This window comes from Roseivirga sp. UBA838 (genome assembly GCF_002296035.1).
GTDB lineage: Bacteria > Bacteroidota > Bacteroidia > Cytophagales > Cyclobacteriaceae > Roseivirga > Roseivirga thermotolerans.
Genome location: NZ_DBHC01000053.1, coordinates 1 through 57,671, shown reverse-complemented (window position 1 = coordinate 57,671; position 57,671 = coordinate 1). Strand labels below are relative to the sequence as shown.

At 44.2% G+C, this 57,671-nt stretch carries 41 protein-coding genes and 1 other RNA gene (1 of these 42 running past the window's edge); 18 read left to right on the top strand and 24 right to left on the bottom strand.

Annotated elements, in window-relative coordinates; genetic code table 11:
* From B3O12_RS18555 to ald, 7 genes are all read right to left on the bottom strand, one after another.
* Positions 1-1,663, bottom strand: partial view of a glucoamylase family protein gene (locus tag B3O12_RS18555; RefSeq protein ID WP_286757374.1) — the 5' portion only. It extends 290 nt beyond the left edge of the window; 1,663 of the gene's 1,953 nt are visible here — the first part of the coding sequence; it begins with the start codon at positions 1,661-1,663; its stop codon lies beyond the left edge, outside the window.
* A gap of 77 nt (positions 1,664-1,740) precedes the next feature.
* Positions 1,741-3,543, bottom strand: coding sequence for a LamG-like jellyroll fold domain-containing protein (locus B3O12_RS18550; protein WP_286747999.1), 1,803 nt, complete (start codon positions 3,541-3,543; stop codon positions 1,741-1,743).
* Complete coding sequence (locus B3O12_RS18545) at positions 3,533-5,074, bottom strand: RagB/SusD family nutrient uptake outer membrane protein (RefSeq protein ID WP_286747997.1); 1,542 nt, start codon at positions 5,072-5,074, stop codon at positions 3,533-3,535. Before B3O12_RS18545 ends, B3O12_RS18550 begins: the two co-directional genes overlap by 11 nt.
* A gap of 17 nt (positions 5,075-5,091) precedes the next feature.
* Positions 5,092-8,145, bottom strand: a complete 3,054-nt coding sequence (locus B3O12_RS18540; RefSeq protein ID WP_189630469.1) for a SusC/RagA family TonB-linked outer membrane protein — start codon at positions 8,143-8,145, stop codon at positions 5,092-5,094.
* 260 nt (positions 8,146-8,405) lie between these two features.
* Positions 8,406-10,259, bottom strand: coding sequence for a 7TM diverse intracellular signaling domain-containing protein (locus B3O12_RS18535; RefSeq protein ID WP_286757371.1), 1,854 nt, complete (start codon positions 10,257-10,259; stop codon positions 8,406-8,408).
* A 92-nt stretch (positions 10,260-10,351) separates the two neighbouring features.
* Positions 10,352-11,164 carry an SDR family NAD(P)-dependent oxidoreductase gene (locus B3O12_RS18530; protein WP_189630470.1) on the bottom strand — a complete coding sequence of 271 codons (813 nt, stop codon included), beginning with the start codon at positions 11,162-11,164 and terminating at the stop codon, positions 10,352-10,354.
* Positions 11,165-11,310: 146 nt separating this feature from the next.
* Entirely contained in the window at positions 11,311-12,426 is a 1,116-nt protein-coding gene (gene ald, locus B3O12_RS18525) for an alanine dehydrogenase (RefSeq protein ID WP_189630471.1), read from the bottom strand.
* A 335-nt stretch (positions 12,427-12,761) separates the two neighbouring features.
* Between ald and B3O12_RS18520 the strand changes: the two genes are divergently transcribed.
* Entirely contained in the window at positions 12,762-15,167 is a 2,406-nt protein-coding gene (locus B3O12_RS18520; RefSeq protein WP_286757369.1) for an alpha-ketoacid dehydrogenase subunit alpha/beta, read from the top strand.
* A gap of 25 nt (positions 15,168-15,192) precedes the next feature.
* Here the strand turns inward: B3O12_RS18520 and B3O12_RS18515 are convergent, their stop codons facing one another.
* On the bottom strand, positions 15,193-15,954 hold the full coding sequence (locus tag B3O12_RS18515) for a hypothetical protein (protein WP_189630472.1): 762 nt from the start codon (positions 15,952-15,954) through the stop codon (positions 15,193-15,195).
* A 72-nt stretch (positions 15,955-16,026) separates the two neighbouring features.
* On the opposite strand from B3O12_RS18515, the gene B3O12_RS18510 reads away from it, so the two are divergent.
* Together B3O12_RS18510 and B3O12_RS18505 are read left to right on the top strand one after the other, a co-directional pair.
* Positions 16,027-17,016, top strand: a complete 990-nt coding sequence (locus B3O12_RS18510; protein ID WP_286757368.1) for an acyl transferase — start codon at positions 16,027-16,029, stop codon at positions 17,014-17,016.
* A 97-nt stretch (positions 17,017-17,113) separates the two neighbouring features.
* Positions 17,114-17,254, top strand: a complete 141-nt coding sequence (locus B3O12_RS18505; protein WP_189630474.1) for a hypothetical protein — start codon at positions 17,114-17,116, stop codon at positions 17,252-17,254.
* 1 nt (position 17,255) lies between these two features.
* On the opposite strand, the gene B3O12_RS18500 is transcribed toward B3O12_RS18505, so the two are convergent.
* From B3O12_RS18500 to B3O12_RS18475, 6 genes are all read right to left on the bottom strand, one after another.
* Positions 17,256-18,410 (bottom strand): sigma-54-dependent transcriptional regulator, encoded by a 1,155-nt coding sequence (locus B3O12_RS18500; protein WP_189630475.1) that lies wholly within the window; start codon positions 18,408-18,410, stop codon positions 17,256-17,258.
* Positions 18,411-18,565: 155 nt separating this feature from the next.
* An RNA gene (gene rnpB, locus B3O12_RS18495) (RNase P RNA component class A) lies at positions 18,566-18,887 on the bottom strand.
* Positions 18,888-18,915: 28 nt separating this feature from the next.
* A complete protein-coding gene (locus B3O12_RS18490; protein ID WP_286757367.1) occupies positions 18,916-19,788 on the bottom strand; it encodes a hypothetical protein in 873 nt (290 codons plus the stop codon).
* Between the two features lie 47 nt (positions 19,789-19,835).
* A complete protein-coding gene (locus B3O12_RS18485) occupies positions 19,836-20,729 on the bottom strand; it encodes a DUF2279 domain-containing protein (RefSeq protein ID WP_286757366.1) in 894 nt (297 codons plus the stop codon).
* A gap of 17 nt (positions 20,730-20,746) precedes the next feature.
* Positions 20,747-22,045, bottom strand: a complete 1,299-nt coding sequence (locus B3O12_RS18480; RefSeq protein ID WP_286757365.1) for a cryptochrome/photolyase family protein — start codon at positions 22,043-22,045, stop codon at positions 20,747-20,749.
* Between the two features lie 40 nt (positions 22,046-22,085).
* Complete coding sequence (locus B3O12_RS18475; RefSeq protein ID WP_286757364.1) at positions 22,086-26,579, bottom strand: translocation/assembly module TamB domain-containing protein; 4,494 nt, start codon at positions 26,577-26,579, stop codon at positions 22,086-22,088.
* A 44-nt stretch (positions 26,580-26,623) separates the two neighbouring features.
* On the opposite strand from B3O12_RS18475, the gene tsaD reads away from it, so the two are divergent.
* The 5 genes from tsaD (at position 26,624) to B3O12_RS18450 (ending at position 29,889) form a co-directional block, all read left to right on the top strand.
* Positions 26,624-27,637, top strand: a complete 1,014-nt coding sequence (gene tsaD / locus B3O12_RS18470) for a tRNA (adenosine(37)-N6)-threonylcarbamoyltransferase complex transferase subunit TsaD (RefSeq protein ID WP_286757363.1) — start codon at positions 26,624-26,626, stop codon at positions 27,635-27,637.
* Positions 27,638-27,743: 106 nt separating this feature from the next.
* Entirely contained in the window at positions 27,744-28,151 is a 408-nt protein-coding gene (locus B3O12_RS18465; protein ID WP_286757362.1) for a thioesterase family protein, read from the top strand.
* Positions 28,138-28,605 (top strand): SsrA-binding protein SmpB, encoded by a 468-nt coding sequence (smpB, locus tag B3O12_RS18460; protein ID WP_189630482.1) that lies wholly within the window; start codon positions 28,138-28,140, stop codon positions 28,603-28,605. The genes B3O12_RS18465 and smpB overlap by 14 nt, the downstream gene beginning before the upstream one ends.
* On the top strand, positions 28,605-29,390 hold the full coding sequence (locus B3O12_RS18455) for a C40 family peptidase (protein ID WP_286757360.1): 786 nt from the start codon (positions 28,605-28,607) through the stop codon (positions 29,388-29,390). The genes smpB and B3O12_RS18455 overlap by 1 nt, the downstream gene beginning before the upstream one ends.
* A gap of 1 nt (position 29,391) precedes the next feature.
* The gene (locus B3O12_RS18450) at positions 29,392-29,889 is read left to right on the top strand and encodes an HNH endonuclease (protein ID WP_189630484.1); all 498 of its coding nucleotides are present in this window, start codon (positions 29,392-29,394) and stop codon (positions 29,887-29,889) included.
* A 125-nt stretch (positions 29,890-30,014) separates the two neighbouring features.
* Here the strand turns inward: B3O12_RS18450 and B3O12_RS18445 are convergent, their stop codons facing one another.
* The gene (locus B3O12_RS18445; RefSeq protein WP_189630485.1) at positions 30,015-31,607 is read right to left on the bottom strand and encodes an amidohydrolase; all 1,593 of its coding nucleotides are present in this window, start codon (positions 31,605-31,607) and stop codon (positions 30,015-30,017) included.
* 106 nt (positions 31,608-31,713) lie between these two features.
* Positions 31,714-33,588, bottom strand: coding sequence for a mucoidy inhibitor MuiA family protein (locus tag B3O12_RS18440; protein ID WP_286757358.1), 1,875 nt, complete (start codon positions 33,586-33,588; stop codon positions 31,714-31,716).
* Positions 33,589-33,840: 252 nt separating this feature from the next.
* Here B3O12_RS18440 and B3O12_RS18435 point away from each other — a divergent pair, with 252 nt between their 5' ends.
* Positions 33,841-34,149, top strand: a complete 309-nt coding sequence (locus tag B3O12_RS18435) for a hypothetical protein (protein WP_189630487.1) — start codon at positions 33,841-33,843, stop codon at positions 34,147-34,149.
* A gap of 171 nt (positions 34,150-34,320) precedes the next feature.
* Here B3O12_RS18435 and hutI read toward each other — a convergent pair whose 3' ends face one another.
* The 3 genes from hutI to hutH all read right to left on the bottom strand — a co-directional run bounded on the left by hutI (position 34,321) and on the right by hutH (position 39,323).
* On the bottom strand, positions 34,321-35,562 hold the full coding sequence (gene hutI, locus B3O12_RS18430) for an imidazolonepropionase (RefSeq protein WP_286757357.1): 1,242 nt from the start codon (positions 35,560-35,562) through the stop codon (positions 34,321-34,323).
* Positions 35,563-35,737: 175 nt separating this feature from the next.
* Positions 35,738-37,756 carry a urocanate hydratase gene (locus tag B3O12_RS18425; protein ID WP_286757356.1) on the bottom strand — a complete coding sequence of 673 codons (2,019 nt, stop codon included), beginning with the start codon at positions 37,754-37,756 and terminating at the stop codon, positions 35,738-35,740.
* 10 nt (positions 37,757-37,766) lie between these two features.
* Complete coding sequence (gene hutH / locus B3O12_RS18420; protein WP_286757354.1) at positions 37,767-39,323, bottom strand: histidine ammonia-lyase; 1,557 nt, start codon at positions 39,321-39,323, stop codon at positions 37,767-37,769.
* A 239-nt stretch (positions 39,324-39,562) separates the two neighbouring features.
* On the opposite strand from hutH, the gene B3O12_RS18415 reads away from it, so the two are divergent.
* Positions 39,563-40,435 (top strand): LysR family transcriptional regulator, encoded by an 873-nt coding sequence (locus B3O12_RS18415; RefSeq protein ID WP_286747956.1) that lies wholly within the window; start codon positions 39,563-39,565, stop codon positions 40,433-40,435.
* A 181-nt stretch (positions 40,436-40,616) separates the two neighbouring features.
* On the top strand, positions 40,617-41,666 hold the full coding sequence (locus B3O12_RS18410) for a fatty acid desaturase (RefSeq protein WP_286757353.1): 1,050 nt from the start codon (positions 40,617-40,619) through the stop codon (positions 41,664-41,666).
* Between the two features lie 138 nt (positions 41,667-41,804).
* Here B3O12_RS18410 and B3O12_RS18405 read toward each other — a convergent pair whose 3' ends face one another.
* Positions 41,805-42,260, bottom strand: a complete 456-nt coding sequence (locus B3O12_RS18405) for a RidA family protein (RefSeq protein ID WP_189630493.1) — start codon at positions 42,258-42,260, stop codon at positions 41,805-41,807.
* Positions 42,261-42,316: 56 nt separating this feature from the next.
* Here B3O12_RS18405 and glpK point away from each other — a divergent pair, with 56 nt between their 5' ends.
* Together glpK and B3O12_RS18395 are read left to right on the top strand one after the other, a co-directional pair.
* Complete coding sequence (gene glpK, locus B3O12_RS18400; protein WP_286757352.1) at positions 42,317-43,804, top strand: glycerol kinase GlpK; 1,488 nt, start codon at positions 42,317-42,319, stop codon at positions 43,802-43,804.
* Between the two features lie 123 nt (positions 43,805-43,927).
* On the top strand, positions 43,928-45,499 hold the full coding sequence (locus B3O12_RS18395) for a glycerol-3-phosphate dehydrogenase/oxidase (RefSeq protein ID WP_286757351.1): 1,572 nt from the start codon (positions 43,928-43,930) through the stop codon (positions 45,497-45,499).
* A gap of 22 nt (positions 45,500-45,521) precedes the next feature.
* Here B3O12_RS18395 and B3O12_RS18390 read toward each other — a convergent pair whose 3' ends face one another.
* On the bottom strand, positions 45,522-45,974 hold the full coding sequence (locus B3O12_RS18390; RefSeq protein ID WP_189630496.1) for a hypothetical protein: 453 nt from the start codon (positions 45,972-45,974) through the stop codon (positions 45,522-45,524).
* A gap of 379 nt (positions 45,975-46,353) precedes the next feature.
* Between B3O12_RS18390 and B3O12_RS18385 the strand changes: the two genes are divergently transcribed.
* The 5 genes from B3O12_RS18385 (at position 46,354) to B3O12_RS18365 (ending at position 54,408) form a co-directional block, all read left to right on the top strand.
* Positions 46,354-46,986, top strand: coding sequence for a TetR/AcrR family transcriptional regulator (locus B3O12_RS18385; protein WP_189630497.1), 633 nt, complete (start codon positions 46,354-46,356; stop codon positions 46,984-46,986).
* Entirely contained in the window at positions 46,970-48,316 is a 1,347-nt protein-coding gene (locus B3O12_RS18380; RefSeq protein ID WP_286757350.1) for a TolC family protein, read from the top strand. The genes B3O12_RS18385 and B3O12_RS18380 overlap by 17 nt, the downstream gene beginning before the upstream one ends.
* A 24-nt stretch (positions 48,317-48,340) precedes the next feature.
* A complete protein-coding gene (locus B3O12_RS18375) occupies positions 48,341-49,477 on the top strand; it encodes an efflux RND transporter periplasmic adaptor subunit (protein WP_189630499.1) in 1,137 nt (378 codons plus the stop codon).
* A 22-nt stretch (positions 49,478-49,499) separates the two neighbouring features.
* Positions 49,500-52,976, top strand: a complete 3,477-nt coding sequence (locus B3O12_RS18370; protein WP_189630500.1) for an efflux RND transporter permease subunit — start codon at positions 49,500-49,502, stop codon at positions 52,974-52,976.
* A 181-nt stretch (positions 52,977-53,157) separates the two neighbouring features.
* A complete protein-coding gene (locus B3O12_RS18365) occupies positions 53,158-54,408 on the top strand; it encodes a metallophosphoesterase (RefSeq protein ID WP_286757348.1) in 1,251 nt (416 codons plus the stop codon).
* 338 nt (positions 54,409-54,746) lie between these two features.
* Here the strand turns inward: B3O12_RS18365 and B3O12_RS18360 are convergent, their stop codons facing one another.
* The 3 genes from B3O12_RS18360 to B3O12_RS18350 form a co-directional block, all read right to left on the bottom strand.
* Positions 54,747-55,253, bottom strand: a complete 507-nt coding sequence (locus tag B3O12_RS18360) for a hypothetical protein (RefSeq protein WP_286757347.1) — start codon at positions 55,251-55,253, stop codon at positions 54,747-54,749.
* Between the two features lie 60 nt (positions 55,254-55,313).
* Entirely contained in the window at positions 55,314-56,027 is a 714-nt protein-coding gene (locus tag B3O12_RS18355; RefSeq protein WP_286757346.1) for a hypothetical protein, read from the bottom strand.
* Between the two features lie 73 nt (positions 56,028-56,100).
* On the bottom strand, positions 56,101-57,606 hold the full coding sequence (locus tag B3O12_RS18350) for a serine hydrolase domain-containing protein (RefSeq protein WP_286757345.1): 1,506 nt from the start codon (positions 57,604-57,606) through the stop codon (positions 56,101-56,103).
* Positions 57,607-57,671 lie beyond the last annotated feature (65 nt).

The window sequence follows — 57,671 nt, the reverse complement described above, 5'->3', positions numbered from 1 at the left end:
CCCCCAGGTCGTTGGTGGGAGAGTGGGCAGAGTAGCCTTGATGGTTGTCGCTGGCGGTAAGTCCCCAGGCGTTTTCATTATAACCAACAAAGTTTTTGGGGTTGGCAACAGCGTATGCATAATTTATCTTGCTGTGGGCTACGTTTTGATCCCAATAGTTGGCGTATTGATCTTCGAGCTGCCGCGGATCCAAGCCAAGGAAAGAGTAGTGGCTAAAGAATAGTGGCCCTCCATAGGAGTAGCCTAGTGGCAAGGTGGTGCCAAAGTATTCTTCACCATTAGCCATATTGCCATTTCTGGCCCAACCCTCATGGTATACATTGGCCGAAATAGGGTGGGTGGGAGAAGAGGCGGCCAGTACATAGACTATTAGCGATTCGTTCCAGCCCTGAATTTTCAGGTTCTTTTCCCAGCCCACATTGGGCGACCAATGCCAGTACAATACGTTCTGGCCGCCTCTGGTGTACCAATCCCATTCTACCTCTTCCCAAAGTTCTGTAATGGTATCTATAATGGCTTTTTCCTGAGTATTGGAGGCGTTGAGATATTCTCTAACGGTGAGGAGCCCCTGAATCATAAAAGCCGTTTCTACAAGGTCGCCTCCATCGTCTGTAGCACTAAAAGGAATGGCCTTACCGGTATTACCGTTCATCCAATGAGGCCATACCCCATGAAAACGATCGGCATTTTTTAAGAAGCTCACAATGGTCTGGAGCCTGTCTATTCCTTGTTGCCGGCTAATAAAACCGCGTTCTATACCTACCAGTATGGCCATAACACCAAAGCCCGAGCCTCCAATGGTTACAGTATTGCCACTGCTGTTGCGCTCTCTGGCCAATCCGCTGGTAGGATGAGCAAAATCCCAGAAGTATTTAAAGGTTTGCTCCTGAACCTTGGTGAGTAATTCGCTTTCAGAGATTTGCGGAAATTTATTGGTCGGGTTTAATTGTGTGTAGAACTCCAGGGAGTACCCTTCAAAGTCTCTGCCTTCGCTGCTCTTTAATTCTTCTGAGAGGGTGATTTTATATTTTTTAATGTAGTCTAGGGCTGTGGTTGGGGTAACGGAAACCACTCTGTTTTCATCAGAACTGCTTATGCTCACGGAGCGTCCTGTTAGTCTAAATGCTTTCTGAAAACTTTGGAGGCTTACCCCGGTGCTAAAATTGAAGGTAATAGTGGGTTGCACACCAATGTCTTGTACTCTGGGGTTGTTGCCTACCGTTTCTCCATCTATTTCAATGGAGATTAGGCTGAGGGCTCCTGCCAGTGTTTTGAATTGAATAGTGGTGGGAGTTGTGCTTGCTCCCGCGGTGCTTTTTAGGTTTTGGTTGATGGATATGGTGTATAGGGTGTTGTCTTTAAGTGTACCGTTAACGAGTAGTAGGGCTGATTTGCCTTGGGATGAAAGGGAGATGGTTTTTGAAACTTCGTTGTCGTTTTCACTCAATAGTATTCCTGATTGAGTAGTAGACTCATCGAGGGCAGCAGAAAATACCAAAGATATAGTTCGGTCTACAGGAACTCCTTCTGTAACACTACCAGTGCTCAGTTCAAGGTCACCGGCAAAGGCATTTTTGAGCACAAGGGGTTCTGCGCCAGGCTCATCTTTGCTACAGGCTAGCATGCTTAAAAACACTAAAGACAGAAGGTAGTGGAGCTTCATTATTAACTGGTTTAGATGAAATTGGGGATTTCAGCCAGGCTGAATTCCCCAATTCATAGTAATTATTCGATTGCTACTTAGCGAGCATTAATGATTGTCTGTATTTCTGTTTGTGTAATTACACGGTCGAAAATGCGCAACTCGTCCATCACACTATGGTCGGCATTGTGTCCCCATCCGGTAAAGCGCGGAGCCCCCGACATAATGGACATAATATCGCAATCGGTCCAGTCTATGCCATCGAAAGTGCCTTCGCTTACCAGCTGACCATTAATATAGACCTTAGCTTCTGTTTGCGATATGGTAAAGGCCATGTGAATCCAGTCTGTATTGGTAAGGGGAACATCGGCTGCATCGCCTCCATCGAACCAGCTGTCGGAGGCACCGGTACCTACATTGAGTTTAAAACGCTGCTCTCCACCGGCATTTTCTCTAAAGAATCTAAAGCCGCTGGTGCGCTTGTTCTGTGCTGTGGGGTTGGCATCGTCCGGAGGTCCTATTACCAAAATACCGGCTCTGTCCGGATCGCCATTTACCTTATACCAGAAAGAAGCGCTAAACTCATCGTTTTCAAGTGCCTCCGAAGGGAATGTCAGGTAAGAGTCGGCCGCTCCTTTGTAGGCATTGGTTCCTCTCAAACCCGATCCGGCAAAAGAAGGAGATCCCACTGCAGTAGCGTTACTGCCAGATGCTGCCTCTGTATAGTTGCCATCGAATGGCATATAGAAAATTTCACCGAATTCACCCTGATAAGGCACATTGCCTCCTTCGTCTCTAATAATGTTCTGAATTTCGGTTTGCGAGAGTGCCTTGTTGAATAAACGGAGCTCATCCATAAAGCTTTGATCTGAAAGGTGGTTCCACGCGGTGAACCTTGGAGCTCCTGACATAATGGATATAATGTCGCAGTTGGTCCAGTCTACTCCTGCAAACGCTCCTGTTTTCACTACCTGACCGTTTATGTATACGGTGGCCTCTGACTGAGAAATAGTAAAGGCCATGTGCACCCATTCGTCTTTGGTGGGGTCTACATCGGCCGCAGCGCCTCCATCGAACCAGCTATCGGAGGCACCGGTACCCACATTGAGTTTAAAGCGTTGTTTGCCTCCTGCATTTTCTCTGAAGAAACGGAAACCGGCCTTTCTGTTGTTCGGGTTGGTAGGGTTGGCTTCATCGGGTGGCCCAATAACCAATACACCGGCTCTGTCAGGAGTTGCATTTACCTTCATCCAGAAAACAGCACTGAATTCATCTTCCAACAGGCCATTGGTTGGGAAAGTAAGGTACGACCCGCTGGCACCTGCAAGAGCATTACCGCCAACTTTTCCCTGTCCGGCAAAGCCCATGTTGCCTACTTCTGTAGGGTAGGTTACGCTTACCAGCTCTATGTTGTCACCATCAAAAGGCATGTAGAATATTTCTCCATCATATTTGGCCTGATAAGGTGGTACTTTGGAGAAATTCACGCTTCTGGTAGTGGTTTTACCGTCAATGTCGGTGGCTACTATAGAGAGTGTATGATCACCGTCTACCAATTCTTCGTAGAGGTATTCGCCTACAAAACGTCTGTAGTCTTTAAAATCGCTGTAGCTAACAATTTCGTTGTCGTTCAACCTCACTGAGATGTTGTCTACTTCGATGTCGTCAGTCACCTCAAATTGAATGTTTATGGAGGTTACCGATTCGTAGACCTGAATTTGGGTGCCCTCAGTAGGGTAGGAGATGGTGACGGCCGGTGCCGACTCGTCTGCACCGGGGTCAACCGCCTCTATTTCGTCTATAAAGCTGTTGTCGCAACCCACCAATACGAGTAGCAGGGCGAAGCTTGTTACGATTGATTTAAATAGTTTCATAATGCTTTGTGTTTTCTTAGTTGCCATTGAGTTGGGTTAACAGATCCAATTGAGCCAATGGATAAGGAATGAATCGCGCAGCAGGCGTATAGGTTCTTCCATCGTGAGTCAGCTCTGAGGTGCGCTCGTAGCGCGCCAAATCGTAGAAGCGAATACCCCATTCCATCCCAAATTCAGCGAATTTTTCGTTGAGTACTTCATTGAGAGTTACTCCGCTAATATCGGGCAGCCCGGCTCTGTTGCGTACTTCGTTCACGGCATCATCGGCCGACATAACAGTGCTTGTGGCTCCATTCACCAGTGCTTCGGCATGCATGAGCAGAATTTCTGCATAGCGTATAACCAGGAAGTTCTTGTTTTCACCATATCTGGTTCTGCCCGGAGTTAACTGATTTGAGGGCAGGTAGTGCTTTCCGCTGGAGAAAATGGCACGCGGGTTAGGCTGGTTGTCTGTTCGGCCTATTACATCGCCATCTCTGGTGGTATTGGAAACGAAGGCCGGTAGGTTGGCATAATTGGGGTCTTCCTGAATGCGCTGAATACCTTCTCTGGTAAATAGAACGCTTGTTTCCAGTCGTACAGTCTCGTTTCGGTCCAGCATAAACTTGATGTACTTCATGGTAGGCTCCCAAAAACCCCATCCACCGCTGGAACCGGCTACTGCAGGGGTCCAGTTGTTTGGTCCAAAGAAGGCATGAAGGTAGTATTCGGCTTCGCCAGAGCTCTGACCAAAGTCTGAGTACTGGAACTCCAGGAGGCTTTCGTTGCTTAGTTTCCCCGGAATTTTGAATAGCTCATAAAAATCAGGGTATAGCTCAAAGGCATTGGAGCTAATGATGGCTCCGGTGGCATCGGCAACGGCCTGGTAGTTTTTAAGCTCCAGATTGGCCATGGCTTTTACAGCCAGAGCAGTGTATCGGGTAATTCCACCCTTAATATCAGTGCGCTGGTTAGGGCGAACATTCGGAAGGAGAGGGATAGCGGCATCCATTTCTTCAGAAATGTGGGTCATTACCTCTTCGAAGCTAGAAACCGGGGTCGTATAGAGTCCATCGGTTTGCGAGCTGGTAGGGAGCAATATATTGCCCCAGAGTCTGGCTAGCTGAAAGAGTTCAAAGGCCCGCATTACGCGAATCTCGGCAATGTACTGGTCGGCCGTGGCAGGGTTGGCGGCAAACTCCTTGTACTTCTCAATTTCTTCCATTGCGGCATGAAACTTAATGATGTCGTCATAGAAGTTGAGCCAGGTGGAGTTGTACATCCAGAAAGATCTGTCGTAGCGGAAAAAGTCGGTTTCTGTGAGTGGAAACTGGTCTCCGGCTGCGTTTACATCATCGCCCCTTACGGATAGCAGAGGGAAGGTTTCCCATTGCAGAGCGTAGAGCAATTCGTAGGCTCCTGTAATAAGCTGAGCCATGTTTTCCGTTTTGGTGTAGTCTGTGTCTTCTACTAACACACGTTGTTCCAGCGGATCGTTGAGCTTGTCGTCACAGCCGGTTGCCAGTACCATGGCCAGGCTTAGTGCTGTGAGCTTCTTAACTATATTTAATGCTTTCATTGTCTGTTTCTTTCGTTTTAAAACTTAATGTTCAAACCAAGGGTGTATACCGCAGGAATTGGGTAAGTCTGTCTGTCTATTCCGTTGGCTACTTCCGGGTTAAATCCATTGTAGTTAAAGACAGTTAATGGACGCTCTGCCGTAAAGGTTATTCGGGCGTCAGGGATATCGGTGCCTAATACGGTTTTGTTACGAATGTTGTAGGCCAGGCGCACGTTCTGAATTCTGAAGTATGAACCGTCTTCCACGAAATAATCGCTCATGCTCTGGTTCCAGCCTTTTCTTAAACCTGCGGCCGAAGGGTACTTGTTTGAAGTGCCCTCGCCTGTCCAAAGGTTGGTGGCCAGTTCTGCATCAATGTTAGTATCGGTAGTGAAAATGATTTCGCCTCTTTTACGGTTGAGAATGCTATGTCCTGATTGTCCCTGGAAATCGGCCGAAAAATCGAAGTTCTTATAACTAACCGCCAGGTTGAATCCATAGGTTAGCGTGGGTAAGAAAGAGCCCAATACCACACGATCCTGATCGTCTATCACACCGTCACCGTTCTGATCTTTGTATCGGAAATCTCCGGGCTCAATGCCCGAATCGTTAATGAACTCAGCGGTATATCCACTGTTGTTGATTTCGTTCTGGTTTTGGAAAATACCATCGGTTTCATATCCAAAGAATGCCTGTAGAGGCTGCCCTACAATAGAACGCTGACGGAATTCGGCCTGACCACCATCGAGGTATTGAGGGCCGCCAAGTGTGAGCACTTCGTTGTTTAGCGTGGCAAAGTTTCCGCCAACACGGTAGCTGATTCCGTTGGCGAGCTCATCGGACCAGTTCATGGCCACTTCAATACCGGAGTTTCTTATTCCGGCCGCACTTCTTCTTACATTTTCTCTAATGAGTGGGAGAATGATGGTTACGGCTGCATCTTTAGTGTCTCTCTGAAAATAATCAGCTTCAACTGATAGTCTTTCGTTGAACATTCTTGAGCTTACACCTATATTAAGTTCTTCGGTTGTTTCCCAACGATCCACATAGTCATAGGTAGGAATAACCACATTACCCGGAACTCTCACTCCATCTATAGCCAGGAATCTCTGTTCTACTGTTGGGGCACCTACAGATGGTGTAACGCCTGCGTTGCCAAGTTGTCCCCAGCCACCTCTTATTTTAAGGAAGTCTACACCGGAAAGGTTAAAGAAGTTCTCCTCTGAAAGTACCCATCCGGCACCAATGGTAAAGAAGTTGCCCCACTTTTGTTGGAAAATGTTGGTGCCATCTCTTCGGTAAGTTCCGTAAAGAAGATATCGGTCGTCATAGTTATAGGCCAAACGGGTAAAATAAGATGAACCGTAGGTTTTAGCACCAAAGTCGCCAACTCCACCCTGATCAATAACATCGGCCAGAGAAATGTACCACAGTTCTTCCTGAATGCGGCTTGGTGAAGGGTCTAACTCCGTACCTCTGGCAAAGAGCCCTTCAGTACTTTCGCTTCTGAAAGAATAACCGGCCACTGCAGTAATGTTGTGCAGGCCAATGTTTTGCTTGTAAGTAAGGTAATTGTCCCAAATTTGGTTGAATGATGTAGCGTGGCTTCTTCTTATAGAAGACTGAAAATCAGTAACTCCATCGCTATACTCAAAATTGACATTTCTGGAGTTGATGTTCGAATAGCTGTAGTTATAAGCGGTTCGGAAAGTCAGGCGATCTGGAATAAGGTCTGCCTCTGCATAGAAGTTGGCCAGAAATTTACCGATTTTATTACGGTTGTCATTGTAGAGGAGGTCGTACATTGGGTTTTGAGAACCTCTATAGCCAAGGGTTTGGGCATTGGAAAGCCTAACCGGAGTTGCGGCAGTGTTCAGGTCATCATATACAGGCAATATGGGTACAGCAAAGTAAGTCTTAAACCAAACCGAGTTTTCGGCCACATATTGGGTTCCGTTGCTTATGTTAATGTTTCCACCTACTCTCAGGTTTTCGTTTACATCGAAGTCTATTTTAGACCGTAGGTTTAAGCGCTCATATTCATTGCGCGTACTTTTGAGTAGGCCGTCTTGCTGAAAGTAGTTGACTCCCAGTGAGTAACGTGTGTTGTCACTACCTCCGCTTACTGTTAAGGAGTGGTTTTGAATGGGGGCAGCAGTTTCCAAAACCTGGCCGTACCAATCGGTATTTACATTGGGTACGTTGGGGTTAATGCGGCTGCGACCAAAGCGCTGGAAGGCGTTGTCTATAAAGGCTGCATCGGCACTGGATCCAGTGGCCAGAGCATACTCCGTAAATTGTTGGGCATTGGCCAGCTTAAGTACATTTTGGGCAACTTGCACACCGTAGTATCCATCGTACACTACCTCGGCCTGCTTATTATAGCTACCCGACTTTGTTTCGATAAGTATAACTCCATTGGAAGCTCTTACCCCATAAATTGCCGAAGCCGAAGCATCTTTTAGAACTGAAATGGTTTCAATATCCGCTGGGTTAAGGAAGTCTATGCTTTCGAAGAACATTCCATCTACCACATAAAGAGGGGCTGCATTGCCTTCAAGCGAGCCAATTCCTCTCACCCTAACGGTTGGGGCTGCTCCGGGAGCACCACTACTTACTATTTGCAAGCCGGGCACTTTACCCTGAAGGGCCTGCATAGCCTGGGCAGTAGGTGTTTTATTTATTTCATCGGTTTTTACGGTTGAAATGGAGGAGGTAAGGTCTTTTTGTTCCTGACTACCATAACCAATAACTACCACCTCGCCCAATTCGCTAACATTGGGATTAAGTGTAATGTTGATGGTGGTTTGATTACCCACTACCACCTCTTGTGTTACAAAGCCAACAAAGCTAAAGACCAATACTGCGTCTTTGCCAGAGACCGTTAACCGATACCGACCATTCATATCGGTTGTCATACCATTGTTGGTGTTCTTTTCGCGTACCGTTACTGTAGGCAACGGCTGTCCGTCTTCCGAAGATATGACGGTTCCCGTTACTACCACCGATTGTGCCCAGGCTGGCTGTGCCAGCGCGCACATCAGCAGTACCGGGAGTACTTTTAAGTACGAGCGTAGAGTTTTTTTCATGCCTTAATCATTTTGTTTCAAATAGGTAATGTCGTTTCAGTAAATCGATTGATATACGTAGAGTAATTGTAATTACTTTCTTAGAAAATGCGCAAGTTCTCTGGTGTGAAAAGTTGATTTTTGGCCTTTAAATAAGGGGTAAAACGATTGTTTTTTTGCGCGTTAGTCACATTAAAAAATTGGCTTTTAAAGCATTTTCAAGGGGAAAACGTTTGCATGTTGCGCTTAAAAAACAAAGTGCGAATGTCAACCAGAAACGACTAGTTGAGATGCGAGCTAAAGAGATTGTGGATGAGCACTGTTGAGGAGTTTTTAGAGTCGCCATCATATACCTTTTCAATCTTCTTCTTGAAGTTCCAAATGGTGTTCCTTCTCAACTCCAACATTTCCGAAAGCTGATCGAGCGTATACTCCTTCTGTCGGTTGTTGGTAATGTACAGAATGAAGAAAGCCTTTTCAATGGGGAATTTTATTCTATGGAATATGGTGTTGCTGGTTACCGACTCGTTGTAGCCGCACTTGGAGCAGCGTCTCATAAACTTGGTCTTACCTTCAAAGTATTTGGTATTGCCGCATTTGGAACAGTGATAGCCATTGCCCCATTTTAGTTTTTCTAAAAAACGATAACAGGTGAGCTCGTTCGGGAAAATTTTCTGGAATTGCTCCAGGTTTAGGTTCTTGTTGATGAGCCTGTCTTGCAGAATCTCTTTGATGTTGTTTTTGAGCTTCCAGTTGTCCAGATCGAGTTTGGAATTGATGGCGTTGATCTCCTTGGTTTGCTCAATGAGCTTTTGGTTGGTGTTGGCCAGAAGTAGGTTTTTTTCTTCGAGCTGCCGTGTTCTTTCTTTGATTTTTTCTTCCAGTTCTTTGTTTACCCGGTCTTTGAGTTCGGCATTTTCCTTTTGCTGATTAATTATGCGTTTGAAGGCTTTATCGCGGTTTGATTTCAGAATTCGCACTCTGTCGCTGAGTGCAAAGGTGAGAAAGATCATCTCTAGCAAGAAACAAATATGCAAACTGTAGTAGGTGATGGTGGTAAAAGGAATAACCGACAAATAGAGTAAGGCCTTGGCCAAAAAACCCAAAAAGAGCACGCCATAGGCCACAACGAAGAAACGGGCCGGCTTGTAACCTTTTTTCCATACGTGAATACTCGAGTAGAATATAAGCGAAAGGGGAATGATTTCTATGTTGCGGTATTCGAACAGGCTATGATCGAAAAGCAATACGTATATAAACAGTGCCGTGCGCAATACCAGTGCCCAGGTGAGTGCTCTATCGATTATAGGGGCCTTTATGTTGGTGCTTAAAAAGCGCTTGGAAAAGAGCAACGACCAGAAAATCAATGAAAACAGTGCTGTACCATAGGCAATCTGATTCCATTCGGGCCATTGAGGCCATAAGAACTGATAAGCAATACCATCGACACACATGGCATATACGCCTACACTAAGAATGTAAAAAGTGTAGAAGAGGTACTTCTGCTCGCGGATGGCAAAGTATATGAGCATGTTGTAAATGGATATGATGAAGATCATACCATAGAAAATACCATAAAGAAAGTACTCATTGAGCGAATAGCGCACAAACGCATTGACCGTACGAATGTTGATGCGCACATCGGCATAGGTGTGCGATTGTATTTTGAAGTAGAGATTTTGCTGGCCTTTTATGCTCGTGTCTATGATCCACTGAAAGTTTTTGTGCTCAAAAGGTTTTTGGTTGAAGGCTATGGCATCTCCAACGTGGTCTTGCTCGTAGCTACCGTCTGCCGTAGGGAAGTAGGCCCAGATATGGTCTATGGTTTGGTCGTAGAACTCCAGCATCCACTGTTTGTCCAGGCTGTTGGCAATGAGCAGAGGTACTTTTACCCAGTAGGTGCAGTTTACACAATAATCCTTGGGTTTATAGCCCGGGTTAATAATGAATTGTTTTTGTGAGTTGACTACCTCCTGAAATGTCATTGTGCCGGTGCTGTCTACCAAAATGGGGAGGTCATTGAAGGCGAGCAACACCTGTTCGCTGGAGTTGTCTATAAAGATGCGTTCTCTTTCATTGCCCTGAAAGAGGAGCATTACGAACATGCCAAGAAAACCACTTTTAATCAATGCCATAGACCTGAGTTAGGCTGTGCTTTGCAAAATACAAATTTTGAAAGCATCCTGTTTTTTGGAACAGAATGTCTGTGAAAAGGCCGAATGGCTATTTATATGGCTACACGGGCCTTGCCGTCTTGCCGCTTTGCATGATTTTTACGCTGAATATTCCCTACCATTTTTGTTACTCTTCCTCGTGAAAGCAGGCGTGGCAAGAAAGCGCTCAACTTATTCCAAATGCCAGGGACCAATACTACTTTACCGTGCATGAGCCCCTGGAATCCGAAGGTGGCAACGGTGTGTGCATCGGCAATATTGAATTTTATATTAGGGTTTTCGTTGCCATTGGCTTTGGCAAAATTGGTACGGGTCATGCCGGGGCAAAGTACACTCACATGTATGCCATGCGAGCGAACCTCATTGGCCAATGCTTGCGAAAAGTTGAGTAAATAGGCTTTAGAAGCGTGATAAGTAGACATGAGCGGCCCGGGTACAAATGCCGCTACCGAGGCATTGTTGAGAATGTAGCCTTTGCCTCTTCGAATCATGCCCGGTAAAAATCGCTTAATCAGATCTGTGGCAGTAACCATATGTACCTGAAGCATGGCCCGATCTTTTTCCCAACTGCTTTGGGCAAAATATCCAAAGTTACCAAAGCCGGCATTGTTGAATAGCAGCTCTACTTCAATCTCCTGAAACTGCGCAAAACCGAAGATATTGGAGGCAGCGTCTTCGGTAGAAAGGTCTTGGGTAAATACTTCAATCTGAACAGAGAAAGAGCTTAGTAGCGTTTCTTTGGTCTGTATAAGGTGGGGTTCATTTATATCTACTAAAAGCAAATTGTAACCTTGAGCGGCAGCAATTCTGGCAAACTCAAATCCAATACCTCCAGCGGCTCCGGTAATTAATGCCGTCTTTTTCATCGAACAAAAATAAAGAGGGTTTCTTAAAAGTACCGTTTCTTTTTGTTTTTCGTGTCGGCTATAGCCCGGGTCGAGCTATAATGAGTTGAAAAACCAGTTTTGCGGTGTTTTTTAGAAACCCTCTTTCGAAACTATTTTCTGTCTGGCTAGGCCAGGTATTTTTCTACTGGCACGTATGGAAGATCAAACGCTTCGGCAACGGCCTTGTAAACTACTTCACCACCAATAACGTTTAGACCTTTTTCCAGTTCTTTATTATCCTGACAAGCCTTTTTCCATCCTTTATTAGCCAATTGAATGGCATAAGGAAGAGTAGCGTTGGTTAGGGCTATAGTTGAGGTGTAAGGCACTGCCCCAGGCATGTTGGCTACGCAGTAGTGTACAATGTCATCGATGATGAACGTTGGGTTTTCATGAGTGGTTGGTGTACATGTTTCAATACATCCGCCCTGATCTACTGCTACATCAACCAATACAGTACCCGGTTGCATTTCCTTAAGCATATCGCGAGTAATCAACTTAGGTGCTTTGGCTCCGGGAATCAGTACCGCACCAATAATCAGGTCCATGTGAGGGATTAACTCTCTGATGTTAACCTCATTAGAGTAGCGAGTTACTACGTTCGGAGGCATTACATCGTTGAGGTACCGCATGCGGTCCAGGTTCACATCCATAATAGTTACCTGAGCCCCAAGGCCAGCGGCCATTTTAGCGGCTTGAGTACCAACAACTCCACCACCTAGAACCAATACCTTACCGGGAGATACACCAGGGACACCGCCCAGAAGAACTCCTTTACCCATAATTGGTTTTTCAAGGTATTTGGCTCCCTGCTGAGTTGCCATTCGGCCGGCTACTTCCGACATTGGAATAAGAAGAGGGAGGCTACCATCTGCTTTTTCAACCGTTTCATAGGCCAGACAAACAGCTCCACTTTCTACCATTGCATGAGTAAGTGGTTCGTAAGAGGCAAAGTGGAAATAGGTAAATACCAATTGATCTTTTTTGATGAGTTTGTACTCAGGTTCAATTGGCTCTTTTACTTTCATGATCATTTCGGCCTTCTCATAGACAGCCTCAATGGATGGTAAAATTTTAGCGCCAACTTCTTCGTAGGCTTCATCTGGGAATCCACTGTTTAGACCCGCATTGGTTTGCACGTATACTTCGTGACCACGCTTAATGAGCTCCAGTGCTCCACCTGGTGTTAGAGACACCCGGTTCTCGTTATTTTTGATTTCTATTGGAACGCCAATGATCATGTTTTGAACTGTTTAAATTTTTGAGTGGCAAATATAGCAAGCGGAACCAACAAACGTTTGCAAAACGGCCTAAAAACCCTGTTTTCATTGATAATCAGAAGTATATATTTCCAAATGTGGAAATCAGGAAATTATCTTTCTTGTAATTACTTTTCAGAGGAATGAAATTCTGATATAAATAATATGACAGACTAAAACATAAGTTATGGCTATTAATTCGATATAATATTTGTTCAAACTCAAAAAAAATAAGGGTTTACCAAATTTGATTTGTCTTGGAACTGTATTACATTTGTTAGACGTAGAAATGTCTATTAACCATTAAATTAATTCGTGTGGGAGTATCAAAGGCTGTGAGCAAAAAGAAGATCAATGTGGAGGAAGTATTGGCCGATTATCGATTGGCCGTTGAGAGTCGCGAGGCAAGTATAATAGGTAGAAAGGAAGTGTTTATGGGGAAAGCCAAGTTTGGCATTTTCGGAGACGGTAAAGAGCTTCCTCAAATAGCTATGGCCAAGGTTTTCAGAAATGGTGATTTTCGTTCCGGTTACTACAGAGATCAGACTTTCATGTTTGCTATTGGAGCACTCACGGTGCAGCAATACTTTGCTCAGCTCTATGCTCATACCTCCATTGAGGCCGATCCCGCTTCAGGCGGCCGATTAATGAATGGGCATTTTGCCAATCGCTTGCTCGATGAATCGGGAAAGTGGAAGGCGCAAACTTCCATGAAAAACTCCAGTGCCGACATTTCTCCTACAGCCGGCCAGATGCCCCGATTGGTTGGCTTGGCCTATGCCAGCAAACTATACCGCCACATTGACGAGCTCAAAGACCTTTCTGATTTTTCGATCAACGGAAACGAGATTGCCTTTGGAACCATTGGCAATGCCTCCACTTCAGAAGGTCACTTCTTTGAAGCCATAAATGCTGCCGGAGTACTTCAGGTGCCAATGGTAATGGCCGTTTGGGACGATGATTATGGTATTTCGGTGCCTAAGGAATATCATACTACTAAAGGAAGCATTTCAGAGTTTCTGGCAGGTTTGCAACGTAATAAGGATGGCCAGGGCTATGAAATCATCAAGGTGCATGGCTGGGACTATGAGGCCCTGATAGCCGCTTTCCAAAAGGCAGAACAAATTGCCCGCAATGAACACGTACCGGTATTGGTTCATGTAGATCAGGTTACTCAACCGCAAGGGCATTCAACCTCCGGTTCTCACGAACGCTACAAGTCGAAGGAGCGTCTGGAGTGGGAGAAAGAACATGACTGCCTTGTGAAGTTCCGGGAGTGGATATTATCCAATGAACTAGCTTCTGAAGAACAACTCGATGAGTTGGAGAAAGACGCTAAAGAATCGGCTAAGACAGCCAGGGTTAATGCCTGGAACGCCTTTATAAATGATATTAAGAAAGATCAGGAGACCGCTGTGGTTATTCTTGAAGCCCTGGCTGAAGAGAGTGAGCACGGAGGACAAATCATACAGATCATTTCTGAATTAAAGAAGACGCTGAACCCTATTCGCCTAGATACATACAAGGCCGTGAAAAAAGTGTTGCGTATTACCCGCAACGAACAAACCTCGGCCAGAGCTTCTCTGGTTGCTTGGTTGAAAAAGGCTGATGAAGAGAACTTTAAACGGTTTAGCTCCCATGTAATGAGCGAATCGGAAGAAGCTTCGTTGAAAGTGCCGGAAGTAAAGCCGGTGTTTTCTGAGAACTCTCCTTTAGTTGATGGCAGAGAGGTGCTCCAGGCCTGTTTTGATGCTGCTTTGAGTCGCGACCCCCGAGTGTTTGCTATTGGAGAAGATGTGGGTAAAATTGGCGATGTGAACCAGGCTTTTGCCGGTTTGCAGGAGAAATATGGTGAGCTACGAGTTACAGATACCGGTATTCGTGAAACAACCATTATTGGCCAGGGAATTGGTGCCGCTTTGCGTGGCTTGCGTCCTATTACGGAAATACAATACCTGGACTATTTACTGTATGCCATACAAACTTTGAGTGACGATTTGGCCACTCTACAGTACCGAACCGTAGGGGGACAGAAAGCTCCACTCATAATTAGAACTCGTGGCCATAGATTAGAAGGGGTTTGGCACTCAGGTTCGCCCATTGGCATGATATTGAACTCTTTGCGTGGAATTAATGTGTTGGTGCCGAGAGACATGACACAAGCGGCCGGTTTTTACAACACCATGCTGCAGTCTGACGATCCCGCGCTTATTATAGAATGCCTGAACGGTTATCGTCTTAAAGAGCGTATTCCAGACAATATCGGTGAATTTACAGTACCTGTTGGAGTACCTGAAGTCATAAGAGAGGGAGCCGATGTGACAGTAGTTACCTATGGTTCTATGTGCCGCATTGTTATGCAGGCAGCTGAGGAGCTGGCCGAGTATGGCATCTCTGTAGAGATTGTAGATGTTCAGTCGCTTTTACCTTTCGATGTTCACCACACCCTAGTAGAGTCGTTGAAGAAGACCAATAGAGTGGTGTTTGCCGATGAAGATGTGCCGGGTGGTGCTTCTGCGTTTATGATGCAAAAGGTGCTGGAAGAACAAGGGGGATATTACCATTTAGATTCTCAGCCGGTTACTATTACCGCTGCAGAACACAGGCCTGCCTATGCTTCTGACGGAGATTATTGGTCTAAGCCCAATGTTGAAACGGTGTTCGACAAAATCTACGAATTGATGAGTGAAGCGGAACCTGACCGATTTCCACCCATTTATTAATGATTTAGATAAGGAGTAAGGAAAATTACCTTTCTACCCGAATACCCTGAAGTGTAAATTCAGGGGTTTCTCCCACATTACTGGTGTGCAGCGCTCTGTCGCGAATAATGAATTGCAATTTCAGTGTGTCGGTTCGGAAAATAGGTAGGAATATCCCTGACTTCATATCGTAGGTAATTACACCTTCAATAGGTCGTTTGTTATTTCTCACCACAGCACAGGGATTTTCTTCGGAAGAAAGACAAGGGAATCGTCCATCGAAGCTAATGCCACAAAGTGTGCTTTCGTTGGCACTTCCCCTGGGTTGAGCCCTCAGGTCTACCTCCTGAAAGGTGCCATTGCGTTTCACAAAGAAGTCAACCTCTATATTGTATTGGTTTCTGTTAAAGTCAATGAGAAGGGTGTCTAGCAAATCATTGTCTCCATTGATGTCTTGGTTCTCCCGGTCTTCAATTATGTAGTCCAGGCAAGTAAACGGAGGGTCGTTGGGCCGCTGTCCAAATTCCACCGGCTGGTTGTTTTCCAATACTAGGTGGTAGGGAGCATAGGGGCCAAAGTCTTCGTCACCGTCTAGCCCAAGGTCGCCATCTCCATCTTTCACATTTATGGATAAACGGAGAATGTTCTCCTCGAACAGCGGGTCGCCTGCATTTCTAACTTCAAATTCAATGTTAGAAAAGCTTACTTCTGGTTCAATGGGTAGGTCTGGTGGGCGGTTGCAGGCAACACCCAATGCCAGAGCAAACACTAATACCAAAACTTGAGAAGACGATAGCTTTATTCTCATGGATTACTTTATATAAGTACAATTATAGCAATATTTGCCCTAAGTGAACGGAAAACACCAGCTCTATAACGTATGGCCGAAATCAATAGTTTAATCCATCGGATAAAAAGCGTTTCAGAAGAGGAATTTAATGCGCTTGCTCTCGATGTTTATCGGTTTCAGTATCGGTATAACAAGGTGTATCGAGCCTGGTGCGATCATTTGAAGCGCAGCCCACAGCATGTGAGCCGGCTGGAAGAGGTGCCTTTTCTACCCATTAGTTTTTTTAAAGCATTTGAAATAAAAACAGGGCAATGGCAAGCTGCATCTGTTTTTGAAAGTAGTGGAACCACCGGAACACAGCCGAGCAGGCACTTTGTGGCCGATAATCAGCTCTATTTAGATAATTGTAAAAAGGCCTTTGAGGCTATCTATGGTCCTTTGAATGACTACGTTATTCTTGCTCTTTTGCCTTCTTATCTGGAGAGGGGCAATAGTGGTTTGGTGGCTATGGTCAATAGATTTATAGAATGTACTAATGACACCCAGTCAGGATTTTACCTGAATAATTTAGAGCAACTGGCTCATCAACTCCAGACTTTGAAAAAGGGAACTAAAAAAGTGCTTCTTTGGGGAGTTACTTTTGCCTTGCTCGATTTTGCGGAGCAATATTCAATGCACTTTCCTGAGTTGCTGGTTATGGAAACTGGCGGCATGAAGGGCAGAAGAGAGGAGTTAGTCCGGGAAGAGGTACACGACCGCATTAAACGTGCATTTGGTGTAAAAGAGGTGCACTCGGAGTATGGCATGACCGAGCTTTTCTCTCAGGGCTACTCCACCGGCAATGGGCTCTTTAGACCTTCGGAAACCCTCAAAGTAGTTGGGCGAGAATTAAATGATCCACTATCTTATCCCAGTTTTCAGCATACTGTGGCTTTCAATATTGTGGATTTGGCCAATGTACATACCTGTTCATTTATAGAAACCAAAGACATTGGTCGGGTGCTTCCTGATGGTCGTTTTGAGGTAAAAGGAAGGATGGATAACTCGGATCTTCGGGGTTGTAATTTAATGGTGGTCTAAAATTTTCCGGCCAACCACCCGTTGAAGGGTAAGATAAATGCATTCAATAGATTAAAAACACGATTGAATTTTTATCTTTAACGCTCAAATTTACATCATGAATAAGAAGAAAATCTTTCTTTTGTTGATTGCCGTGTCCTTTTTAGGTATTACCTCTTGTGCCCAATCTATTTGTGCTGCCTATGCCAAGGCCGATACTGAAGAGGTAAAGAAGGAAAAAAAGGAAGGGCAGTTCTGATCTAAATCAGATACTTTTTTACGTCCTCTTCCCCAATTTCATCTCCACACATAATCACGAGTCGTTCCGTAACATTACGTAACTCCCGAATGTTGCCCGACCAATCATAGGCCTGAAGAGCCTTAAGTCCATCGGCCGATACTTTCTTTTTCTTGGTTCCGTACTCATCGGCTATGTCGTCCAGAAATTTATCCACCAACATTGGAATGTCTTCTTTACGGTCTTTTAGAGGGGGAACCTGAATGACAATGACGCTGAGTCTATGGTATAGGTCTTCACGAAAACGATTCTCCGCAATTTCTTTTCTTAGGTCTTTGTTAGTGGCTGCCAATACCCTCACATTCACATTGATATCTTTGTCGCCACCCACCCGGGTAATCTTATGTTCTTGTAATGCCCTTAGCACCTTGGCTTGAGCAGAAAGGCTCATGTCACCAATTTCATCAAGGAAAAGAGTGCCTTCATTGGCTTGTTCAAACTTGCCAATGCGCTGTTTGTGAGCCGAAGTAAATGCGCCCTTTTCATGCCCAAAAAGTTCGCTTTCTATGAGTTCGGCAGGGATAGCCGCACAGTTAACCTCCACAAAGGGAGTGCTGGCCCGATTGCTTCGCTCATGAATTCCTCTGGCTACCAGTTCCTTGCCGCTGCCATTAGGGCCGGTAATCAGAACCCTGGCATCGGTAGGACCAACTTTGTCCATCATTTCCTTTACTTCAGCAAGGGCTTTGGATTCGCCCACCATCTCATATTTCTTAGAGAGTTTTCGTTTGAGAGTTTTTGTTTCGGTAACTAACGAAGACTTGTCAAGCGCATTTTTTACCGTAAGTAGCAAACGGTTCAAGTCGGGCGGTTTGGGCACAAAGTCAAAAGCGCCCATTTTGGTGGCGTCTACTGCGGTTTCAATGGTGCCGTGGGCCGAAATCATGATGAATTGCGTATCTATTCCAGCCATTTGCACTCGTTCCAGCAACTCAATACCATCCATTTTAGGCATTTTCACATCGCATAGCGCAATATCGAACTTATCGGCAATCAGTTTTTCCAGCCCCTCTTGCCCATCTTTGGCTTCTTCTATTGAGTATTTTTCATACTCTAGTATTTCCCTAAGAGTGCTGCGAATACTTTGTTCGTCATCGATGATCAGAATTTTTGCCATGCTTTTTAGTGGATTAGGAAAATGGGTAATTAGTGAATTGGTTCTAACTCGTTCTTTCAAGCGAAAATAGTGCTAAAATTGAAATCTGGCAGATAATCAAGTGATCATTTCCTAATTAACCAGTTGCCCAATCACCAAATTCACTGAAAGGAAAAAAAAGATATAGACCTGTAAGCCGGGTTCTGTCTACTCCTCTTTTGAGGATGATCTTATCATTTATCTGGCCGCGGTATTACTACCGAAGTCTATCTGCCTACCCTCTTGCATTGGGCGGGAACCCTCAAACGCAAGTATACGTGGCATTTCACCGCATAGAGTTTACCTGATTTCACTACAGCATTACCTGTACATACTTTCTGTTGCACTTGTCCTCTCCGTCAGTTGACGGATGACGGCCGTTAGCCGCTATGCTTCCCTGTGGTGCCCGGACTTTCCTCACTCCCGATAAATCGGGAGAGCGATAAGACGGTCTATATCGCGGCAAAGATACAATAAATGATGCGATTTAAAGGCTCTCGCGCAAATCGTGAAGAACTGGGATTCCATTTTCAGATTGCCAGTAAAACAAGAAGTCACAAGCATTAGTGTTCAGGTCTATCTGCAAGGTAGTTTCTCCATTGTCGACCTGCAGACTCCCTCTGGCCGGGAGGTATACTTTGTGGAGCCAACAGCTAAAGGTACTCAGGTTAGGGCCTGTGTTAATGAGCTCAAGGGTTGTACCTGAGGGAAGAGTAAAATGCCATGAGTTGGAGGTCAGGTAGTTGGCCTTGGTGTCAAGATGATCGCGTCCATTGGTTTTTTCATATTGAATGTCGCGACTTCCTTCAAAAGGAGTGCTTTTGCCTCTCAGCGTTAGCATTAAATCATCGAATTCGAGCCTATAGCTTTTTTGTGTGTCGCTATTGTTTTCTGAGGTGTTGGTTAGTTCCAGCACTCCATTTAGAGAAATATTATTGAGTTCAAAATCAGTAAGAGTAATGCGTATGGTGTTTCCCGGAGTGTCTGCCGGGTGATCGTAGTCTAGTAGAATAGAGCCTTTTAAAGTATAACCAGTGCCATCAATACATCCTTCGCCAAAACTAAGCAACAGTTGATTGTTGGAAGTATCCAGAAACTGACCTCCACATGTTCCTCTGTCGGAAAAAATATTAAAGTTGATGTGTGTGTTGGCTGCGCCCCGGTCTCTTTCGCTAAGGGAGTGCAACACATTGAGAGTGGTGCTTTCTACCTGATGAACGAGTAGTTCAAAAGCGAGGGCTTCTGAAATACCTTCCGGCAAGGGAATATTAGGTTCGTTGAGTACCACCACATCGTCCTTATTGCAAGAGGCGAATAACAGGGCTATAATCAATGGTAAAAACAAGATCCTTGTGCGCATATTATGGTGTTTGTCTCATAAAACGTGAATTACCGGTTTTAAGTGCATCAGTGGTATAGCCAGTGGCCGGTAATTTTTCCTTGCTGTAGTTGTATAGCTGGGGCAGGTAGCCTAATGAAGTCTGCCAGAAAGAGAATGGTTTTTAAGAACCTGTTGTTGGTTGGTATGTAGCTCAGGTCAAAGTCTAATCCAAGGAAATACTGTCGGGAATTGCTATAGCCGGCAGATGCATTTTCTCCATTGCGCGCAAAAACCATTCCTTCGGCACCGTATCCTATGGCCAGGTTGAGCCATTTGGGCCAGTAGGACTCTTTAGCAAAAGCGTGAATATCGAAAGAAAACCAGTAGCTCTGTCCATTGTAGTCTTTGAGTAGCTGTTCAGGTAAGGACTTGCCAAGAATTTGAGGCCGCATGTCTGGGTATGCCGTGCTTCTAAAGCTAAACTTTGGTTTTATACGCTGTTCTTTCCAGCTTTTTTGTTGAATAAAAAACAGGGCCGAACCAGCTGCATTGGCCAACATATCGCCATAAGAAAATCCGTAGTCCGGTGAAAACCCATCGAGTACTTCAATTGGCAAAAAGAGCGCTGTACTTAATAGCGAGGACCACATAAGGACTTTGTTGTGGTTTAATTCTGTTCGGCTTAGTAGCTCATAGTTTACCCGAGAAAAATGATAAGTGCTATAGGTATGCCCCAATTTATCTACCTGAAGCCACTCTGCATTGTCGTTAAAAAACTTGAAGCGATCGAAGCCGTTTTCGGCATACCAGGCCTGGCTCAACACCAAAAGGCCTGTGCCATAACCAATGCCTCCATAGAGTTTTACTTTATTTAAAGGCAGGCGATGTGTTGCTTCTGCCGGACTAACGGGTTCTGTTTGGGCATGAACAAGATTGCCCATAAGGCCCAAAAGAAAGATCAGAAGCAACTTTTTGTACATGCCGAAAGATACACAAACTAGTTAGCCAAAGCTTGTTTGTAGGTATCAATTGCGCGTTGGCGTGCTAGTTTGTGGTCTACAATGGGCGCTGGATATGCATCTGTTCCATACTCAGGAACCCACTTTTTAATGTATTCTAGTTGAGGGTCGAACTTTTCTGTTTGAGACTGTGGGTTGAACACTCTAAAGTAGGGTTGAGCGTCAGTGCCCGTACCTGCCGCCCACTGCCAACCTCCATTGTTAGAGGCCAAATCGAAATCGAGCAGTTTTTCAGCAAAGTAGGTTTCTCCCCAGCGCCAATCTATGAGCAAATGCTTGGTTAAAAAACTAGCCACTATCATTCGTACCCGGTTGTGCATGTATCCGGTTTGGTTAAGTTGCCTCATGCCAGCATCTATTATCGGGTAGCCGGTTTTTCCTTGGCACCACTTCTCAAAACCTTCTTCGTCTTGTCTCCAGGGTATCCTGTCATATTCCGGTTTAAAGGCTTGGTCTATTACTCTTGGGTTGTTGGCCAGAATCATGGCATAGAAATCTCTCCAGATCAATTCATTTAGAAAGGTTTCGTTCAGATTCAAAGCTTTTTCGGCCAGTTGCCTGATGCTAATGGTGCCAAAGCGTAAATGAATACCTAGTCTGGAAGTAGCGTCCAGGGCGGGAATGTCTCTTTTTTCGCTGTAGTGCTTTATTATATCTTCGTCTACCGTGTTAGATGGAATGGTTATGTCCGTGTGTCTGAAGCCCATGGCCTCAATGGAATGTACTTTTTCTTCTTTCAGGGGTACCCAATTGTCGAAATAGAGCGCACTGGGATTGGTTTCAGGCGGATTGGCTTTGTATTTCTCTTTCCAGCTTTTACTATACGGGGTAAAGACCTTGTAGAAACTGCCTGAGCCCGACACAATTTCTTCTTTCTCGTAAATCACATGATCTTTGAAAGTGAAGAAGCTCACACCCTGTTCCTTAAGAAAGTTCTCTATTTCCCTGTCGCGCTCAAGGGCATAAGGCTCATAGTCTCTGTTGGTGTATACTGCCTCGAGGGTATATGTTTTGCTAAGTTCTTTGAAGGCTTCAATGGGAGTGGTGTAAAAGGTTTTTATCCCACTGTTTTTATCCTTAAGGGTTTTGTCTAGCTGTTCCAGAGTGCGTTGAATAAATTCAACTCTTGCATCGGCTTTGGGTAGTTTATCTAATATGTTTCTATCGAAAATGAAAATAGGGAGTACCGGATTTCTCTCGCTCAAAGCATAATAGAGGCCGGTGTTATCTATGAATCTAAGGTCTCTCCGATACCAAAAAATACTGATCTTTTCCATGAAAGAGTGTTTCCAATAAACCTAACCCTCTAAAGGTATTTTAGTTTGTGTTTCCTTCAGTATTGTTATCCTTCTTTTCTTCTTTTCTCTTTTTGCGGCTGTTATTTACACCATTAAAGAATTCGCGAAGATTATTGAAACTGGTGGTTTGCGAAATGCTCACGCCTTGTGTTTGATTGGTGGGCTGTTGGCTCAGGGCACGGTCGGCCGGGTTATAGTTGTTTTGCGAAAATACCTTTACTTTATATTTCCCATCTGTAGTAAGCAGGTACTCTGCGGTAATGTCTCCGGCAATGTTGTTAATATCTCCTGAGATGGCTCCTTCACGCGTTACCCTCAATCGTCCATCGAGAAAGGTGTAGCTCAAGCGGAGCCTGAAGGTGTTGAAGGCATCCTGATCCAAATCGGCCAGGTCGAAGTTGACTTCCAGGTTTTCATCGAGCTGGGCTACCAGTTGGCTCAATTGGTTAGAAAGCAACTGACTTACGTTTTGGGTGGTGGTTCTGCCTCCAATGTTGCGAAGCCCGCCTTGTTCTGAAAAGCGGTTGAGTACAATAAGGCTAAGAACCTGCCGGTTTAACTCCTGCTCATCGCTCTGTACCCGGTTTTTAAAGGCATTGATGGCCGTGGTTAGCTGGTAGTCGTTTACGTTCAGGTCGGTAAAGTCAATATCGAAACCAATGTTTGGAGAAAGCATTGGGCCGTCCAGGTAGAGCAGCACTTTGGTGGGCACTCTGCGGCTTATACCACCATTTTGGCTTACACTTCCTCCCGATTGCTCCAAAAGAGGAGCCAGAGAAGTGTTTTGGGTATAGGAGGCTTTAATGTCCATGACAGCCGCATAGGGGTCGCCATACCAGGTTATGGTACTGGGCTGTTCTATTTGAAACTCTTTGGTAATGAGGTTGTAGAGACTGAAGTTGTAGGCGCCTTCTGTAATGTCTAGTTCACCGGTCATTTGAAAATCGCCCTGCGTATCGATGAGCAGGCGAAGCTGTCCATCGCCTCTTCCTCTGATAATATCGCCTGTGCGCGGATCGATGATAATTTCTACGTAAGCTTCCGGTGTTACTTCTATGTCAAGGTCTAGTTTTAGACCCTCTATTTTTATTTTGTTTACTTCATTGATCAGCGAATCTTTGGTGCTGGTAGTGTCTTGAACAGTGCGGTCTACAAAAGTGATGTATTCGGGCACATCGTTGTTGCCGGTATCTTCCGTAATGGGTATGTAAATGCGGGTGTCTCTTTCGGTTTTTACCTTGGCCGAAATATTGAGGCTGGAAGCCTCTCCGCTCAACGATACCTGACCTGTAGCTATGGCACTTCCATAATAAGCATCGCCATTATCGACATTGGTATTGAGCACCTGAAACTGATTCAATTGCCCGATAAGGTCTAAGCGAAAGTCTTTGAACGAATTATGGCTAATACGCCCTCCGAATTGTGCCGTCTGATTTCGGGCATCTACAAACTGCAGGTTTTCCAGGGCTATTACGTCTTTACTAAAGTCTATACCGCCTTCAAAATTATAGCTTGTGTTGAGGTAGTTAATCTTCATTCTACCTTCTTTTATAGCTCCCTGGCCTTTCATTAGGGGTGAGTCTATGTTGCCGCTTATGGTGTACCGACCATCAATAAATCCGCCCAGGTTCGAAAAGTAATCGTCTATATATGGTTCGGCTATGTTCAGGTTGGCTTCGTTGAGACGCAGGTTGATGGCCAATTGGTTTTCAGATCGGGCCGGATAAAACTGGCCATTCATAGCAATGATTCTTCGGTTGAGCCGGTTTACCTCAAAGTCTACATCGAACCGCTGGCGAAAGTCGTTCCAGGTAATACTGCCGTCCAGATTGCCTACCAGAAACTCGTTGATTTTGAAGTCTATGACTTCTATATCGCCAAAGATAATGGGGTTGTAATAAAGGTTCTGAGCATTGACAGTGCCACTTAATTTACCGGTGTACGACTCGGAGGTAAGTGGATTGATATTGGCCACTTCCACATCGCTAAAGTTTACGGTTAGGGTTTGCGAACTGTCTTGGGTAATGGCAATTTGACCGTTGAAGCTAATGGACTGATCGGTATTGTATATGCTCAGGTTTTCGAAGTCTATGCGCTGGTTGCCAAACACAACTACATTTTCTTCGGTGATCTTCCAGGTTTCATTAAGAGCGGTAATGTTCGAGTCTTCAAACCTCAGTTCAGTTCGGTCCGGGTAGAAATTTATGCCGGCACTAATTTCAGCATAGTTGCCTGTGCTGGCCTGGGTAAGTGTTTGCTTAATATCCATGCGCTTTCCGTCCCATACGGCTTCCAATACTAGCTTATTGGTTTCTGAGGAGTTCGAGAATATTTGTTTTTCGCTGGAAAGGTAGCCTTGTGCAAAGACCTTTTCCGGGTCGCGAATGTCTTTGGTGTTGATATATAAATCGTTTTCGAGCATGTAAATTTTACCAAACTGAACGGTGTCTACCTGCGAGCTGAGCACAAGCGACTGCCCTTGCCGGTTGTCAAAGCGGCCTTCTATTTTGGTGTTTTTAGCTACATAAATGGTGCTATCAAAAAGCTGTATGAGTGGGCTAATATTGTGCAGATCGACCGAGTAGTTGAGGTTAAATTTTTTCTTTGTTGGTGGGCTTCTGCGCAAAAAAGAATTTACCTCTTCCGACCTGCTGGAAAACTGCAATCTGTATTGTTCGTTGATGTTGGAGAGTTCTTTGGCAATACCTGTAAATTCGAAATCGCCACTGAAGTCGGCATCAAATAGGTCAGAAACGATGGTGAACTTGCGGCCGTTGCTGTTTCTGGAGGCTTCAAAAAACACCGAGTCCAGTTCTATATCTTTTTGTTTAAAGCGGTAGTAGGTATCGGAGAGGCTAATACTTCCTCTAATACTATCTAACTTAAGTCCGGTGATGTCCAGGTTAAAGTTCGTAGAGACCAGCATTTCTTCTTCAGTGAGCTTTACCTCTTTTAAAAGTGCAGTGTCTAGCCTACCCCTGAGCTTAAAGAGCTTATTGCCTTCCCGCAAGTCTACCGAACCGGTAGCAAAAAGCTTAAACATTGGGTCGTCTACATCAATTTGACCAGAGAAGAACGACTCTGCAAAAGCACCATCGGTTTCTATATTGGTGTAATTGTAGCCATTAATACCCACTTTTGGAATTACTGCGTCTAGTTCAAAGTTGGCGGTTTCCAGAGTAAATCCGGTGCCTTCTACCCGACCATCTAAATCAATTTTCTGAAAATTGCTTACCTCCGTAAATCGACCTATATCGAAGTTTTGTAAAAACAGATCGCCCCGGTAATATGGGGCTTCACCTTCTATAATCCGAATCTGGATGTTCGATTCAAGTCTACCAATTCGGGTTTGAAAGGAGCCATCGGCCACAAAATCGTTCAGCAGACCATCGAACTGTCCGGACATTCGGATGAGCCCAAACTTATTAGAGATTCGAAAGGCTTCCGGCCCTATGTATTTACGCAGGTCCGTTGCTTTTAGGGTAGACTCTCTCAAGGTTAGGCCAAAGATGGTCTGATCAATATTCGGCAGTCCTTCAATGTCTATGGCTCCTTTAAAACGGCTGTCTTGTCCGAAAGAAATGGAAAAATTGTCGGAGAAAAACTTATTTACGCGTCCCTGAAACAGTCCGTTTATGTTGACGGATTGATTGTATTTTTTTAACTCCGGAACAAAAAAGCCCAGCTCATCTGTATGGATACGTGTCTCATCAAAATCAGCTTTAATGTTTACGCTGTCTACGAAGTAGCCCATTTGTGAAGGCCTTTCGTGTCGAAGTTCAATGAAGTCTTTAATGTGTGTATTACCCATTTTCAGATCCAGATCAAAGAAAACAAGTCCTTTGCTGGAGTTCCTGAAAAATGTTTGAAGATTATCGATCGTCAAGCCGGTAACAGGATCCCGGGTAGAAAGGCTTTTTACATCGATCTGAAAGGTGTCAGACACTACTTTAAGGTTTAACAGGTCTGCATTCAGGTCTACCAGCTGAAAATGGTTGTAATCGAACCCGTTGGTTATACTGTCTTTGCGACTGTCAGATATACTAAACCGGGAATCTAGCAGTGTAATCTGGTCGATGGAAAAAGTGCCTGCGGGAGCATCAGAAGGAGTGTCAGAGGCGGTGAGTTTTCCAATTCGGTCGGCCCATTCGTCAATATTCAGCCCTCCGGTGGAGTCATCACGTAGATTCACATTGGCTCCTTTTAGCCATGCTTCGCGTGTTCGAATGTTCTTTTTTCCAATTAGGTCGGCCAAATCGAAAGTGACTACCAACTCATCTACACCAATCATTAGCACCTCGTTCTGATCATAAATTTGAGTGTTGTCGAGTGCTATTGCATTGAACCACTTGATGTTGGCATAGCCAATTTCAGTTCTAAAGCCGGTGCCTTCGGTGAGGTAGGCGGTAGCCTTTCCTACAATGTAATTTTGAACCGGAGGTAGGTGAATAAGAATAGCGGCAAGGATAAGTAAGATGAATGGAGTGGCAAGCATCCAAAGGATTGATTTCACAATCCGTTTTTTAATAACTTGCGATCTTTTAATTTTCTCCTTCAATGCCTTCCTCTGATATCAAAATCCTGGCCATCGAATCATCTTGTGACGAGACATCTGCGGCTGTTGCAGTCAACGGCAAAGTACTTAATAATATAGTCGCAACGCAATCTGTACACGAAAATTATGGTGGTGTTGTGCCTGAGCTGGCCAGCCGTGCCCATCAGCAAAACATTGTGCCAGTTGTAGATCAGGCGCTCAAAAATGCTGCCATAAGTAGAGAAGAGCTTACGGCTGTGGCTTTTACCCGCGGACCAGGGCTTATGGGAGCCTTACTGGTGGGAACTTCTTTTGCCAAAGGCCTTGCTCTGGCACTGGATATTCCGCTTATAGAGGTAAATCATATGCAAGCCCATATACTTGCTCATTTTATTGATGATCCTAAGCCTAAGTTTCCATTTCTCTGTTTAACGGTGAGTGGAGGGCATACACAAATAGTGTTGGTAAAGGACTACAATCTTATGGAGGTTGTGGGCGAAACTCAAGATGATGCCGTTGGAGAGGCTTTCGATAAGGTGGCCAAGATGCTCGGTCTGGGCTATCCTGGTGGGCCAAAAGTCGATCAGTTGGCGCAGAAAGGGAATCCTATGGCATTTCAGTTTCCTGAAACCGAAATGCCGGGTCTGGACTATTCATTTAGTGGTATAAAAACGGCTGTGCTTTACTTCTTGAGAGACCAGCTAAAGCAAAACGAAGGTTTTGTTGAGGAAAATAAGGCCGATTTAGCAGCTAGCATTCAGAAAACATTGGTGGCTATGCTCTTGCAAAAACTGAGAAAAGCCGCCAGACAATATGGAATTCATCAGATAGCCATAGCCGGAGGCGTATCCGCCAACTCTGGCCTGAGGAATGGCTTGGAGCAAATGGCCGGTAAAGAAGGGTGGGAGGTGTATATTCCTGCTTTTGAGTATTGCACTGATAATGCCGGAATGATAGCTATGGCCGGACATTACAAGTTCCTGGCCAATGAGTTTGTCGACCAAGGTGTTAGTGCTTTGCCGCGAATGAAGTTCTGATAGGCGTTTTATCAACCCGAGTTTGGATGATCCAGAGAAGCGTTCGTTTTAGTTTTTACAGTAGTCTATTGCTTGGTTAGGCCAGAATATTGATAAGTGTTGAATCATGAAGAATATTTTCAAACCGGGAGATATCAAAACACACACATACACAGTGAAGCCATCCGATGTGGCCGGTTTTGAATCTGGCGTAGTACATTCGGTTTGCTCTACTTTTGCTCTAGCCAGAGAAATGGAGTGGGTGGGTAGGCTTTTTGTACTGGAGTTAAAAGAGGAAGATGAAGAAGGTATTGGTACGATGGTGCACATTGAGCACAAAAGTCCGGCTCTGGTAGGGAACCAATTGACCCTTCAGGCAACTATCCATAAATTAGAAAAGAATGAATTGCTCTGTGGTGTTGTGGTAAAGTGTGGTGACAGAGTAATTGCCGAGGGGAGTAACGGACAAAAAGTACTGCCAAAACAAAAGATAAATAAGATTTTCAGTAGTTTAGAAGAGCATGGCAAAAGATAAGAACAGGTTTTCGAACAGTATTAATATAAAAAACAGGAGAGCCAGTTTTGAATATGAACTGATTGATAAATATGTGGCCGGAATGCAACTGATGGGCACGGAAATAAAATCGATCAGAGAGGGAAAGGCAACACTTAGCGATGCCTACTGCTATTTTAAAAAGGGAGAATTGTGGGTAAAGCAGATGCACATTTCGCCTTATGCCCAAGGGTCTCATTATAACCACGACCAAACCCGTGAGAGAAAACTGTTGCTCAATAAACGGGAGTTGGAAAAGCTACTTTCTAAAACGGAAGAGAAAGGGATGTCTATTGTGCCCACCCGACTTTTTATTAGTGAGAGGGGTTTTGCCAAATTAGAAATAGCCTTGGCCAAAGGTAAAAAATTGCACGACAAGCGTGACTCCATTAAGGAGCGCGATGTGAAACGAGATTTACAACGAATGAAATTCTGATGGAAGCATTAGGTTATGGTGTTACCCGGTTGAGTATGGTGCCTGTAAGGGGTGAGCCGGCAGATGCTGCTGAAATGACCTCTCAGTTGCTTTTTGGTGAGCACTATACCGTGTTGGAAGAATCGGAAGACCGCAAATGGCTTAAAGTGGTCAATGCCTTTGATAGTTATGAAGGGTGGATTGACAGAAAGCAGCATCATTCGATTTCCAAAGAATATTACCGTCAGATTAGTGAAACAGAATACAAGATATGCACCGATCTGGTTGCCAAGATTTTGTTCAAACAGCAAATCAATCATATCGTAGCAGGCTCCATTCTACCCCTTTTAAATAATCCTATATTTAAGGAAGAAGAAAATGTGGCGTTCAACGGTACAGCCAAAAGTATGCACCAAAAGTGGGGAGTAGCCACTTTGCTCAACCATGCGGAAAAATATTTAAACAGTCCTTATTTATGGGGAGGAAGGAGTCCGTTTGGTATAGACTGTTCCGGCTTTACTCAAGTGGTATTCAGAACAGCCGGTTACACCTTGCCGCGCGACTCTTCTCAACAGATAGCAAAGGGTAAGGAGGTAGATTTTGCCGATAGAAAAGCGGGCGATTTAGTCTTTTTCACGAATAGCAACGGTAAAATGAACCATGTAGGTTTACTTACCGAACCGGATAGAATCATTCACGCATCAGGAAAGGTACGCATCGATGTATTCGACCAAAAGGGGATTAAAAACTTAGAACAAAATACTTATACACATCATTTCTTTAAGTTAAAACGGATTATAACCTAGTATGAGGAGAGTATTGGTATTGAATCAGGACTATTCGCCACTCTCAGTCTGTTCGGCCGAACGGGCGTTCCTGCTTCTTTACCTGGAAAAAGCCGAGTTGGTTCATGATGCTCCCGGGCATAAGTTTCGCAGTGTCAATGCCGATTTTCCCATGCCATCTGTCATCCGTTTACAACGTTATATCTTTATGCCCTACAAAGGGGTGTTGCTCAACAGGCAGAATATATTTAAGCGCGATGGTCAACAGTGTCAGTATTGTGGAAGGAGCAAAGACCTTACACTAGACCATGTGCTGCCCAAGTCTAGAGGAGGGAAGTCATCTTGGAGTAATTTGGTAACGGCATGCCAGCGTTGCAATTCGGTTAAAGGTGATAAAACCCCGGAAGAGGCCGGAATGCCCCTTTTTCAAAAGCCATTTAAGCCATCCTACGTTATGTTTGTACGCAACTTCAGTGGCTTCACCTCAGAGGAGTGGCTAAAGTATCTTGGGGTGAATTGATCGTGAAAGCTTTTATCTAGAGATGCAAAACCGCATGATTGCCATTGAAGTGTATCGTTTCAAAATGCGAAGCTCTTTAATAAATACATATTAAAGAGCTTCACGGCTTCAGTCGATATAAAATCTTAATCCTTTTTTTGAATGGTAGGGTATGTTACCCCCAGTTGTTCGAGATAAGTATTGAATTGCTTTTCGTCATAGTAAAACTTTTCCAGCTGGGGTCTAAATTCATCCATGATTTTCTTGTTTAGATAAACAGGAGGAAGATCATCGGCCCCAATCATGGGTTTGTATTGAGTTTCTTTGCTTTGTACGTTGTTGAAGTAATCCCAGGCCTGATCGACCAGCTCCGGATTTAGCAGAAAGTCAATAATGGTCATGGCCTCTACCTTTGCTCCGGCAGTTGCTCCTTTGTGTGCAATCGGAGTGGCCATTGCTATGGCATTGCTCCAGTGGTGTCCTTGTAGGCCGGGAATATTAGAAGGAAAGCGAAGTGTTACGGTAGGTACTTTCCAGCTTACATCGCCAATATCGTCTGAGCCACCGCTTACGGGAGACTTTACCGGAAGCCCCAAATCAGACAACGTAGTGCTTAGGCCTCGCGGGTTTGAGCCAACCTCTCGCTGTACGGCTCTGGCCAGCGTTTGGTCTTTTTCGTCCCATACGGGAAGTCCCACCTGCTTAATGTTTTCGTACATGGTTTCGGCTATTACTTTGTTGAAGTGTCTAGGCCAGGCTGTTCCCAAGATTCTGGAGCTCATCTCGGTGTCGGTCATCAGTGCAGCTCCTTTGGCAATGTTGTTGGCGGCTTCATACATTTCCATAATACCTTCGTAGGTCACATCGCGAAAGTAGTACCAGATGGATGCTTTCGAGGGTACTACATTGGGCTGATCACCTCCATCGGTTATAATGGAGTGGGATCGTTTTAGAGGGTGTAAGTGCTCACGTTTGTAATTCCAACCTACATTCATTAATTCTACAGCATCGAGGGCCGATCGGCCTCTCCATGGTGCACCGGCTCCATGAGCGGCTTCTCCCTCAAAAGTATATTCTACTGAAATAAGTCCTGTACCAGAGGCTTGTCCGTAAGAAACGGAAAGGTTGCTGCTCACATGAGTGAATATGCACAGGTCGATGTTATCGAAGAGACCATCGCGGGTATACCAGGCTTTTGCGGCTACGAGTTCTTCGGCAATTCCTGGCCACAACACTAATGTTCCTCCAATATTTTCACGTTCCATAACCTGTTTTACAGCCAGAGCAGCAGTAATATTGAGAGGAATACCTGCATTGTGCCCTTCACCATGGCCGGGAGCTCCTTCTACCATGGGTTTGTGATAGGCCACGCCAGGGTATTGAGAGGCTTTGGGAATACAGTCTACATCGCTACCAAGAGCTATGGTAGGGCCTTCCCCGTTGCTCCATGTGGCAAACCAGGCCGTAGGGATTCCTGAAACTGACTCCACAATTTCAAACCCATTTTCTTTAAGAATACCGGTCAGATATCGGGACGATTCAAACTCCTGAAAGCCCAATTCAGCAAAGCTGAAGATTTTATCGATCATGACCTGGGTTTGTTTATGGTTTTGTTCTACCAACTGGGCCACTTCGTTTTTCAGTTTACTAATTTGCTTTGGGCTATATTTCTTTTGGCCAAAGGCTAGTACACTGTAGCAGGTTAGGGCTAGAAGGAGGGTGTATTTTCTTACAGACATTTTTTGTTGTGGTTGATATCAACCAAAATAAGAAAAAAACACTTGTTAAGTTATTGGAATGTGTTGGAGGGTTGTTCGGCTCATTTTTAACCGAACAACCCATTAATCAAAGATCGGTACTGAGCTTAATGTGACTTGGGCAGTCTATTTCGTAGGCAAATTCAATCTCGCGCTTTTCGCCCGGTTGAAGAGTGATCTTCCAACTTACCAGGCCTGTTTTTTCATTGTAAATTCCATCGGTTAAATTGGTAATTCTCACTTTTACTGAGCTTAGGGCAGAAAGCGGAATTTGATCGTAAATGCTAATCGAAACTATGCTTTGCTTAGTGTTAACCACTGTAATGAGATATTTTCTTTCTTCCCGCTTTCTGTTTCCAAAGAGCTTGTGTTTTTCGAACTGCTTGAGGCGCTGCCTGTTCACAATAATTCCTTCGTCTTTGCCGAGCGAAAGTGACAGGGTGTCTGAGCCAAGGTTGGTGTCAATAATGGATTTGCCAACAAAGCTGTTTTCAAAGTATAGATTTGATTCACCATCCAGCAGTTTAAGGTCTTGCCAATTGGCTACTTGGGCCACCAAATAGGCGTTGGCTCTTATTTTGGGGCTGGTAGAGTAGAGGTACTCTGCATCTATTTCTTTGGTTTGTATTTCTACAGTTTCAGGAATACCTGAAGTAGGTATATCGTATGGAAGTTCTATATCGTAAGCAAAGGTTGTTTCATAATTGATGACATTGATAGGTATGGGGTCCGATTTTTTAGTTAAACTGGAAGCGCCTCTCACTCTTATTCCTGCCACATTACCCTGAAGCGCCGCAGATGCTCCTGTTTTCATTTGTTTTTGTTCTGCCGCATAGCCGGTCACAACCACTTCATTAAGGCTTAATTCTTCCGGGTCCAACAGTATCTTAGTTGGTGAATCGGATATTTGTACCTCACGGGTAGTAAAGCCCAAAAACCTAACTATTAGAGTTGAGGAGCCGTTGGGTACCTGGAGCGAGAAGAAGCCGTTGCTGTCGGTTGTGGTTCCAATGGTTGTGCCCTTTACCATTACCAGAGCTTGAGGTAATGGGAGCCCGTCAGAAGCATCGAATACCTGGCCGGTTATGTCTCCGTCTGCCAGGCCTGATGGCACATGGTTTTGTCCACCAATGTAATAGGGAAAGAGTTGCGGAGCAGTTCCTGTAGACGCTATATCGCCTGAGCTCAGGGTAAGTTTAACGTTCTTCCAGTCTACGCCACTATTCTGAAATACCTTGGCTTTGTAGGTGATTTGGAGTGGGGAGTTTACACTTTTGGCTCGAATGTCATAAGAGGGTATCCAACCAGCCTCAAGTGTCGAATAGCTTATGGAAAGCCATGTTTTTTGAGCTTTTTCAGATTTAATGGTGAGTAGAATTTTGGAGGTAGGACGCTCCTTAGTGCCACTATTTGCAGCTATTTGGTTGGTAATTGATTCCACTTCTCCGGTTAGGTTTTCAATGGCTTTTTGGGTTGAAAATATATGTTGGGCATTGGTTTTAAGTTTGGTTGAGAAGTATTCTATAGCGCTCTGATAGTCCCGGCCCGAGATGCCTTGACTACCAATGACTTTGGTGTTCTTGTTGAGGATTTCCGCTTCGTTTTTAAGTATTGCCAGTTGCATGTTAAGTACTTCTATAGAGTCGGACAGGCGGTGTCTTTTCTTCCATAAATTTTCTATTGCCTCAGGTGTCTTTTTGTCGAGAAAGTCTATTTTATGCCTCACCGAAAGTATGGTTATGCCTTCGGCTGATATCTGGATGGTGCTTGGGTCTAATTGTCCGCTCAATTGAGTGAGTTCAATTTTTTGCGTGCCCTCTACGAGGTTAACCTGAGCTTTTCTGTAAATCTCTGCTCCCTGAGTAAATACCTTAACCGACTCAATAGTGGAGGTTATTTGGGTTTGTGCCTGAACGGAGCAAGCCAATAGGCCCATAAAGGTTAAAAATGCAATGTGTCTCATAAATTTTGTCTTTAGTTAGGGGTTCCTGATAATTGAGATGCACAAGTTTTAGTGTTTCCATAACTGTCAGTAGAAAAAATATGAGACGGCCGTCTTACCGTTAAGACAATCTATTTGCCATATAACCCCTAACTGAGTCCGATTTTATAATGTAAAATGCTGTCTGGCTTTTGATTTGGGCTGGTTTGGGAAAGCACTAAAGAATACCTTAACTTATGAGAAATTTATGTTCAACGCGAAAACACCACAATTATGGCGATTAAGCAAAGTTTAATAGAAAATAAGAGTTTTATACTTGAAAGCTTACCTACCCAGGAACTGAAAGATGAGTTTTTAAAGAGCCTGGAAAATGCTCCAGATAAGGTTGCCTCCCCAAGTGTAGAAGATCAGTTGAAAGAAGCCCAGGCCCCTGAGCATGTGGGAGAAGAGTTATATGATTCAATTAAAAAGGAGTTGGAGAACTACAAGCCTGCCGCCCCAATGTCTAAAGAAGATGAAAAGAAGGCCATTGAAGAAGAACTCAAGCATGTGTCTAAATCTGATGCCAGCGAGGAGAAGTAGTTTGAGGTATTAAAGCTCTAAATTCCTGATTAGATTATTGGCTGTGGCTGTACCGGGTTTTAGTTATTGTGTACAGCATGACTAGAAGAAGACCTCTTAAAAGCATTGCTTGCCCCGAACCAAAGTATTGAGTAACCGGGCATGGATTTTTGAGAGGTCTTTTCATTGGTGCTAGATTGTAGGTTTACTAAAAAGCTCCCCGTTAATATATACCCTGTCTATCCAGTCAACACCAAAATTATAGCTGATGGAGTTGAGATTTTTACCCGCTTTGGCCACTATAAAATTGGCTCTTTTTCCTTCAGTAATACTGCCAACTTCGTTTTCCAGTTCCAGAGCGTAGGCAGCATTGTAGGTTGTGGCATTGAAGGCCTCTTCGGGGAGAAGTCCCATGTTTACTGCGGCCAGGCTATTGGTCAGACTTAGGTTGAAAGAGGGTGCGGAACCCGGATTAAAATCGGAAGCGATGACAAGCGGCAAACCGCTATCAATAATTTTGCGACCTGGTGTGTAGGGAATTCGGATAAAGAAGGAGCAGCCGGGCAAGGCAACCGGTATGGTGTCTGAATCTTTGAGTAGGTTGATTTCGCTTTCGCTCAAAACCTCCAGATGGTCTACTGTTAAGGCGTTGTATTCGATAGCCTTTTCTATACCTCCGATTGAATTGAATTGGTTGACATGAACCTTGGCTCTAAGGTCAAATTTTTCTCCTGCCTCCAGAATTCTGGACATTTGCTCTACGGTATAGTATCCTTCTTCGCAAAAACAATCAATATAGTCGGCCAATTGCTGGGAGTATATTTCGGGTAACATTTCTTGAATTAGGCTACTCATGTATTTTTCCTTGTCCTTATCGGGAAAGGCATGGGCGCCCAAAAAGGTGGCTTTAATGGGAATAGGAAACTGTTGTGCCAGTTGATTTACTACTTGCAGCATTTTAATTTCTGCTTCCATGCTTAGTCCATAGCCACTTTTTATTTCAATAGCCCCGGTTCCCGAACCAATAGCTTCTTGTAGCCTGAGAGAAGCCCGTTCTGTTAACTCAGAAAGGCTCATTTTCTGCAGTTTTCTGGCCGAGTTGAGTATGCCGCCACCTGCTTCAGCAATCGACTGGTAGTCCATGCCCTTGATTTTCATTACAAATTCTTCATCCCGGTCTTCGGCAAAAACAAGGTGAGTGTGCGAATCTACAAATGTGGGGCAAACCATTCTGCCATTCAGGTCTATGATTTCTGTAGCAGCCGATTCAGCAAAATCATCCATTGAACCGTATGAGGAAATAAGACCGTTTTCTACGGCCATCCAGGCATTTTCTATAGTAGGTACATCGGCCATCATGGCACCCCTTAATATGTTAGTGCCCGATTCTCTTACCTGAATAAGCCGGCCAATATTGATAAAGGTTTTTGTCATAAGCTTGGGTTTGGTTGCATACGAATTGCGTACAACTCAATGATTAGATGAAACCTGATTTTAATTTACAATTAATCGACTCTCTTATCTAAGAATGGCAGCAATTTGTAGTTATACTGCTTAAAGTCTAATGTCGGATTAAGGCGTTTTTCATCATTGACATACATTGCTGCAATTACTCAAAGAGTCCGTTTAGCAACTCCTTGTCTACTAAATTTGGTTGAGTAACTTTTAGTTTCGGTTCGGCCTTCATGGCTCTTTCAATGGTACTCATTGCGTGTGGATTTCTGGCCCAGTTTCTTCTGGCAATTCCGTTGTTTACATCCCAAAAAAGCATGCTTTTTAGTTTGTCATCGGCTTCTGAACTGCCATCGAGTAGCATGCCAAAACCTCCGTTGATTACTTCACCCCAGCCAACGCCACCGCCATTGTGTAGCGAAACCCAGGTGGCTCCTCTAAAGGCATCGCCCACAAAGTTGTGAACGGCCATATCGGCCGTAAACTGCGAGCCGTCATAGATATTGGAAGTCTCGCGGTATGGAGAGTCGGTACCCGATACATCGTGATGATCTCTTCCTAAGACCACAGGTCCAATTTCTCCTTTACGAATGGCCTCATTAAATGCTGAAGCTATGCGCATGCGCCCTTCTGCATCGGCATAGAGAATTCTGGCCTGAGAGCCTACAACGAGCTTATTTTTCTTGGCCTCTTTAACCCAGTGAAGGTTGTCAGAGAGTTGTGGTTTAATTTCTTCTGGTGCTTCATTGAGCATTTGTTGTAGCACCTTAGCGGCAATGGCATCGGTTTTGTCTAAATCTTCCGGTTTGCCAGAAGTACATACCCATCGGAAAGGCCCGAAGCCATAGTCGAAACAGAGCGGTCCCATAATGTCTTGTACATAACTTGGGTATTTATATCCTCCGCCTCCAACTCCTTCTCCGGCCGTTGATGTACTAAAAACATCGGCCCCGGCTCTTCCGGCTTCTAGCAAGAAGGCATTGCCATAATCGAAGAAGTAAGTACCATTGGAGGTGTGTTTATTGATGGCAGCGGCATGTCTTCGCAAACTCGCGTATACGGCCTCTTTAAATTGTTCAGGGCTGCTGGCCATTAGGTTGTTGGCTTCTTCATAGTCCATGCCTACGGGATAATAGCCTCCGGCAAACGGATTGTGCAAAGAGGTTTGATCAGACCCGATATCGATTTTTATACCGGCCTCATGAAATCCCTCCCAAACCTCAACTATGTTGCCCAGATAAGCAAATGAAGTGTTTTGGCCATTCTTTCTAGCTGTTTCTACCTGGGCAATTAGTTGGTCAATTCTATCAATAACCACATCTACCCAGCCTTGTTCCTGCCGTTTGTACGCAGCCTTTGGGTTAACTTCTGCCGTTACTGAAACGAGTCCGGCAATTTTGGCGGCTTTGGGCTGGGCTCCGCTCATTCCTCCCAAACCGGAAGTCACAAACAGTAATCCGCTAAAGTTGCCATCGGGACGTTTCATACGGGCTGCATTGAGCACCGTAATGGTTGTGCCGTGCACAATGCCTTGCGGGCCAATGTACATGTACGATCCGGCTGTCATTTGTCCATACTGGGTTACGCCCAGTGCATTGAATTTTTCCCAGTCATCCGGTTTGGAGTAGTTGGGAATCATCATACCATTAGTTACTACCACTCGCGGGGCATTTTGGGAAGAAGGGAAAAGTCCCATGGGATGACCGGAGTACATGACCAATGTCTGTTCATCGGTCATTTCGGCCAGGTATTGCATAGTGAGCCGGTATTGCGCCCAGTTTTGGAAAACTGCCCCATTGCCGCCATAGGTAATGAGTTCGTAAGGGTGTTGGGCAACCCGATGGTCCAGGTTGTTCTGAATCATGAGCATGATGGCCCGGGCCTGGTCCGATTTGCCCGGATACTCCTTTAGACTTCTGGCTTTAATCTCATGTTTGGGCATAAACCGGTACATGTAAATACGGCCAAATTGGTTGAGCTCTTGCAGAAACTCAGTGGCCAGAGTTTTGTGCCATGCCTCAGGAAAATAGCGAAGGGCATTTTGCAGTGCCAGCTTTTTCTCCGGAGCGTTCAGTATTTCTTTTCTCTTGGGGGCTCGGTTTACAGAAGCGTCTAATGTCGGATTTTCAGGCAGTTGAGAAGGAATTCCCTGCAATATTTCTTCTTGAAAAGTCATGACGGATGGTTTAATAGTTTTCAAATTCAACATGGAATGGGCTTTCTTTCTGAGCCATTTCAGATTGCGTCAATGCAATTAGCTTGCGTTCTGTAATAATGGTATGAGCCTTCTGAATATCGTCTGCGAAGATGCGGTCTTTGTCGGCATGGTCTATTTTGGTTCTTACATAGGCGTGGCAGGCCTCTAAGGCAGGCCCCGACCTGAGTGGTCTTCGGAAGTCGAAGGCCTGGGCGGCACAAAGTAATTCTATGGCCAGTATTTGTTCCAGATTGCCTATAATCTGTAGTGCTTTTCTTCCACTAATGGAGCCCATGCTCACATGGTCTTCTTGGCCAAGAGAGGTTGGAATGGAGTCGGCACTGGCCGGAAAGCACAGGCTTTTATTTTCTGAAACCAAAGCAGCCGATGTGTATTGCGGAAGCATAAAACCGGAGTTTATGCCTGTGTCGTTCATAAGTAATTGAGGCAAGCCCTCTACTTTACCTTCCAGGGACAGATAAATTCTTCGATCTGAAATGTTGCCAATTTCAGCAGCCGCTAAAGCGGCATAGTCCAGCGGCAGGGCCATTGGCTGACCATGAAAGTTTCCCCCACTAATGGTTTCTTCAGCACTGAGTATAATAGGGTTGTCTGTTACCGCATTGAGTTCTACTTCCAACAGCTCTTTTAGGTGCAGCCAAGCGTTGCGTGAGGAACCATGCACCTGGGGTATACACCGCAAGGAGTAGGGGTCTTGTACACGGCCACAGTTTATATGAGCATTTAGAATTTCCGATCCTTCCAATAGCACTCTTATTCTATGCGCAACGTGCCGGTTGCCCTTAAAAGGTCTTATTTCATGAAGTCTGGGGCTAAACGGTTTTGCACTTCCCATTAGTGCTTCAATCATCATTGCACCTATGATATCGGCATGGCTCAGGCAGTTGTACAGCCGGTCTACCACCATTACGGCATGTGCAGCTATAAATTGGGTACCGTTAATGAGAGCCAAACCTTCTTTGGGACCTAGAGCTACGGGTTGGAGTCCGGTAATCTGAAAAAGACGCTCAGTGCTCATTCTTTCACCCTTAAAATATACCTCGCCCAGCCCAATTAAGGGGAGGAAAAGATGGGCAAGGGGAGCTAGATCTCCCGAAGCTCCTACCGAGCCTTGCTCAGGAACAACCGGGATGGCTTGATTGTCGATGTGCCAAATAATGCGCTCAATGGTGCTTAATTGGATACCTGAAAAGCCTTGAGCCAGGGAGTGGGCCTTAAGAATAAGCATGAGTTGGGCAATGGTGGGGTCAATTGGTTTGCCAACGCCTACACTATGACTTTTCAGAATGTTGTATTGAAGTTCCCTGGTGTCTTTGGCCGATATTTTAGTGGTGCACAGTGGGCCAAAGCCTGTATTGATGCCATACACGGTTCGTTCTCCGGAAACAATATCTTCTACGGCCTGAGCGCTCTTCTGAACCTGTTCGATCGATGATGCCGACAAGGTGCCTTTTATTTCCCCTTTTGCTATTTGAAGTGCCTTTCCTACAGTGAGAAAGTCAATTCCGTAATTAAAATGTTTCATGTTTTTCCAGATTACTTTCGGTCATTCCGGAATTCTTCTTCTTGAAATTTAAAAAGAAGAAATTGCCCGGAATCTAAGTATCGATTGAGCTACCGTATGAAATAGGCCATTTGAAAAGATATGGTCTGTTTTTCCGGCATGACTTTCTAATACTTTTATCAAGTTTTAATCAAAATTACCTTCTTCACTTAATTCTTAAAAATGATTTATTTTTATGTTTTAATAACTAATAGTAATTAATGGAATTAAGGCATTTAAGGTATTTTCTCACACTGGGTAAGGAGTTGCATTTTGCCAAAGCTGCCGAGAAGCTGTACATCACTCAACCGGCTCTTACCAAGCAAATTCAGCAGTTGGAAGAGGAGTTAAAGGTGAAGCTTTTTGAGCGCACCAAACGAAGGGTTAAGCTTACAGCAGCCGGTGAATATTTACTTACCGAAGCGGAGTACATGCTTAATCATTTAGAGCAGGTAGTAGAGGCTACGCAACGGAAGGCGGAAGGTGAGGAGGGAGAAGTTCGGATTGGCTTTGTGGGGTCGGCTATGCAAAATATTATTCCCAACTTGCTTGAAAAACTTCACCAGAAGCACCCGGGAATTCATACTTCTTTGCAGGAATTGAACAATAGAGACCAGTTGGATGCCCTTAGACATGATAAGCTCGATATTGCCTTTGTGCGCTTAGTTACTGTGCCGAAAGAGCTGGAAACCCAAGTGGTTTTTGAAGATTCCTTTTCGCTGGTAGTGTCGAAAACACATCCGGTGAGCAGAAGTAATTTTTCCAGCCTGACGCAATTCAGAAAAGAAAATTTCATTCTTTTTTCGAATGACTACAGTCAGGAGTATTACGACAACATCATGAGTATTTTCACCGATCATGGATTTGAGCCCAAGGTCTCGCATCGGTCGGTTCAGGCCAACAGTATTTTCCGTTTAGTAGAAAAGCGATTGGGTGTAGCTATTGTGCCCAGTGCTTTGCAAAGCGGTGTAAACCTGGATATTGAGTTTATTTCATTGGCCCACCTGAGGCAAAGAACGCAACTGATGGCGGTTTGGCATAAACAGAACCGAAATGAAGCTTTAGGCAAGTTTTTGGAGTTATTGTCTGACTAAGGTCTACTTCTTTGAAAGAGAGCACTCTTGGGGCATCGCATGCCATAAGTTATTGATCTAACTACCGTTTTTAGAATGGATAATAACCAGAAATGCATTTTAAACTACTGCATTTAAGGAACGAACTGATTAAATTTGTGTGTTACTAACTCATAGAATAATTTAGAATACCATCTGTTTCATGCAGCATTCACCTTCAGAAAGAATAGTACTAGCCAAAGAGAAGATTCTGGCTTTAAAAAAATACGCACAGGAACATAAAGCCAAGGCTACTATACAAATCATCAATTCGTTTTTACCTTTTCTTGGTCTTTGGGCGTTGATGTACATTAGCCTCGATTACAGTTATTGGATTACCCTTGGGCTGGGAGTAGTTAATGCCTTTTTTCTGGTTCGAATTTTCATCATTCAGCACGACTGCGGTCATCAGTCTTTCCTGAGAAACCGAAAGGCTCAGAAAATCATTGGCTACATATGCAGTTATTTCTCCGCTATACCATTCAACTACTGGTCCAAGTCGCACAATGTGCACCACAAGCACAATGGTCAGTTAGAAATGAGAGATATAGGGGATGTGACCACCATGACTGTTGAAGAATTTAAGCAAATGAGCCGATGGGGCCGACTGAAGTACAGAATTTACAGATCGCCCATTGTAATGTTTTTGATTGGCCCGGTGTATTACCTTTTTATTCATAATCGCATTGCTTTTATTAAACTACCCATGTTTCAGAAAGCCAAAAAGTGGTTGGTGCTCAACAACTTTGTAATGCTGGCCATCTTTGTGTTTTTTGGGTTCTTACTGGGCTGGGAAAAATTCCTGCTGGTACACCTGACCATATTGGTGTTGTTTTCCATTATCGCCATCTGGTTTTTTTATGTGCAACATCAACATGAGTATACCTACAAACAGTGGATGAAAAATTGGGACTATGTGACCTCTGCACTCAAAGGCAGTACTTACTATAAGGTTCCCCGATTGTTCAATTGGCTAACTGGTAACATTGGTATACACCATGTGCATCATCTAAACCCGTTTATTCCCAACTACAATCTCAAGAAATGTATTGAGGAGAACCCATGGTTGAATAAGTACACCACCACTATCAACTTTAGGCAAAGTTTAACGCTCATTACCAACAAGCTTTGGGACGAAGCTGAGCAGCGCATGATTAGCTTCCGCGAGTTTTACCGTAAGGAAAAAATGCAGGCTATAAGGGTTAGATCTTAACCTGATTGAAAAGGTGGGAGAGCCTGTAGTTGTTGACTTTATAGCTCAGCAATTTGGTTTAGGCTAGCGAACTTCTTTTTTTGATACCCCTCACTTTCTCTGCCTTATTGCTCACGTTTCGGGTGGGTTAACGCACAGTTAGTCCACAATGACCGCAATACACTCCACCTCAACAGAAGCACCTAAGGCCAAACCTTCGGCTCCAAAGGCTGACCGGGCCGGTTTTTTACCGGGAAAGTACTCCACATAAACCTTGTTGAAGTCGCTCCAACGATTAATATCATCTATAAATACTGTGAACTTAATGGCATGTTCCAGTGAGCTGCCATGTGCTTCCAGCACTTTTTTAATATTCTCCATGGTTTGTCGTGCTTCTGCCTCCAGCCCGCCTTCAACCAATTCCATTTTGCCCGGTTTCATACCAATAACTCCTGAAAGGTAAAGCATGTTATCTACCCGAACGGCATCGCTAAAGGGCAAGCCCAAAGCCGCCATTTCTTCCGACTGATAGTGTTCAATAATTGGGCTGCGACTGGCAGTGTTACAAGACATAAAGAAAATTAATACAAACGATAGGCTGAAGAGTGGTTTCATAGGTTTCTTGAGATCATTTAAAATCATAATTTAGGAATTGATCAATAAAACTTCCCATGTCTGACTATATCATTACCATTGATGCCGGTACAACCAGCGAAAGGGCCATACTTTTCAATAAAAGGGGGCAAATTGTGAGCACCTCACAGCGTGAATTTCAACAGTTTTACCCAAAGCCCGGTTGGGTAGAACATAGCCCATTGGAGATATGGGAGACACAGAAGTTTACCATCAATGATGTACTGGAAAAACAAGGAGTATCGGCTCAGGATATTGCGGCAATTGGTATTACCAATCAGCGCGAAACCACCCTGGTGTGGGACCGGAAAACAGGCAAATCCATTTATAAAGCCATAGTATGGCAAGACAGACGTACCGCAGGGTACTGCGAAGAGCTAAAGGCTGCAGGACATGCCGAGATCATTCAGCAAAAAACGGGCTTGCTGATTGACGCCTATTTTTCTGCATCTAAAATTCGCTGGATTCTCGATCAGGTGGAGGGTGCCCGGGAGCGAGCAGAAAACGGAGAGTTAGCCTTTGGTACGGTAGACTCCTGGTTGCTGTGGAAGTTGACCAACGGAAAGGTGCATGCTACCGATGTGAGTAACGCCAGCCGCACCATGTTGTTTGACATACATAATTTGACATGGGACGATGAACTACTCGACTTATTTGATATTCCTAAGGCCATGTTGCCGGAAGTGAAGCAGAGCAGCGGCCTCTATGGGCATACCGCCAAAGAACACTTTGGAGCAGAAATACCCATTGCCGGTATTGCAGGTGACCAACAGTCTGCCCTTTTCGGGCAAATGTGTACTGAGCCGGGCATGGTAAAAAACACTTATGGTACAGGCTGTTTCTTAGTAATGAACACCGGAAAAAAAGCCATAACCTCTAAACATAAACTACTTACCACCATAGCCTGGCAGGTAAATGGAGAGGTAAGTTATGCTTTGGAAGGCAGTATTTTTATTGGAGGTGCCATTGTGCAGTGGCTCCGCGATAACGTGCATTTTGTGGAGTCTTCGGCTGAGATAGAATCTCTGGCGCGCAGTGTAGAAGACAACGGTGGAGTATATTTTGTACCCGGTTTTGTGGGGCTGGGTGCTCCCCATTGGGACCAATATTCTACGGGACTAATGATTGGGTTAACCAGGGGTACTCAAAAAGGGCATATAGCCAGAGCCGCTCTGGAAGCTCTGGCTCTTCAAAGTATGGAGGTGATCACTACAATGGCGCTAGATTCGGGGATTGACTTAAAGGAATTGCGGGTAGACGGAGGGGCATCGGCCAATGATTTATTAATGCAGATCCAGAGCGATGTGACCGGGCTGGATATTGTTAGGCCGGAGATTGTAGAGACCACCGCTCAGGGAGTGGCATTTTTGGCCGGATTGGCCGTTGGCTTTTGGGAGAATATGGATGAGATCAGAGCCATCTGGAAAGCCGATAAGCACTTTAGCCCTTCAGGAAAAGACGTAGAAAAATTAAAACACAACTGGGCACGGGCAGTTGAAAGAGCAAAAGCGTGGGTGGAAGAGTGATAGTTGAAATGCCTCGATTTATGGTCAATAGCGGTATTCTTACCACCAGGCCGAATTTGATTAGCGAGGAATTTAATTCTTGACATTAGGTGTTAGATCGCTGGAATATAAAGTAGGGCAATTATGAAACGGGAGAAAATGGTAAAGCGGCTCAAGAAACAAAAGGAGCCCTGGGATATAGTAGTAATTGGCGGTGGAGCTACCGGCTTGGGTGTGGCGGTAGATGCAGCTTCTCGTGGGTATAAAACCCTACTACTGGAACAGCACGACTTCGCCAAGGGTACATCGAGCCGAAGTACAAAGTTGGTGCATGGAGGGGTTCGGTATTTGCAACAAGGTGATATTTCGTTGGTGCTTGAAGCCCTGAAAGAACGAGGACTCATGATCAAAAACGCTCCCCATCTAGTCAAAAATCAGGCGTTTGTTATTCCCAACTATGAGTGGTGGGACGGCCCCTTCTATCAGGTAGGTTTGAAGGTTTACGACCTGATGTCCGGCAAATTAGGCATTGGTTCTTCAAAAAAGCTTTCTAAAGAAGAAACTATAAAATACATACCCACTATTGGGCAGCATGGCCTCAAGGGAGGTGTGGTCTATTACGATGGTCAGTTCGATGATGCCCGAATGGCTCTTTCCCTGGCCAAAACAGCCCGTCAGTTCAATGGTGTAGTACTCAATTACTTTCCCGTGATAGACCTTATTAAAAATGAAGAAGGGATAATTTGTGGTGTAAAAGCCAAAGATCAGGAAACGGGTAAAATTCACGCCATAAAGGCCCGGGCAGTTATTAATGCTACAGGTGTTTTTGCCGATAAGGTGAAAAAAATGGATGAGCCTGAAGTGAAAGACATGATTCAGCCCAGCCAGGGTATTCATTTGGTGGTGAGTAAGGAATTTTTGCCCGATAAGTATGCTATTATGGTGCCACAAACCAAAGATGGGCGGGTAATGTTTGCCGTGCCCTGGCACGATAAGGTGGTATTGGGAACTACCGATACCATGCGCGAAAAGCCTGAGTTGGAGCCCAAGGCTCTGGATAGTGAAATAGACTTTATTTTGGAAACCGCAGGGCAGTATTTGTTAAAACAGCCTACCCGTGCCGATGTGTTGAGCGTGTTTTCCGGCCTGCGCCCACTCGCCAAACCCGAAGGGGAGGGCAAGTCGACCAAAGAGATTTCGAGGCATCACAAAGTCATGATTTCGCAGTCGGGGCTTATTACGATTATTGGGGGCAAGTGGACCACCTACAGAAAAATGGCCGAAGACACTGTAGACAATGCCATACTTATTGGAGCCCTGCCCGAGCGTAAATGTATAACCTATAACCTGCCTGTCTATGGTTACGATAAGAACCTGGATATTACCTCAGACCCTCTGGCTGTTTATGGCATAGAAAAATATTCGCTTTTAGAGATGGAGGAAGAAGACCCGACCCTGGCCGAAGTACTCAGTGAAGACTTGCCCCTGAGAAAATCGCAGGTGGTGTGGGCAGTGCGCAACGAAATGGCCAGAACACTGGAAGATATGCTGGCAAGACGAGTGAGAGGACTTTTTCTAAATGCCAGAGAGAGCTTAAGAGTGGCTCCTCAGGTAGCTGCTATTATGGCTGCCGAACTGGGGAAAGACGATGAATGGATTGATGATCAGTTGGAAGAGTTTTCGGAGGTTGCCCGCAACTATATGATCATGAGCTAATGGTTCATTACATAGCAGTGCTTCAATGAATCTCTACCAAGTTGCGCATATCAGTAGTGCCCAGTCGTTTCACGACAATTTCTCCATCTTTAAATTCTAAGAGAACGATGGCCGAAATTTTATCCGATTGACCCTTCCACTTCAGGTTTTCATTCACATTAGCTTCCAGATTCATTTTTTTAAGCTTCATGTTGGTGTCGTTTCTAACACTCATTAGGCACGACCCACCCTTGCGATCTACGAGAATCTGCAAGCCCAGAAAACCTTCTGCTTTTTTAAGCATTTTATAGTCCCAACCGGAGGTAATCACCGATTTGAGTTTTTCATTGTCTATTTCAGCAATTATTCTGGTTTCCTCATACTTAAACTCGTCCAGGTAGCAGTTTTCAAACCGCTCAGGATATACGTACTGACCATAAAGGCCGGGAAGGCATAAAAATGTAAATAGCATGCCGTAAAAAGCTGATCGTCTCATAAAATAAAGTTCGGAAGTTTCCGGCTTATGGCAAAACCACTTTCCAAATACCAAAAATTACAATCGGTTTTGTCCCCGAAGACGGGCACGCTTCGCTCATCAGATGAAGATTTGTCCTGATGTCAGAAAAAAAATTATAACCCAATAAAATTTTTACAAAGGGGATTTTGGAGGTTGATGCCTATTGAAAAACTGTATTTGTGTAATCTGAATGACGATTTAGTGACTAGTTATGAAGAATTTTATTTGGTGTGGTAAATCGTTTGCAAAGAAAAATTTTGAAAAAAAGTGAAAATCCCTTGAACCATTTACTGGTTATGTGCGTCTATCAGGAAGTTGGAAACTTTGGGTAATCTTAAAGTTTCCCTAGTATCAAACCATGGAAGTAAGAGATAAGATTGTAGAAAAGGCCGGAGAACTCATGTTAATGTACGGTATTCGTACGGTAACAATGGATGATATCTCCAGAGATCTCGGCATTTCGAAAAAGACCATTTACCAATATTTTAAGGATAAGAAAGACCTGGTAAATACCATAACAGCCCTGCATCTGGATATTGAGAAGTCTCGGTTCGAATCTACCGAATTAAGAAGCGAGAACAGTGTGCATGAACTTATACTTATTTCTCAATGCCTGCGCGAGTCTATCAAAGACATGCGTATGAACGTGCTCAACGACCTGCAGAAGTTTTATCCGGAAGCCTGGAAAATGTTTGAAAACTTTAAACGCAATACCATGCTTTGTTCCATTACCCGGGTAATTATAAAAGGTCAGGAAGAGGGGTATTTCAGGAAAGAGATAGACCCACACCTAATTTCTATAATGCGCATGGAGCAGGTGCACACATTTATTATTAACCAGAATCTTTATCCAAAAGAGAAATACACCCTTGCAGAGGTGCAAATGCAGTTGTTCGATCATTTCGTGCACGGCCTGTTCACCCCTGCAGGTTATCAACTTTTTAACCAGTACACAACAGCAAAACTCAAATCAAATGAAACGCTCAGTTAAGAGAGTAAGCGCCTTACTACTGATGCTTCTTACGGCAGTTTCCGTAAGCGCTCAGGAATCATTTTCTCTTGAAGAGGCCATTCAATATGCGCTGCAAAACAATGAGAATTTGAAAATTGCGATGGTAAATACCAGCGATGCGGAGGCCCAGGTGGGTGAAACACGTGCCGATGGTCTGCCACAAATCAATGCCAATTTTGGCTATACGAACAATACGCAAATTCCGGTAAACATTGTACCGGCCAATGTGTTCGATCCCAATGCTCCTGAAGGTGCCACTGCAGCCATTCGCTTTGGTGTTCAACACCAGGGGCAGTTTGGAGTAAATGCCTCTCAGATGATCTGGGATGGCTCCTTTTTTATCGGCCTCAAAGCTGCTAAAACCCTTCGCGAGAAGGTTGTGGTAGACGAACTCAAGGTTCGGGAAGATGTAATTGAGCAGGTTACAAAAGCCTATTATCTGGTGCTGGTCAATCAGGTGCGAACCAACCTGATTGAAGCCAACATTGCCACGCTCGATTCTACCCTGAGAGAAACCAGAGCTTTGTATGAAAATGGGTTTGCTGAGAAAATTGATGTGAGCAGAATTCAGGTACAGCTCAATAACCTGAAGGCCGAACGCAGCGGAGTAGACCAGGCCATAGTGGCAAGCAAAAATCTACTCAAGTTTGCCATGGGAATGCCGGTAGAAACTCCAATTGCACTATCGGAAGAGCTCGATAATTTTGATTTTGAGTATTCGGCTTCTGAGGTAGATGCTTTCTCGGTAGGCGATCGCCTGGAACTACAGCAAGTAGAGTTTCTGAAGCGTTTGGCAGAGCTAGACATTAAGAATACCTATTCTCAATACATTCCTAAAGTGAGTTTTACAGCCGCCTGGGGAAGAAATACCGGAAACGATCAGTTTGGCAACCTTTGGAACGAAAACCGACAATGGTTTACCAACTCCAATATTGGACTCAATATTAGTATTCCGGTGTTTGATGGACTCAGAAAGAGGTATACGGTGGAGCGCAAGAAGTATCAGCTAGAAACGCTCAACTATCAGCAGTCGCTGCTATCCAATAGTCTTAGACAGCAACTTATAAACTCAAAAATGGCTCTTGATGTAAACCTCGAAAGGCTGGCGGTTCAGGAAGATAATCTGGAACTAGCCCAGGAGGTAGTGGAAGTTACACGTGCAAAATATACTGCAGGTGTTGGTTCTAACCTTGAGCTCATAGATGCAGAACAATCTTACAAAGTGGCCGAGGTCAACTACCTCACCGCCTTATATGACGCCATTGTGGCAAAAATTGATTTAGACAAAGCCCTGGGCAAACTCAACTAACAACAACCAAGAAAAAATTAAGCAATGAAATCGTTAAGAATCTCTACACTTTTTATCATGGCCGCTGTATTAGTAGCGAGCTGTGGGCAGGGTGAAGGCACACTTGAAGATAAAAAAGAACGCCTCAATGCTGCCAAAGAAGAAATTAAGGCCTTACAAAATGAAGTAGCTACACTGGAAAAGGAGATAGCTGCTCAAGACCCTGAGTTTGGTAAGGTAAAAGAAAACGCTACCCTTATTACTACTGTGGTAGCCAACAAAGAAGACTTCAGTCATAAAATTGAAGTTAGAGGCAATGTGCAGTCAAGAACCAATGTGTTCATTAGTGCCGAAACCATGGGACAGCTTACCGCTGTAAATGTGGTTGAAGGACAGTATGTAAACAAAGGCCAGGTTTTGGCAACCATCGATTCTGAAACTCTTGAGAAGAACATTGAGGAAGTAAAGAATCAGTTGGAGTTTGCGACCACCGTTTTCGAAAAAAGAGACCGCTTGTGGAAGCAAAATATTGGTACCGAAATAGACTATTTGCAGGCCAAGAACAACAAAGAGTCGTTGGAGAAGTCTTTGGCTACTTTACAAACTCAGTTGGAAAAGACCAAAATTAAAGCACCGTTTTCAGGCACTATAGAGCAAGTTCCGGCCAGTGCAGGTCAGGTGGTGCAACCGGGCACTCCCATTGCTTTTTTGGTAAGCAACCAGAATATGTACATTACGGCTGAAGTATCTGAGGCCTACATTGGAAAGTTTAAGAGAGGAGATAAGGTCAAAGTAAGCCTTCCGGCTTTAGGAGCAGAGTTCGAAAGCACTATAAGCACAGTAGGTAGTGTAATCAACCAGGCCAGCAGAACTTTTACCGTAGAAGTAAAACTGCCTAACGTGGCCGAATACCTAAAAACTAACCTCGTAGCCATTGTTCAACTCACAGACTATCAAGTAGACGAAGCTGTGGTTATTCCTTCCAGAATTATACAAGAAGACTTTGAAGGCAACTTTGTATACAAAGTCAATGGAAAGAAGGCCGAGAAAATTCATGTGACCTTAGGCAAAACCTATGATGGTAAGTCAGAAGTTTTGGCCGGACTAAATGGTGGAGAGACCATCGTAGACAAAGGCAACAGAAGTATTGCCGATGGCACCATTGTTAGTGTTCAAAACTAATCACACTTAAGAAATCACCATTATGGCAGATGATAAACAAAAAATTGTAGATAAGGAGTTTGGGCTCACCTCCCTCTCTCTGCGCAATAAGATCACCGTTTATGTGCTGACCTTACTAATTACTGTAGCAGGTATATATTCCTACATTACCCTACCCAAAGAGAATTTTCCGGAGGTAGAACAGCCAACAGTTTATGTAAGTACCGTACACCCCGGTAACTCTCCCGAAGATATGGAGAGCCTCATTACCCGTGAGTTGGAGAAGGAGATCAACACCATAGAAGGGGTTGATAACATTCAATCTACTTCTGTTCAAGACTACTCAGCTATTGTTATTGAGTTTCAGGTTGGAATAGATGTAGATGAGGCGGTAATTGATGTGAAAGACGCGGTAGACCGTGCCAAATCCGAATTGCCAAGCGATCTGAAAAGCGACCCGGAAGTAATTAAGTTTAGCTTTTCAGAGAACTTCCCCATACTTAATATTAACCTTACCGATCCCAGCAAAACTCTCGATGAGCTGAATGATATTGCTGAGTATCTGGAAGATGAAATCGAGAAATTTCCTGAAGTATCGAAAGTCAATATTGTTGGGGTAGATGAGAAGGAAGTTGAAATAAAAGTAGACCCGTTTAAACTAGAAGCCAGAAAAGTAACTTTTCAAGACATTGAGAATGCTATTTCGGCTGAGAACGTAACCCTTTCGGGAGGAAACGTGATTCAGGATGGCTTAAGAAGAAACGTACGGGTGGTGGGAGAGTTTGATGACCCCAGCCAGCTTGAAGAAGTTATCATTAGCAATGAAGATGGTAACATAGTCTATCTGAAAGATGTAGCCACCGTAGAGTTCGGTTACAAAGACAAGCAGAACTATGCCCGTTTGGATCTGAACCCGGTAGTGAAAATAGACGTGATGAAGCGAAGTGGCGAAAACCTATTGGTGGCCACCGACAAAATCATGAACCTGATTCAGGAGAGCCGCGACAAAGGAGCCATACCTGAAAGTGTAAAAGTGACCATTACCAACGATCAGTCCAAAGACACTCGTGAGCAGGTAAGCTCTTTAGGGAACAACATTATTTTTGGAGTAATTCTGGTAGTTACGGTACTGCTGTTCTTCTTGGGTACCAGAAACTCTCTGTTTGTGGGTATGGCCATTCCGTTGTCTATGTTCATGGCGTTAATGATTCTTGGGCTTTCGGGCATCACCATTAACACTATGACTCTTTTTGCCCTCATTATGGCTTTGGGTATGCTCGTAGACAACGGTATTGTGGTGGTTGAAAACGTATACCGTCTGATGGAGGAGGGATTGAGCCCAATGGCTGCGACCAGACGTGGAGTTGGAGAAGTGGCCTTGCCTATTATTTCTTCAACAGCTACTACTCTTGCGGCCTTTGTGCCACTGGCTTTCTGGCCGGGCATAATCGGAGAGTTTATGCTCTACTTGCCGCTAACACTCATGATCACCCTGGGGTCTTCACTATTCGTGGCCCTGGTTATTAACCCTGTGTTCATTGCTTCATTTATGCGGGTGGATGGAACCAGAGTGATCGACAACAAAAAAGTGATTATAAGATCGACCATTGCTATTGTAGTGGGAGCAGTGTTTGCCCTTGGTTTGGAGCTCATAATGTTTGGCAACCTGCTCATGCTCATAGGAGTAATTACACTTCTCAATGTCTATGTGTTGGGGCCATTGTCCAGAAAGTTTCAGGCTACTGTGTTGCCGGCTTTGGAGAATCGCTATGAGAAAATATTGAAATCGGCCGTAAGACATCCGTTCCTCTACCTGGGTGGAGCCTTTGGTTTGCTGTTTCTCTCACTGGGCATTTTTGCCACCAACACGCCCAATGTTATTTTCTTCCCTGAGAACGAGCCGCGCTATGTCAATGTGTTTGTGGAGTTTCCGGTTGGTACTGACATTGAGAAAACCAACACATTTGCCCAAAACATAGAAGAGCAGGTGCTAGAAATTATTAAGCCCTACGAGTCTATTGTAGAGTCAGTTACCACCAACGTGTCGCAAGGAGCGGCCGACCCCAACGACCCAACGGCCGTAGGTCAGTCTGAAGAGCCTCACAAGGCACGGATTACGGTGAACTTTATTGAAAGTAAGCTGCGTGGCGACCTGAATACGAAAGATGTAATGGAGGCCATTCGCGAGCAGGTAAAACTGGAGCCTGGAGTAACCCTAACTGTAGATAAGGATGCTGCCGGTCCTCCAACGGGAAAGCCCATTAACCTGGAGATAATTGGTGAAGATTTGGAAACCCTGATTAGTCTTGGCGAGCGCGTTAAACAGCGTATCGATGAGTCCGGAATTGAGGGGATTGAGCAACTTAAGAGTTCTCTTGAGTTGGGTAAGCCCGAGTTGGTTATTGAAATAGACAGAGACAATGCTCGCAGATTTGGACTCAGTACCTATTCTGTAGCCAATGAAATCCGTACGGCTCTTTTTGGTAAAGAGGTATCGAAATACAAAGAGGGAGAAGATAGCTACGAGATTAATGTTCGGTTGAATCAGGATTACAGATACGATATAGATGCTCTGCTTAACAAGAACATTACGTTTAGAGACCAGAGCAGTGGTCGTTTGGTGCAGGTGCCTATTTCTGCCGTAGCCGATGTGCGCTACAGCTCAACCTATGGTTCTATTAAGCGAAAAGATCTCGATAGGGTAGTAACGCTTAGTTCCAACGTGTTGGGAGGTTATAACCCCACAGAAATTAACAACCAATTGAAAGAACTCATGGCCGATTTTCCAATGCCCAATGGCTATAGCTATGCCTTTACAGGAGAGCAGGAAGAACAGGCCGAAAACATGGCTTTCCTTTCCAAGGCATTGTTGATTGCCGTGTTTATGATTTTCCTAATCATTGTTTCGCAGTTCAATAAAATTACGGCTCCGTTTATAATCATGATTTCCGTATTGCTAAGTACGGTGGGGGTATTCCTCGGCCTGGTAGCTTTCAATATGGACTTTGTGGTAATTATGACCATGGTGGGTATTATTGCCTTGGCAGGGGTTGTAGTGAACAATGCCATTGTATTGATCGACTTTATTGAGTTGACCAGAAAAAGAAAGAGACGTGAGTTGGGGCTTGATGAAGAAGATGGAAGGCTGCCTATGGAAGAGGTTGTTGACTCCATAATTATTGCCGGTAAAACAAGGCTGCGTCCGGTATTGCTCACGGCCATTACCACCATCTTAGGTCTGGTTCCGTTGGCTATAGGTTTAAACATTGATTTTATTGGCGCATTTGCAAACTACAATGCCGACTTCTACATAGGAGGAGATAACGTAGTTTTCTGGGGCCCAATGTCCTGGACGATTATATTCGGTCTTACGTTTGCTACTTTCTTTACCCTCATTATAGTGCCAACTGCCTACCTCATTGCCGATAAGGTAATGTACAGGATTGCTAAATGGAGGGGAGATGTTTCCGTTTTAGATATGAGTGATCATTCGGGCGATAAAAAAGAAGTTTTGGCCTGATGTTTGTTCTTAAAGATAACGTGGTGATTAGATTCCCAAGTTAGGGAGTCATTCATAGTTAAGGTTGATTTGGTGGCTCCCCCGAGAGGTCGGGGGAGTCTTTTTTTATTCCCTATTTTAATGTTTCATTTGATAGAATTTATCTGAACTATACCGCTTCTTTGGCAGTTAGACAAAACGAATGCGATCAAACCCTTTAGCTTTTCTACTTTTAGTTGTTTTTCTGGCCTGGCTGGATTTTTATGCCTATCAGGCTACCAAGACCCTTATTGACTCCTGGAAGCCCGCTGCCAAACGTGTGGTACGCTACATCTACCTGGCTCAGGCCATTGTTATGCTGGGGCTGGTGGTGTGTCTTTGGCTCATTCAAACAGGTACCGTAAGCTTTATGTTCATGCTTTCGATTGTCTTTATGAGCTACATGGCCAAGCTGCTGGCCGTACTCTTTGTTTTCTTCGATGACATAAGAAGGGTACTCCGCTGGTTTTTTGAAGGCCGCAAGAAGCGATATGAAAAACGTGTGGCTAGCGGACAAAAAATGCCCCGATCAAAATTTCTTGCTCGTTCGGCCGTGGTGGTGGCCACCCTGCCCGTAGTTACCATGAGTTTTGGCATAGTAAAAGGAGCTTACGACTACCGGGTGAGAAGAAGGAGGGTGTACCTGCCCAATTTACCCAAAGCTTTCGAAGGGATAAAGATTGGCCAGCTTTCTGATATTCATAGCGGAAGTTTCTTTGATAAAACAGCCGTAGAGGGTGGCATTGATTTACTGCTTAAGGAAAAACCCGATGCCATATTTTTTACCGGAGATCTGGTGAACAATGAAACTCGTGAGGTTGCTCAGTATGTAGACTTATTTTCCCGACTAAAAGCCGATTTGGGAGTGTTTTCTACCCTGGGTAATCATGACTATGGTGACTATAAGGCCTGGTCTTCGCCAATGGCTAAAGCCCGAAATTTGCAGGAGATGATTAAGGTACATGAGCGCATGGGGTGGAGGTTGTTAATGAACGAACACGAGGTGTTGAGGATGGGAACTGACCAGCTAGCTGTGATTGGCGTTGAGAACTGGGGAGCCGGCCGATTTGCCAAGTATGGTAACCTTGAAGAAGCTGCCCGCCACGCTGAAGGCGATGTAAAATTACTTCTTTCGCATGACCCGAGCCATTGGGACGCTCAGGTGAGAACTCAGCAACCCGATATTGACCTGATGTTTGCCGGCCATACACATGGCATGCAACTAGGGGTAGAAATAGGGGATTTTCGATGGAGCCCTTCGAAATACATATATAAACAATGGGCCGATTTATACCAGGAGGGTAACCAATATTTGTATGTGAATCGGGGGTTTGGATTTCTGGGATTTCCCGGCCGAATTGGTATTTACCCTGAGATCACCATTCTTGAGCTTACTTCGCGTCCGTTGGTGTAGCGGTGAAATCTTCGCGAAGCTTTTTGCCGATTTTTGAATGCACTTGCATTTCCTCTCTTTAATCATGCCCAACGTTTAAGTATCTAACTTCAGTCGTTTGGGTGACTCTTAACCATAGGGAAACTGAATGTCTGTGTCTATGCTCTTTAAATGAGTTATTTGTGAGGATACAAAATGGTAGCATAGCGTAGAAGCATTGGCCAGGCGATTTAAGTAAGTAAGCCTTAAACTTTGTAAACTCAATGGCTCGTATAGGCTCGGGGAGCTTTTAAAGGCTCTTTTCTGTCCGCCATAATTTGGTGATTCTGAGTTCTTGCTAGCGACCGTTACCCACCGTGTTATTTACCATAGATTTCGTAAAGGGTGTTCCAGATTAGCCCGTTTGAATCATGTTGCTCCCAAAGGTCGCTGATTAGAAAATTTTGTTCGTAGTTCGCCTCATATGGACCAAATTGGTAGTCAGTTAAAAAAAAGACTTTGCTTACGGGTGAGTTCCTTAGTGCAATATTCAGGAGTTGATCAATTTGATCTCTGAATTCAGGCAAGAACTGAAATCGCACCTGCTGGTTTGCTCCAAGAAGTTGGTCTTCAACATGGGGTATGACAATATTCTTTGGTTCATAGTCCCAGTTGATCAGTTCACCTGCAAAGAATCCTCCTTTGGAGCCTTCAACAAATTCAGGATTACCCAAGTGTAGAATTGTTCCTTCGTTTTTCAGCAGAAAGTCGTAGAAGAGTCCACGATCACTTTCAAGTTTATGTTCTTCATGAATTGCGAGTTTGAAATTTAACTGATTGATGTTTAGTTGTTTAGAATTGATCGATACAATCTCAATAGTTGGCACAAAATTATCTTTAAACTCTTGTTGTGGACAATGACTAGTAATTGGCTAGTAGGGCATGGCTCAAGTTACTTCTACTCTTGTTGAATTCTCCTTTTTTAGTTTCATCAATAACCACAGTCCTATAACAACTCTTATTGCCGGTTGCAAGTAGCTGTAAACCTGTTGATATAGCCAATCAACTACTTCGTTAATTTGTGTAAGCCCCAGGTAAAACCGAGCGAAAGAACCAAGGCTTAGAACTCCAATAAAAATCAGAGAGACGGAAATCAATTTCCCCAAACCACTTTCACTATTGAAAGCAAATCCAAATAACAAGGAACCCAACCCAAAACTGTAAATCACCAAGAAATACTTACTATCGGAGAGGGCACTGCTTCCTATAATCAATGTCCTATACATTTCCTTATCAACTGAAGAAGTTGCTTCAAGATAACCCGGTCTCCAAAATTGATTGAGAGCATCAATTAATAGTGCCTGTTGCGACATTTCAGTATAAGCCCAAACAGATAAGCCCAGAGTTCCTAAAATGACCAAAAACTGATGTTTTTTATATAACAAATAGGCCACTCCCAGAAAGGCAATAAAATTCACTTGCGGATGCACAAAAAGTACCCACAATTTTGACAAATAGAGTGTGTTTGAATGGAGCATAGCCCCCGCCTCAAGACCTTGAGAATTGACGCTGGGGACAAATATTAGAAATGCAGTTGTCAATGCTCCAAGAAAGGAACAGATTGCTGTAAACGTAATGAATTTGGTAGTGCTTCGTTCCATGGTTGTTTGGTTTTAGTAATGCTCTGATTGGTGTATCTGGTAGGGGATACACCATACACCTTGTTCGTGGTAGTTATTTCTTCGATGCAGATAATTTGATTCCGTTTCCATAGTCGGCTTCATCGATCATCTCGAAGGTAGCGTTATCTCCATCGAAACGAATGGTCATTTGGTATTTGTGTGCATTTGAGAACTCGTTGTAATCTATGACAATGGTATTACTATCAATCCATTGTGCTTTTGCAGCCATAGGTGTTTTAAAACGAGTTGCATCAGAAATTTTATAAGTCCCTTTCAGTCCAATAGGGACTTTTCGGTCTCCAACCTCATTCGACTTTGTTATGTTCAATCCTAAAAGCACATAGGCTGTATCAGGATCTTTTGCACATAACCTAAAATGACTAAACCCAATGTTGTTATTGTCGAATACATAGGTTCTGGCACATAGCTCACTTGCCAAAGGCGATATATAGACCGTATCGTCTTCTAAAGTAGGTTTTTTAGCCCTTGCCAATTCTTCTTTAAGGAGTTGATATCCCTGCTCATTTGCTGTTATTTGGGCGTCAGACTTTAATGCATTCACGATATATGATCCTAGTTGGCCAGGTTCGAATCCTGTTCCATACATTACAATGACAATTTGTTTTTCAGGTAAAATAATTAAGCGTTGACCACCCCTTCCCTGCGCTTCAATAAGACCTCCTAAATCTTCTCGCAACCACCATAAATAGCCATAAGACTCTTCATTACTTAGTGCCACTTTTGGAGTGATTGATTCTTCGATCCATTTCGCGCTGACAATTTGTTTTCCGTTGTAAGATCCCTTATTCAAAACAAGTTGCCCAATTTTTGCCAGATCAACCGCAGTTAAATATATATCTCCCGATGCATTGGTAAAACCACTTAAATCGGTTCCAAACTTGTAATTCTCAATTTCCAGCGGGCTGAATAAGTACTCTTTTGCCAGCTGCTCCATTGTCATTCCCGAAGTTTCTTCGATGATCATCGAAAGTAACTGAACACCTGCCGAGCAATAGACAAATTTTTCTCCGGGTGGATTAGTTAGAGTTGATGCAAAAATGTCTTTAAGAGGGAAATCACTTGATTTAATGATGTCGCGCATATTTTCACCCTGTGAAAAATTGGAGCAAATACCGGATGTCATTGTTAAAAGATGCGCTATTGTTATTTCCTTTTTGTGTTCTGAATCAAAAAGAGATGGGTTGTTCGGAAAGAAATCAGCTACTGTTTGTTCGACACTTGTTATAAAGCCTTTGTCAATAGCAATTCCTACAAGTATGGAGGTAATACTTTTGGTAATGGAAGCTACATCATGCAAATATTCCGCTTTTTGAGGGTAGAAATGTGCATCTAAAACCGGGGCATTATTTCTTTGAATATACACACTATTAACATTGAGATTTTCATCTCTAATGGTTTTCACTAGCTGGCTCAGTATTTCGGAATCAAACCCATAATTCTCAGGGTACTCATTCCGGATGGCTGTTTTATTTTTTTGTGATTGAGAATTTGAGCAGGAAGCCAATAGGATTAAAGCAAAGATTAAGTATTTATTCATTTTGTAAGTCTTTATTTACTTAAGTCGCAAGCAGTATATTTCTGAACCTTGCCTCCATTTGTGTC

Excerpts from the sequence above, each read along its gene's own strand:
- B3O12_RS18500 (WP_189630475.1), bottom strand. The coding sequence starts at position 18,410 with ATGGCAAAAATTCTGATCATCGATGACGAACAAAGTATTCGCAGCACT.
- B3O12_RS18465 (WP_286757362.1), top strand. The coding sequence starts at position 27,744 with ATGAAGAATATTTTCAAACCGGGAGATATCAAAACACACACATACACA.
- B3O12_RS18480 (WP_286757365.1), bottom strand. The coding sequence starts at position 22,045 with ATGGAAAAGATCAGTATTTTTTGGTATCGGAGAGACCTTAGATTCATA.
- B3O12_RS18490 (WP_286757367.1), bottom strand. The coding sequence starts at position 19,788 with ATGCGCACAAGGATCTTGTTTTTACCATTGATTATAGCCCTGTTATTC.
- B3O12_RS18425 (WP_286757356.1), bottom strand. The coding sequence starts at position 37,756 with ATGACTTTTCAAGAAGAAATATTGCAGGGAATTCCTTCTCAACTGCCT.
- B3O12_RS18435 (WP_189630487.1), top strand. The coding sequence starts at position 33,841 with ATGGCGATTAAGCAAAGTTTAATAGAAAATAAGAGTTTTATACTTGAA.
- B3O12_RS18385 (WP_189630497.1), top strand. The coding sequence starts at position 46,354 with ATGGAAGTAAGAGATAAGATTGTAGAAAAGGCCGGAGAACTCATGTTA.
- B3O12_RS18370 (WP_189630500.1), top strand. The coding sequence starts at position 49,500 with ATGGCAGATGATAAACAAAAAATTGTAGATAAGGAGTTTGGGCTCACC.
- tsaD (WP_286757363.1), top strand. The coding sequence starts at position 26,624 with ATGCCTTCCTCTGATATCAAAATCCTGGCCATCGAATCATCTTGTGAC.
- hutI (WP_286757357.1), bottom strand. The coding sequence starts at position 35,562 with ATGACAAAAACCTTTATCAATATTGGCCGGCTTATTCAGGTAAGAGAA.
- hutH (WP_286757354.1), bottom strand. The coding sequence starts at position 39,323 with ATGAAACATTTTAATTACGGAATTGACTTTCTCACTGTAGGAAAGGCA.
- B3O12_RS18510 (WP_286757368.1), top strand. The coding sequence starts at position 16,027 with ATGGCCGAAATCAATAGTTTAATCCATCGGATAAAAAGCGTTTCAGAA.
- B3O12_RS18535 (WP_286757371.1), bottom strand. The coding sequence starts at position 10,259 with ATGGCATTGATTAAAAGTGGTTTTCTTGGCATGTTCGTAATGCTCCTC.
- B3O12_RS18540 (WP_189630469.1), bottom strand. The coding sequence starts at position 8,145 with ATGAAAAAAACTCTACGCTCGTACTTAAAAGTACTCCCGGTACTGCTG.
- B3O12_RS18450 (WP_189630484.1), top strand. The coding sequence starts at position 29,392 with ATGAGGAGAGTATTGGTATTGAATCAGGACTATTCGCCACTCTCAGTC.
- B3O12_RS18485 (WP_286757366.1), bottom strand. The coding sequence starts at position 20,729 with ATGTACAAAAAGTTGCTTCTGATCTTTCTTTTGGGCCTTATGGGCAAT.
- ald (WP_189630471.1), bottom strand. The coding sequence starts at position 12,426 with ATGATCATTGGCGTTCCAATAGAAATCAAAAATAACGAGAACCGGGTG.
- B3O12_RS18410 (WP_286757353.1), top strand. The coding sequence starts at position 40,617 with ATGCAGCATTCACCTTCAGAAAGAATAGTACTAGCCAAAGAGAAGATT.
- B3O12_RS18545 (WP_286747997.1), bottom strand. The coding sequence starts at position 5,074 with ATGAAAGCATTAAATATAGTTAAGAAGCTCACAGCACTAAGCCTGGCC.
- smpB (WP_189630482.1), top strand. The coding sequence starts at position 28,138 with ATGGCAAAAGATAAGAACAGGTTTTCGAACAGTATTAATATAAAAAAC.
- B3O12_RS18455 (WP_286757360.1), top strand. The coding sequence starts at position 28,605 with ATGGAAGCATTAGGTTATGGTGTTACCCGGTTGAGTATGGTGCCTGTA.
- B3O12_RS18530 (WP_189630470.1), bottom strand. The coding sequence starts at position 11,164 with ATGAAAAAGACGGCATTAATTACCGGAGCCGCTGGAGGTATTGGATTT.
- B3O12_RS18380 (WP_286757350.1), top strand. The coding sequence starts at position 46,970 with ATGAAACGCTCAGTTAAGAGAGTAAGCGCCTTACTACTGATGCTTCTT.
- B3O12_RS18415 (WP_286747956.1), top strand. The coding sequence starts at position 39,563 with ATGGAATTAAGGCATTTAAGGTATTTTCTCACACTGGGTAAGGAGTTG.
- B3O12_RS18390 (WP_189630496.1), bottom strand. The coding sequence starts at position 45,974 with ATGAGACGATCAGCTTTTTACGGCATGCTATTTACATTTTTATGCCTT.
- B3O12_RS18405 (WP_189630493.1), bottom strand. The coding sequence starts at position 42,260 with ATGAAACCACTCTTCAGCCTATCGTTTGTATTAATTTTCTTTATGTCT.
- B3O12_RS18505 (WP_189630474.1), top strand. The coding sequence starts at position 17,114 with ATGAATAAGAAGAAAATCTTTCTTTTGTTGATTGCCGTGTCCTTTTTA.
- B3O12_RS18395 (WP_286757351.1), top strand. The coding sequence starts at position 43,928 with ATGAAACGGGAGAAAATGGTAAAGCGGCTCAAGAAACAAAAGGAGCCC.
- B3O12_RS18350 (WP_286757345.1), bottom strand. The coding sequence starts at position 57,606 with ATGAATAAATACTTAATCTTTGCTTTAATCCTATTGGCTTCCTGCTCA.
- B3O12_RS18375 (WP_189630499.1), top strand. The coding sequence starts at position 48,341 with ATGAAATCGTTAAGAATCTCTACACTTTTTATCATGGCCGCTGTATTA.
- B3O12_RS18440 (WP_286757358.1), bottom strand. The coding sequence starts at position 33,588 with ATGAGACACATTGCATTTTTAACCTTTATGGGCCTATTGGCTTGCTCC.
- B3O12_RS18550 (WP_286747999.1), bottom strand. The coding sequence starts at position 3,543 with ATGGCAACTAAGAAAACACAAAGCATTATGAAACTATTTAAATCAATC.
- B3O12_RS18365 (WP_286757348.1), top strand. The coding sequence starts at position 53,158 with ATGCGATCAAACCCTTTAGCTTTTCTACTTTTAGTTGTTTTTCTGGCC.
- B3O12_RS18355 (WP_286757346.1), bottom strand. The coding sequence starts at position 56,027 with ATGGAACGAAGCACTACCAAATTCATTACGTTTACAGCAATCTGTTCC.
- B3O12_RS18515 (WP_189630472.1), bottom strand. The coding sequence starts at position 15,954 with ATGAGAATAAAGCTATCGTCTTCTCAAGTTTTGGTATTAGTGTTTGCT.
- glpK (WP_286757352.1), top strand. The coding sequence starts at position 42,317 with ATGTCTGACTATATCATTACCATTGATGCCGGTACAACCAGCGAAAGG.
- B3O12_RS18445 (WP_189630485.1), bottom strand. The coding sequence starts at position 31,607 with ATGTCTGTAAGAAAATACACCCTCCTTCTAGCCCTAACCTGCTACAGT.